General features: G+C 34.3%; 44 protein-coding genes and 1 riboswitch. Of the genes, 32 read left to right on the top strand and 12 right to left on the bottom strand.

Translation table 11 applies throughout. The annotated features are described in order from the left end of the window. Positions 1-280 precede the first annotated feature (280 nt). On the bottom strand, positions 281-1774 hold the full coding sequence (locus LQ686_RS08730) for a CoA transferase (protein WP_233695058.1): 1494 nt from the start codon (positions 1772-1774) through the stop codon (positions 281-283). 126 nt (positions 1775-1900) lie between these two features. Between LQ686_RS08730 and LQ686_RS08725 the strand changes: the two genes are divergently transcribed. Further along, on the top strand, positions 1901-2491 hold the full coding sequence (locus tag LQ686_RS08725) for a TetR/AcrR family transcriptional regulator (protein ID WP_103361792.1): 591 nt from the start codon (positions 1901-1903) through the stop codon (positions 2489-2491). 25 nt (positions 2492-2516) lie between these two features. On the opposite strand, the gene LQ686_RS08720 is transcribed toward LQ686_RS08725, so the two are convergent. The 3 genes from LQ686_RS08720 to LQ686_RS08710 form a co-directional block, all read right to left on the bottom strand. Further along, positions 2517-3836 (bottom strand): Nramp family divalent metal transporter, encoded by a 1320-nt coding sequence (locus LQ686_RS08720; protein WP_107590788.1) that lies wholly within the window; start codon positions 3834-3836, stop codon positions 2517-2519. A gap of 130 nt (positions 3837-3966) precedes the next feature. After that, positions 3967-5235, bottom strand: coding sequence for a pyruvate MFS transporter (locus LQ686_RS08715; RefSeq protein ID WP_107590789.1), 1269 nt, complete (start codon positions 5233-5235; stop codon positions 3967-3969). Between the two features lie 200 nt (positions 5236-5435). Further along, positions 5436-6251, bottom strand: a complete 816-nt coding sequence (locus LQ686_RS08710; protein ID WP_037590472.1) for a MetQ/NlpA family ABC transporter substrate-binding protein — start codon at positions 6249-6251, stop codon at positions 5436-5438. An 81-nt stretch (positions 6252-6332) separates the two neighbouring features. Further along, positions 6333-6438: riboswitch (SAM riboswitch) on the bottom strand. A gap of 367 nt (positions 6439-6805) precedes the next feature. Between LQ686_RS08710 and isaB the strand changes: the two genes are divergently transcribed. Further along, positions 6806-7312, top strand: a complete 507-nt coding sequence (gene isaB / locus LQ686_RS08705; RefSeq protein WP_239733278.1) for an immunodominant staphylococcal antigen IsaB family protein — start codon at positions 6806-6808, stop codon at positions 7310-7312. A 70-nt stretch (positions 7313-7382) separates the two neighbouring features. On the opposite strand, the gene LQ686_RS08700 is transcribed toward isaB, so the two are convergent. Further along, positions 7383-8093 (bottom strand): MerR family transcriptional regulator, encoded by a 711-nt coding sequence (locus LQ686_RS08700; protein ID WP_107590791.1) that lies wholly within the window; start codon positions 8091-8093, stop codon positions 7383-7385. A 288-nt stretch (positions 8094-8381) separates the two neighbouring features. On the opposite strand from LQ686_RS08700, the gene LQ686_RS08695 reads away from it, so the two are divergent. The 8 genes from LQ686_RS08695 to LQ686_RS08660 all read left to right on the top strand — a co-directional run bounded on the left by LQ686_RS08695 (position 8382) and on the right by LQ686_RS08660 (position 16826). Then, on the top strand, positions 8382-10010 hold the full coding sequence (locus tag LQ686_RS08695; protein WP_119475230.1) for an APC family permease: 1629 nt from the start codon (positions 8382-8384) through the stop codon (positions 10008-10010). A 347-nt stretch (positions 10011-10357) separates the two neighbouring features. Beyond that, the gene (locus tag LQ686_RS08690; RefSeq protein WP_239454534.1) at positions 10358-12343 is read left to right on the top strand and encodes a BglG family transcription antiterminator; all 1986 of its coding nucleotides are present in this window, start codon (positions 10358-10360) and stop codon (positions 12341-12343) included. 19 nt (positions 12344-12362) lie between these two features. Next, positions 12363-12830, top strand: coding sequence for a PTS sugar transporter subunit IIA (locus tag LQ686_RS08685; RefSeq protein ID WP_037590476.1), 468 nt, complete (start codon positions 12363-12365; stop codon positions 12828-12830). Positions 12831-12887: 57 nt separating this feature from the next. Next, positions 12888-13166 (top strand): PTS sugar transporter subunit IIB, encoded by a 279-nt coding sequence (locus LQ686_RS08680; protein WP_037590477.1) that lies wholly within the window; start codon positions 12888-12890, stop codon positions 13164-13166. A gap of 84 nt (positions 13167-13250) precedes the next feature. After that, positions 13251-14510 carry a PTS galactitol transporter subunit IIC gene (locus LQ686_RS08675; protein WP_025906970.1) on the top strand — a complete coding sequence of 420 codons (1260 nt, stop codon included), beginning with the start codon at positions 13251-13253 and terminating at the stop codon, positions 14508-14510. A gap of 20 nt (positions 14511-14530) precedes the next feature. Then, positions 14531-15562, top strand: a complete 1032-nt coding sequence (locus LQ686_RS08670; protein ID WP_103361799.1) for a zinc-binding dehydrogenase — start codon at positions 14531-14533, stop codon at positions 15560-15562. Between the two features lie 41 nt (positions 15563-15603). Further along, entirely contained in the window at positions 15604-15762 is a 159-nt protein-coding gene (locus tag LQ686_RS08665; protein WP_088592136.1) for a hypothetical protein, read from the top strand. Between the two features lie 26 nt (positions 15763-15788). Continuing rightward, positions 15789-16826, top strand: a complete 1038-nt coding sequence (locus tag LQ686_RS08660; RefSeq protein ID WP_103361800.1) for a galactitol-1-phosphate 5-dehydrogenase — start codon at positions 15789-15791, stop codon at positions 16824-16826. 229 nt (positions 16827-17055) lie between these two features. Here the strand turns inward: LQ686_RS08660 and LQ686_RS08655 are convergent, their stop codons facing one another. Both LQ686_RS08655 and LQ686_RS08650 read right to left on the bottom strand, forming a co-directional pair. Next, on the bottom strand, positions 17056-17934 hold the full coding sequence (locus LQ686_RS08655) for a nuclease-related domain-containing protein (protein ID WP_239733277.1): 879 nt from the start codon (positions 17932-17934) through the stop codon (positions 17056-17058). 104 nt (positions 17935-18038) lie between these two features. Next, entirely contained in the window at positions 18039-18545 is a 507-nt protein-coding gene (locus LQ686_RS08650; protein ID WP_119651021.1) for a P-loop NTPase family protein, read from the bottom strand. A 117-nt stretch (positions 18546-18662) separates the two neighbouring features. On the opposite strand from LQ686_RS08650, the gene LQ686_RS08645 reads away from it, so the two are divergent. Further along, on the top strand, positions 18663-19247 hold the full coding sequence (locus LQ686_RS08645; protein WP_119651022.1) for a LysE family translocator: 585 nt from the start codon (positions 18663-18665) through the stop codon (positions 19245-19247). Between the two features lie 53 nt (positions 19248-19300). On the opposite strand, the gene LQ686_RS08640 is transcribed toward LQ686_RS08645, so the two are convergent. Continuing rightward, entirely contained in the window at positions 19301-20077 is a 777-nt protein-coding gene (locus LQ686_RS08640) for a MurR/RpiR family transcriptional regulator (protein ID WP_233670771.1), read from the bottom strand. A 112-nt stretch (positions 20078-20189) separates the two neighbouring features. On the opposite strand from LQ686_RS08640, the gene pfkB reads away from it, so the two are divergent. Genes pfkB through lacD form a run of 3 tightly spaced genes read left to right on the top strand, consistent with a single transcriptional unit; the run spans position 20190 to position 23937 of the window. Further along, a complete protein-coding gene (pfkB, locus tag LQ686_RS08635) occupies positions 20190-21125 on the top strand; it encodes a 1-phosphofructokinase (protein ID WP_119651024.1) in 936 nt (311 codons plus the stop codon). A gap of 5 nt (positions 21126-21130) precedes the next feature. Continuing rightward, positions 21131-23005: a fructose-specific PTS transporter subunit EIIC gene (locus tag LQ686_RS08630; RefSeq protein WP_239733276.1), complete on the top strand. Its 1875-nt coding sequence runs from the start codon at positions 21131-21133 to the stop codon at positions 23003-23005. After that, positions 23002-23937, top strand: a complete 936-nt coding sequence (lacD, locus tag LQ686_RS08625) for a tagatose-bisphosphate aldolase (RefSeq protein WP_119651026.1) — start codon at positions 23002-23004, stop codon at positions 23935-23937. Before LQ686_RS08630 ends, lacD begins: the two co-directional genes overlap by 4 nt. A gap of 67 nt (positions 23938-24004) precedes the next feature. On the opposite strand, the gene LQ686_RS08620 is transcribed toward lacD, so the two are convergent. Then, on the bottom strand, positions 24005-25648 hold the full coding sequence (locus tag LQ686_RS08620) for an alpha-keto acid decarboxylase family protein (RefSeq protein WP_239733275.1): 1644 nt from the start codon (positions 25646-25648) through the stop codon (positions 24005-24007). Between the two features lie 214 nt (positions 25649-25862). Here LQ686_RS08620 and LQ686_RS08615 point away from each other — a divergent pair, with 214 nt between their 5' ends. Next, the gene (locus tag LQ686_RS08615; RefSeq protein WP_025906982.1) at positions 25863-26309 is read left to right on the top strand and encodes a MarR family winged helix-turn-helix transcriptional regulator; all 447 of its coding nucleotides are present in this window, start codon (positions 25863-25865) and stop codon (positions 26307-26309) included. A 56-nt stretch (positions 26310-26365) separates the two neighbouring features. Here the strand turns inward: LQ686_RS08615 and LQ686_RS08610 are convergent, their stop codons facing one another. Continuing rightward, positions 26366-26587 (bottom strand): hypothetical protein, encoded by a 222-nt coding sequence (locus LQ686_RS08610; RefSeq protein ID WP_107590481.1) that lies wholly within the window; start codon positions 26585-26587, stop codon positions 26366-26368. 7 nt (positions 26588-26594) lie between these two features. Next, positions 26595-27770: a DUF418 domain-containing protein gene (locus LQ686_RS08605; RefSeq protein WP_239733274.1), complete on the bottom strand. Its 1176-nt coding sequence runs from the start codon at positions 27768-27770 to the stop codon at positions 26595-26597. A 134-nt stretch (positions 27771-27904) separates the two neighbouring features. Here LQ686_RS08605 and LQ686_RS08600 point away from each other — a divergent pair, with 134 nt between their 5' ends. From LQ686_RS08600 to LQ686_RS08515, 17 genes are all read left to right on the top strand, one after another. Beyond that, the gene (locus tag LQ686_RS08600; RefSeq protein WP_233678252.1) at positions 27905-28564 is read left to right on the top strand and encodes a response regulator transcription factor; all 660 of its coding nucleotides are present in this window, start codon (positions 27905-27907) and stop codon (positions 28562-28564) included. A gap of 4 nt (positions 28565-28568) precedes the next feature. Then, entirely contained in the window at positions 28569-30032 is a 1464-nt protein-coding gene (locus tag LQ686_RS08595) for a sensor histidine kinase (RefSeq protein WP_182579428.1), read from the top strand. Positions 30033-30045: 13 nt separating this feature from the next. Further along, entirely contained in the window at positions 30046-30252 is a 207-nt protein-coding gene (locus LQ686_RS08590) for a hypothetical protein (RefSeq protein WP_239733273.1), read from the top strand. Positions 30253-30575: 323 nt separating this feature from the next. Continuing rightward, positions 30576-30890, top strand: a complete 315-nt coding sequence (locus tag LQ686_RS08585) for a YdcP family protein (protein ID WP_000420682.1) — start codon at positions 30576-30578, stop codon at positions 30888-30890. Positions 30891-30908: 18 nt separating this feature from the next. Next, positions 30909-31292 carry a YdcP family protein gene (locus tag LQ686_RS08580; protein WP_001234286.1) on the top strand — a complete coding sequence of 128 codons (384 nt, stop codon included), beginning with the start codon at positions 30909-30911 and terminating at the stop codon, positions 31290-31292. 28 nt (positions 31293-31320) lie between these two features. Continuing rightward, a complete protein-coding gene (locus LQ686_RS08575; protein ID WP_000813488.1) occupies positions 31321-32706 on the top strand; it encodes an FtsK/SpoIIIE domain-containing protein in 1386 nt (461 codons plus the stop codon). Between the two features lie 177 nt (positions 32707-32883). Continuing rightward, positions 32884-34089, top strand: coding sequence for a MobT family relaxase (mobT, locus tag LQ686_RS08565; protein ID WP_000398284.1), 1206 nt, complete (start codon positions 32884-32886; stop codon positions 34087-34089). Between the two features lie 42 nt (positions 34090-34131). Further along, complete coding sequence (locus LQ686_RS08560) at positions 34132-34353, top strand: hypothetical protein (RefSeq protein WP_001009056.1); 222 nt, start codon at positions 34132-34134, stop codon at positions 34351-34353. A gap of 116 nt (positions 34354-34469) precedes the next feature. Further along, positions 34470-34967, top strand: a complete 498-nt coding sequence (locus tag LQ686_RS08555; protein ID WP_000342539.1) for an antirestriction protein ArdA — start codon at positions 34470-34472, stop codon at positions 34965-34967. Positions 34968-35055: 88 nt separating this feature from the next. Beyond that, positions 35056-35448, top strand: coding sequence for a conjugal transfer protein (locus tag LQ686_RS08550; RefSeq protein ID WP_000723888.1), 393 nt, complete (start codon positions 35056-35058; stop codon positions 35446-35448). Continuing rightward, positions 35432-37879: a conjugal transfer ATPase TcpF gene (tcpF, locus tag LQ686_RS08545; RefSeq protein WP_000331160.1), complete on the top strand. Its 2448-nt coding sequence runs from the start codon at positions 35432-35434 to the stop codon at positions 37877-37879. The genes LQ686_RS08550 and tcpF overlap by 17 nt, the downstream gene beginning before the upstream one ends. A gap of 2 nt (positions 37880-37881) precedes the next feature. Beyond that, a complete protein-coding gene (locus tag LQ686_RS08540; RefSeq protein WP_000804748.1) occupies positions 37882-40059 on the top strand; it encodes a CD3337/EF1877 family mobilome membrane protein in 2178 nt (725 codons plus the stop codon). Then, the gene (locus LQ686_RS08535) at positions 40056-41057 is read left to right on the top strand and encodes a bifunctional lytic transglycosylase/C40 family peptidase (protein WP_050224153.1); all 1002 of its coding nucleotides are present in this window, start codon (positions 40056-40058) and stop codon (positions 41055-41057) included. Before LQ686_RS08540 ends, LQ686_RS08535 begins: the two co-directional genes overlap by 4 nt. Continuing rightward, the gene (locus tag LQ686_RS08530) at positions 41054-41986 is read left to right on the top strand and encodes a conjugal transfer protein (protein WP_001224318.1); all 933 of its coding nucleotides are present in this window, start codon (positions 41054-41056) and stop codon (positions 41984-41986) included. Before LQ686_RS08535 ends, LQ686_RS08530 begins: the two co-directional genes overlap by 4 nt. 274 nt (positions 41987-42260) lie before the next feature. Next, positions 42261-42347: a tetracycline resistance determinant leader peptide gene (locus tag LQ686_RS08525; protein ID WP_012386611.1), complete on the top strand. Its 87-nt coding sequence runs from the start codon at positions 42261-42263 to the stop codon at positions 42345-42347. A 15-nt stretch (positions 42348-42362) separates the two neighbouring features. After that, entirely contained in the window at positions 42363-44282 is a 1920-nt protein-coding gene (gene tet(M) / locus LQ686_RS08520; RefSeq protein ID WP_010729924.1) for a tetracycline resistance ribosomal protection protein Tet(M), read from the top strand. A 118-nt stretch (positions 44283-44400) separates the two neighbouring features. Beyond that, on the top strand, positions 44401-44568 hold the full coding sequence (locus tag LQ686_RS08515) for a cysteine-rich KTR domain-containing protein (RefSeq protein ID WP_000336323.1): 168 nt from the start codon (positions 44401-44403) through the stop codon (positions 44566-44568). 59 nt (positions 44569-44627) lie between these two features. Here LQ686_RS08515 and LQ686_RS08510 read toward each other — a convergent pair whose 3' ends face one another. Next, positions 44628-44981: a helix-turn-helix transcriptional regulator gene (locus LQ686_RS08510; protein ID WP_001227347.1), complete on the bottom strand. Its 354-nt coding sequence runs from the start codon at positions 44979-44981 to the stop codon at positions 44628-44630. Between the last annotated feature and the right edge of the window lie 643 nt (positions 44982-45624).

The following is a 45624-nucleotide window of genomic DNA, read 5'->3' as shown; positions in this document are numbered from 1 at the left end:
ATATAGTAAGCGATAGCGCGCTAGATTATATAAAAAATAAACTGTGAAGTAGAGTCGTACGTTCTCTACTTACACAGTTTATTTTACACTCTCTTTTTGTGTGATTATGTTGAGCTAACTTCCATTATTCTGAATTCTGGTAATTAGAACTCTCTAACTATCATTATTCCGAATTGTGGTAGTTAGAACGCTGTAACTTCCATTATTTCGAATTCTGGTAATTAGGTGGGCGCTCACTTAGAGACACTTCTCCGAATTCTGTCCCTAACAGCACCACTTTCTACTTCCATGCTGGTTTATCTGATCCTCTGACCATCAATACTGTATCGTAGTGTCCTGGTGTTTCACTCATTTCTACTTGATCTGTTACACCTACATATGTTCCAAGTGGTGTTTCTGCTTCAAATTGTTCTGGTGCTACGGCACGGTGTTCTTCATTACTATTTGCTACTTCTTGTGCATATGCTTTATCAAATATACCTAAAGACATTAAATACGCAGACACTTTACTTAATGATACAGATACACTATAACTACCGCCTTCTACTGTTCGTCTTTCTAATGCTTTAATTGTACCGAGTTCTAACAACCATGAAATAACATAATCATTTACAACAACAATCGGTGGCAATGCAGGTTGTTCATCTGTTCCTTCTAAACTCATGACACCTGTGACACTTCCTGCCGTCTGATCAAATCCATTTCTATCTGACCATGGTCCAGCATGTCCATGTAAATTAACAGACGCATGTATGATACCTGGTTTCTTCTCTGCTAATGCTTCAGCTGTCACATTATATTTTTCCATAAATCCATGTCTTTTATTGATGAAGAATATATCTGCATCACTTAATAATTCATCAAATTTATCTCTATGTGACTGTTGATTTGTAATATCTAAATAAGTTGAACGCATTCCTACATTAGAAGTTAAATACATTGTTTCTACTTCTAACTCAGTTGGTCGCCAAACATTGAGTACGTCTGCTCCGTGTAATGCTAAACCTCTACCGAGTCCTGCTCCTGCTATAACATGTCCCATTCCTAATGCTCTTATACCACTTAATGGTTGTTCTGGGTTCTCAGTGAATGGTATCGGTTCAGATTCTCCTATTTTCTTAATTTCAATGAGTTCTGTTTCTGCAATATATTTAAACTGTTCTTCTTCAACAAACTCTTCAACAGAGCGCACGAGCGGCATAACGATACCTTTTTTAGAACCCGCTTCTTCTAATTCTTTACCATTCCACTGTTTTATCGCTTTAGTAACCGCTTCTTTCGTTCCACGACAATCTAATAAATCCAATACATGTTCTTTAGCATTTGGATAAGGGTTTAATGGCATTACCCATCTATTATCTTTCGTTTCATAAAAATTAAATCTAAATGGTGTATGTGGATCTTCTTGACCTTTTGCAGGAAATCCATTTAATGTTTCCCATTTTCGTTCGTAAAAAGGTGATAATCTTTTTAATGCTTTTCTAATATCGACATGAATGTCTTGTCCTTTACCGCCTCGAACTTGCCATAAATGCGCTAAAGCAACTGATTTAGCCGCCAAACCTAACCCTGCTAATCCAGCAATTCGTAATGTACTTGGTAACACTGGATCTTTACCATAGAATGTAACGTTACCACCACTATCTGCAGTCGTATAACCAACTGAATTAAGAATTTCTTCTAAAGCTGCATTTAAATCAAAGTGGTCGTCAGTTACTCTATTCTGTTTATTATTTAACAACGTTTCTTTCAACATTTCGGCATCTTGTTTCAATTTGTTCTCCTCCAATATTTTTCATATTATTATTATAAAAATGTTCGACTTTAAAAAACAATGTGTGTAAAATGAGAGAAGCAACACATTTTCTAATTATGTTGCATTCATAAGAAGGTGAACAGTTTGGACAAGAAACAAAAACAATCCAGAAACAAAATTCAGAATGCATTATTAACATGTTTAAATACAACGAGCATTCAATCCATAACAGTTAAAAAGTTATGTGAAGAAGCTGAAATCAATCGTTCAACATTTTATAGACATTATCCATCAATTGAAGTATTAATGTCTCATACGATATCAAGTTACTTTCAACTACTATTCGGTGAGCCTTATAAATTTTATTTAAAACATCATAGCATTAGCGAATCACAATTCTATATCGCTAATAATATCTTTAGCCATATATCCCATAACGCGTATTTCTATCAAACGATGTTCAAACACTATCCTAATTTCTATATTTTACTTAAAAATCATATTCATCAAAGATATATTATCTTTTTTGAAGATACTGGCGTTCAAAATGACATGATATTAGATAAAGACATTGTCGCTGAATACGTTGCGTCAGCATATGCAGGCATGATACAAGGTTGGGTCATTAGAGCATTAGACACACCACCTGATGAAATGGCACAAAGATTAATCACACTTAATTCGACAGGTCCTATCAAATTATTAATAGACGCAGAAAAAAAGCCAAGGCAATAAAATCATTGCCTTGGCTTTAAATGAACTACATAAATTCTGATATTGTTTCTACAATTAAATAGATATTTAGCACACTTAGAACAACTGCGAGTATCCAAGATATAATATTAACCCATCTTTTATTGACGAATTGTTTACCCATGATGTTTGGATTACTTGTTGCCATAATTAATGGAATAATACTATATGGTAAAGCTAAACTTAAAAATACTTGTGTGAAAATTAATAAATCTTCTATTTTTGTATCGCTTGATCCGTATAACCATAAACAAAGAAATACTGGTATAACTGCGATAACTCTTGTAATGATTCTACGTACCCATGGTTTAAGTTTAATTTTCAAGAAACCTTCCATAACAATTTGTCCTGATAATGTACCAGTTATTGTAGAATTTTGTCCTGAAGCTAATAATGCTATAGCAAACAGTGTACTCATAACAGCGCCACCTATTGCACCGCCTACATGAGAGTGGCTTAAAGCATCATATAAATCAAAGAATCTTCCTAAAGCTTCATGACTACCAAAGAATAATGCTGCGCCTAATACTAATAATAAACAGTTAATAATAAACGCAATTGTTAATTGAATATTAGAATCGATTGTTGCATATTTAATCGCACTTTTTTTACCTTTATCTGTTCTTTCATAATTTCTAGACTGAACGATTGATGAATGTAAATATAAGTTATGTGGCATAATCGTTGCACCAATAATACCTAACGCAATATATAAAGCGCCTTTATTCGTAACAATTTCAGAACTTGGTAAAAATCCTGCCATTAACGAACTAGCATCCGGTGAAGAAAGATACACTTCAAACATAAAGATAATAAGAACTGTAAATATAAGCACACCGACAATTGCTTCTATTTTTCTAAATCCGAGTTTAATAATTAAAAGTAAAAGTAAAACATCTAATACTGTGATCGTTACCCCTAAAGTCAATGGAATGTTAAATAGTAAATTTAAAGCAATCGCACTACCAATTACTTCAGCAATATCAGTTGCCATAATAGCTAATTCAGCTAAAATCCAAGCAAATACACCTAAAGATTTATTAGTCATATGCTCCGTAACTTGTGCTAAATCCATCCCACTTGCTATACCTAATCTTGCACACATGCTTTGTAACAGCATAGCAGATAAACTAGATATTAAAATCACAAATAATAATATATAACCGTACTGAGCCCCACCAGACATAGAAGTAATCCAGTTACCCGGATCCATATATCCGACTGCTACAAGCAAGCCAGGACCTAAATACATTAGGAACTTTCTAAAAGCATTTGCTTCAGCATCAAAAGAGACCGTACTATTAATTTCTTCTAAACTTTTGCCCATGTCTAACACCTCTATATCAAGAGGATATACCTATTTATTTAATTAGTAAACATTTTAATTAGGGCAACCTAAACTTTTTGTTATAAAAAAAGAATCCAAAGCACATAACATGCCTTAGACCCTTAAAATATTATACATTTTCTTCTTTTACTAAAGGATTGTCAGGTTTAATAAAGAACCACATGATGATTGCGAATGCTACTGGAACCATCATTAATTGTAGTGTCATTGTCCAACCAATTTTATCTGCTAATAAACCAGCTAAAATTGGACTTAATAATGCACCAATATTGCCCCATAAGTTCATCCAACCTGAAACTGTACCAGAGAAGTTACGTCCTAAATCTGTAGCAGTTGCCCAGCTCATACCCATTGATAAACCTACACCACCAAGACATAAAGATAACCAGAAAATATTCATATATAAATTATCTGTAGCTAACGCAAAGTATAGTGATATACAGAATACTACAAATCCAGAAATTGCGATTACACCACGTGCAACAAATTTAGATTTACCTGTAGATAAAATCTTATCTGAAATTGTACCACCTAGCATAATCAATATAAACATTGCTAACCAAGGAGCACCAGCGATAAAGCCCATTTGTTTAAATTCTACATGATATTCTTCGTGAATATAAGTTGGTAACCAAATTAAGAATAATGTGATGACAAATTGTACAACGAAATATTGTGCTGCAATTGCATAGAAACTGAAACGTTTGAAGAATACATTCCAAGGTGCAGTTGTTTTACCTGTATCTACAACGTCACGTGTTTCCATAATAAATCTTTTTTCTGCTTCATTAACCATTTTATGTTGTTCTGGTAAATCTTTAGCGATAATCACCCATAAGATCGCAATTACAATACCGATTAAACCGAAAATATAGAATACTGCTTGCCAACCAAACGCGTTCATAATTGCGATTGTAACGATTGGTGCGATTACTGGACCGAAGTATGAACCTGCTAATAATGCAGAAGATGCACGACCTTTTTCATTCTTATTAAACCAGTAACTATTAAATACAGCATTTGATGGGTACATAGGCGCTTCACCTACACCAAATAAGAAACGTACTAAGTATAGTAAACCATGATTTTTCACAATACCTGTAAGAATTGTGAAAGCACTCCACCATAATAATGCGATTGTTAACATTTTCTTAGGACCAAACTTTTCAGCTAATATCCCTGAAGGTACTTGCATTAATGCATAACCAAGTGAGAAGAATGAAGCTAAAAGCCCGAATTGAGCTTTGTTCATATTTAAATCTTCCATCATAGGTCCGGCGATAATAGAGATGTTTGAACGATCCATATATGCGATAATCCCTATAATAAAGAATGCAATTGCAAAAAACCATCTTATATTAGTTCTTTTTTCTTTCATAAATATCCAACTTTCTTAATTAATTTCCCTTCTAATTCATGTGGTCATATGATGACTCTATTTATTAATAAGTTGAATATAGCACAAACAGGAAACGCTTACAACATAAATTTTAAAGATTTATAATATTATTTAATTGTGAATAAATACACAAATATATAATATTAAAACCCAGACATATGCCTGGGTTCATTGTATTATTACTTTTCATATGGGATAACATTATCGCCATATTCATCTTTAATATATTTCTTCATTTCTTTAGACTGTAGTACTTTCAGAAGTTCTTGGAATTTCTTATCATTTTTATGTCCTTCTTTTACAGCTAATATATTCGCAAATGGTGATGACTTATCTTCAATAGCTATCGAATCTTTCACTGGATTCAGTCCATTATCAATTGCATAGTTTGAATTCATAATGACTAAATCGCCTTCACCACTGTTATATGTCTTAGGTAAAAATTCTGCACCTTGTTTATTATTAAAGTTCAAATTCTTTTTATTTTCTATAATATCATCAAATTTGGCATCTTCAATTTTCACTTTTGGATCTATTTTGATCAATCCTTCATTAACAAAGAATGATAAAAATCTTCCTTCTTCAGCTGGGTTGTTAGACACGTATATTGTTGCGCCATCTGGTAAGTGTTTCAAATCTTTATGTTTTTTACTATAAACACCCATTGGCGTTGTGAAAACTTTTCCTACCTCTTCAATTTTATATCCATGTGTTGCTTTTTCAGCTTTTAAATAAGGCACATGTTGAAATAGATTTGCATCAACATCACCTTTATCTAATAATTTGTTAGGTACTTTATAATCATTCACTGTTTTAACTTCTAAGTCATAACCTTTTTCTTTCATTTTTTCTTTCGCATGTTCAACGACATCACCATGCGGAGCCGGAGAAGCAGCAACCGTAATCTTTGTATTTTCACTTCCACTAGACTTTCCACACGCAGCTAATAATAAAATAATACCGATAAAACTAACAAACTTTACGAATTTACTCATATGTATACACGCCTCTTTCCGATATAAAATTAAAAATAAAAAAACTTCCTCTAAAAAATTAGAGAAAGTTAGATAAACCTCCTCTCATCTTCAAAAGTTTAGACAAACTTTATGTGAATTAGCACCTTTCCAAATAGAAGGTTGCTGGGCTTCATAGGGCACATCCCTCAGCCACTCTTGATAAGAGTCTTTTATTATTTTTATTAATCCTATCATCGTACTCAAGATTAGTCAATTTAAAATTTTACACTGATGAATGAGTGGTATTGGATTGGATGGTGGTGATAATGGCAATAAGATATGTGAGTTGGTGGGATAATTTGGAATTTAGGAATATCTTGGATGAACTTGTGATTTTACTACTTCTTTAACTCACATGTTTCTCAATCTCGTGTGTTTACTCCACCTTTAACTAACATCTTGCCTCATTCTAAATAACAAACCCACCTTCTTCACGATTTGATTATCTTCTTTTATACCGGGTAGTGTAATATTACAAACTTTTTTGTCACTTAGCCAAAGGATTGTTATATCTATTAAAGGGAGTGGAGACATTGAAGAAAGTTTATCAGTTAATTGGTACGACTGCGTTATCGACGAGTTTATTACTTGGTGTGTCAGATGTCGAAAATTCTGATCAAGCTATTGCAGCAAATTCAGAGTCAGAAACAACACCTTGGTATAACTATGATGGCTACACATATAATAACCCGTCCTTTGTATTAGATTATGATTTTGTAGAAGCACTTTATGCAGATAATGTAACGATTAATGGTTACCAAACGGAATATGATGCTAAAACAGGCACTGGTGGTCATTCATCTAAAGTCTATGACACGACAATATTAAAAGACGACAATGGTAAAGTTGGTACAATCATGTTTGATGTTAAATCTGGTGTTGTTACAAAGTCTGAATTTAAAAAAGCACACGAAGCAACGATGCTAGTTGATGAAGGAGACCAATATTTAAAATATGGTACTTTAAATCAACATTACCTCGCCTCTTTTGATAAAGATGGTTATTTAGTTCATATGGAAATTGGTGTTATACCTCAATAATTGATAAATTCATATTAAAATAAGCGAGATAGAATTCTGATTCCACAGCGTTCTATCTCGCTCTTTTTCATTATTCATGTGTCTCGATACAAAAACTTTCTACATTACAATGAGGACATAATAGCTTTCTTGTTTGATACGTATGATTAGATTTGAACCATTCTGAGAAGATCGGTTTAAATTCATTTTGGCAATTTGGACATAAGTAACTTACAACAGCATAGTATTTTTTAACAGCAAATACTGCATACAATAGTACGAATGGATAAACGATGATAACTGGTTTCCATTTTTTCTGTGTTATCGCCATGGCAATGCTTGTATATTGACCAATGCCGACAATCATAGATACTAACATAAATTTGCTTCGGAATTTTTTCATTAGTTGATGCTTTTTAGATTTATTTTGTAAATTTAAGATATTAGATACTGGATATTCACTTTCTTCACTTATATTCTTTCTAATAAATTGAATTTGTCTCAGTTGGTCACTTTCGTTTCGAATATTTTCCTCTAGTTCAATGATTTTTTCACTTAACAGTACATTGAGTGTGTTGATAGACTCATTTGATTTCAACAATTCTTTAATTTCTTTCAAAGAAAAATTCATATCTTTCAAAATCAATACAATCTTTAATTGATTTAAATCCGCTTCTGTATATAATCTTCTATTATTCTCAGATGTTTCACTTGGGCTGACAATGCCTTTCTTATCGTAATACTGTACTGTCCGAACTGTTACATGACATCTCTTAGCTACTTCGCCTGTAGTCATTTTCATACTAACCACTCCTTGTATTATTGGTTTTTATACTTATATTCTATTTTATGACGTAGCGTCACAAGCAACTTAAAAATACTAATTAATTTACTTTATAGCCGGTCAGACTGCCGGAACTCTAAAAACCTTTCATTCCTATAAAACTGGTGTGTACAGCGATTTGAAAACGCTCGATATTTACAACGGAATTTGACTATTAATTTTATAAGCGTATAATATTGTCCCGTGCTTTAAATTTAACAATAAAAACAAACAAAAATTGATTAAAAAATTAGAATGGGAGATTGGATGAGTAATCATAACGAAAACAAAAAAATTAACTTGACCCAACTCGTACTATTAGGACTTGGTTCTTTAATCGGTTCTGGATGGTTATTTGGGGCATGGGAAGCATCATCAATTGCAGGTCCTGCCGCAATTATATCTTGGGTAATAGGCTTTATTGTTATAGGATCGATAGCTTATAACTATATTGAAATTGGAACAATGTTCCCACAATCTGGTGGTATGAGTAACTACGCGCAGTATACACATGGTTCACTGCTTGGTTTCATAGCATCATGGGCTAACTGGGTATCATTAGTAACGATTATCCCTATCGAGGCTGTATCAGCTGTTCAATACATCAGCTCTTGGCCATGGGATTGGGCTAAACCTACTAGCCAACTTATGCATGATGGTTCAATTAGTAATATTGGATTATTTGCAGTATTTATTATCATTATTATTTTCTCATTATTAAATTATTGGTCAGTTAAACTATTAACATCATTTACAAGTTTAATATCATTCTTTAAATTAGGAGTGCCACTTGTAACGATTATTATGTTAATTATTTCTGGATTTGATACAGGAAACTATGGTTCATCAATAGGAGAATTTATGCCGTATGGTAGTGCACCAATATTTGCTGCTACTACAGCGTCTGGTATTATATTCTCATTTAATGCATTCCAAACAATTATTAATATGGGATCTGAAATTCAAAATCCTGAAAAGAATATATATAAAGGTATATTAATTTCACTTTCTTTAAGTGCTGCATTATATATTATTTTACAAAGTACATTTATTACATCTATGCCAGCAGACATGCTTTCTGAAAGTGGTGGTTGGAGCGGTATTAATTTCGACTCACCATTTGCTAACTTAGCCATCATATTAGGATTAAACTGGTTAGCTATTCTATTATATTTAGAAGCCGTTGTATCACCATTTGGTACAGGTGTTTCATTCGTAGCGATTACTGGTCGTGTATTACGTGCAATGGAGAAAAATGGTCATATTCCTAAATTCTTAGGTTCTATGAACGAAAAATACAACATTCCACGTGTCGCAATTGTATTTAACGCTATTGTCAGTATGATCATGGTTTCATTATTTAGAGATTGGGCAGTATTAGCAAGTGTTATCTCTACAGCAACACTTGTTGCATATTTAACTGGTCCAACAACTGTTATTTCATTAAGAAAAATGGCACCGAATATGCATAGACCATTCCGTGCGAAAATGCTTGGCTTTATGGCGCCATTTTCATTCGTTGTTGCATCACTCGCAATATATTGGGCTATGTGGCCAACAACAGCACAAGTTATATTTATTATCATTTTAGGTTTACCAATTTACTTCTTCTATGAATATAAGACAAATTGGACAAATACTAAAAAACAAATTGGTGGTAGTATTTGGATCATCGCATACCTTATGATTCTTGCTTTCTTATCATTTATCGGAAGTAAAGAATTTAACGGACTTAATTGGATTCACTACCCATATGATTTCATCGTCATTGCAGTTGTTGCACTAGTATTCTATAAATTAGGTACAACAAGCTACTTTGAAGGTATTTATTTCAAACGCGCGAAGAAAATTAATAAAAAAATGAAAGAAAACTTACCAGATGAATCACAAGAATAATGATTAATTAAAAGCAATCGCTAATCGAGCGATTGCTTTTTTTATGTACTTATCCCCTTTTTACCCCTTTTCTTACTTAAGTTAAATCTACTATGTATTCAATTTTAATAATATTCATGCATTTCGAATTATTCGTTGTGTCTTACAAACGTTGTCATATCAGTATAATCACAAAGGTGTACACAAAAGTTAATAACATTTGTGATTAAAGCTTGTACAACTCTTTGATGACTTGTGTTAAATTATGACTAACAACAAAGGAGGTATTCAAAATACAAAAAGAAAACTTTAATATCATTTCAGAAATGATAAAAAATCCAAAAGTAAAAGGCAAAGACTTAGAATCAATGTTTAACATTTCACGAAGACAACTTGGGTACAGGATTCAAAAGTTAAATGACTGGTTTAAAGAACATGATTATCCGGAAATCGAACGAACTAGCCAAGGTTATTTTATCGTTGATGACACCATTAAAGATTTTCTTAATGTTCCAATTGAATCCACCTATCAAGAGAATGAGCAGGTATATACCGCATACCAACGTGCACACCTCATTTTATTGATGTTGTTTAGTGAAGAAGAAGGTCTTTCATTAAATCACTTCTCAATTGATTTAGAAGTCAGTAAAAATACGATTCTAAATGATATTAAGAAATTGAAAGAACTTTTACAACCATACGAAGTTAATCTGAAATATAGTCGTACAAATGGTTATTACTTAGCTGGTAGTGAATTTGAAATTCGAAGGCTTCTTATGAGGCTCATCGATAAAGTCTTTACAATGCATATTGCTCAGTCTGATATCGTCAAAAGTTTAAGTATTATTGATGAAAAAATTGAATTAATCAATAAACAAATCACTAAAATCGAACAATATTTAGACAGGAAATTCATTGATCAAAGTACACAAACATTACCTTATAAACTTTATTTAATTTTACGAAGAATTAAGCATGACAAAATTGTTTCATCATTTTCTATAGGATATGACGATTTATCGGATACGAAAGAATATCAAGCAACAGAAATTTTGACATCGAACTATCCAAATATTCCGAGACAAGAAAAGTTATTTATTACTTTACAGTTGTTGTCAACGAGTGTTCAGTGGTCAGATGTCAGTGATGTTCAACATATCCCAGAACTCAAAAAGGCACTTATAGACATGATTGTTCAATTTGAAAAAATTACTTTTATTAAATTTAAAGATCGAGATTCTTTGATTAACCAATTAATGCTTCATATGGAACCTGCTTTTTATAGAATTCGATATCAATTATCTGATGTAGAAGGTTTGGAAAATTCCTTAAAAGAAGATTATAAAGAACTCTTTCATCTCGTTAAATTATCTTCAAAACCTTTAGAGAAGTTCTTCGGGCAATCATTACCCGAAAATGAGATTGCTTATTTAACCATACTGATTGGTGGCAGTTTAAGAAGGCAAGATGAAGAAATTGAACAAAAAGTAAAAGCAGTCGTTGTTTGTACACAAGGTACATCCATTTCTCAGCTCATGTTACAAGAGTTGCGAAGTGTATTCCCTGAATTTATATTCCTTGATGCATTGTCATTACGTGATTTCAATCAGTATGAATTAGACTTTGATATCGTCTTTTCACCGATGCATATCATGACACCTAAAAAATTGTATATCACGAAAACGATATTAACTGCTCAAGAAAAACATGAACTACGACAACATGTATTCGGTCAATTAAATAATACGATGGAAACAGAAATACAAGTCGAAAAAATGATTTCGGCTATTAGAGAACATGCAACAATTCATAATGAATCTGAGCTTTTCAAAATCGTAAAAGCACAATTTGAAGATACGTATGCATATTCATCAGTTAAAGCATCGACATTATCTATTAATAGTACTTTGAACTTACAAGATTTATTACCAACCAATCTTATCAATTTTGTAGAGCGTGTAGCTGATATTGAAGAAGCCATTCAATTAACGGCTAATCCGTTAGTAAGAATGAAATATGTCGACCCGCTTTATATAGATAAGATGCATGCAGCATTTGATGATACGTATATGGTTATTAACCAAAATATCGCAATCCCTCATGCTGATGGTGATCAAGTCGTTCATAGAACTGCAATGAGTATGTTGATTCTTAAAGAGCCACTCAAGTTGAGTACTGGATTAAAAGTTCATATCTTCGTAGCAATCGCTGCTACAGATAAGTTCAAACATTTAAGACCACTACTACAACTGAGAGATATGTCTCAAGACGATGAAGCTATACAACAAATTGTTCAAACAGATTCAAAAATTGATGTATATAAAATCATTCAACACTTTTCAAAAATAGATTAAGTCAAAGGGGTTGCATAATATGCAAGATTTAAAGATCGATGCTTCTAACGTCATTCTAGATTTAGAAGCTAAGACGAATGTTGAAGCGTTGAGTAAGTTGTCAGATGTTATGTATCAAAATAATTATGTTAAAGACACTTACAAAGACGCAGTGATAGAAAGAGAAAAGTCATTTGCAACTGGTTTACCAACTGTATATTGCTCAGTGGCAATCCCACATACCGACATACAACACGTTCAGACGAGATCAATAGGTATTGCAGTACTAAAAGAAACCGTTCCATTTGTCATTATGGGAGAAATTGAAGAAACAACAGATGTGAAATTAATATTCATGTTAGCAATGGATAAAGAAGATGCTCAACTATCATTATTACAAAAACTAATGGGAATCTTCCAAAACGATCAATTACTTGAATTGATTGCCAATGCACAAGATAAACAAACAATTGTAGATGCAATAGATAAAGAATTAAGCGAAGTATAAAAAAATTAACAGGAAGAGTTCGATGTACACATCGACTCAAATTAGGAGGAAATTATTATGAAACAAGTATTAGTAGCATGTGGAGCAGGAATCGCAACGTCAACTGTGGTTAACAACGCAATTGAGGAAATGGCTAAAGAACACAACATTAAAGTAGATTTAAAACAAATAAAAATCTCTGAAGTTGGTGCATACGCTGATACAGCTGATTTATTAGTAACAACAGCAATGACACAAAAAGAATACAAATTCCCAGTTATTAACGCACGTAACTTCTTAACAGGAATTGGTGTTGAAGATACTAAGAAAGAAATTTTAGACGCTTTACAAAGTTAAACAAATTCAAAATTAAAAACTAGCATGAGGTTGGAATAAATCATATTTCATCCTCATTCTTCTAAAAAGAGGATGGTGTAGGGAATGAATGGTTTTGTAAATTTTATTCAAGCATTTCTTGATTTAGGTGCAACGGTAATTTTACCGATTGTCATATTCTTATTAGGGTTATTTTTCAGACAGAAAGTTGGCGCAGCATTTAGATCTGGTTTAACGATTGGTGTTGCCTTCGTAGGTATTTTCTTAGTAATTGATTTACTTGTTAACAATTTAGGACCAGCAGCACAAGCAATGGTTAAAAATTTAGGCGTAAGTTTAAATGTAATCGATGTAGGTTGGCCTGCTACATCATCAATTGCATGGGCATCTGTTATCGCTGCATTTATTATTCCTTTAGGTATTGTGATTAATGTCATCATGTTATTAACTAAAACAACTAAAACAATGAACGTTGATATTTGGAATTTCTGGCACTATACATTCTGTGGTGCAATGGTTTATGCCGTTTCAGGAAGCATTTGGCAATCATTAGTTGCAGCTGCATTATTCCAAATCGTCTGCTTAAAAGTAGCAGACTGGACTGCGCCAATGATGAGTAAATTCTATGATTTACCAGGTGTATCTATTGCAACTGGTAGTACGATTTCTTATGTACCTGGTATCTTCCTTGTTAAAGGTCTTCAAAAAGTGCCTGGTATTAACAAATTAAATGCTGACCCAGATACAATTCAAAAACGTTTCGGCGCTTTCGGTGAATCTATATTTGTTGGTTTAGTACTTGGTTTAGCAATCGGTTTATTAGCTGGCTACAACGCTGGTGACGTTATTAACTTAGGTATGTCAATGGCTGCTGTTATGGTCTTAATGCCTCGTATGGTTAAGATTCTTATGGAAGGTTTAATGCCTGTATCAGAATCAGCTCGTACATGGTTAAACAAACGCTTTGGAGATCGTGAAATTTATATCGGTTTAGATGCTGCGGTTGCATTAGGTCACCCAGCTGTTATCTCAACTGCTTTAATCTTAGTACCTGTAACTGTATTATTAGCTGTTATTTTACCAGGTAACCAAGTATTACCTTTTGGTGACTTAGCAACAATTCCATTTATCGTCGCATTTATCGTAGGTGCAGCACGAGGTAACATCATACATTCAGTTATCGTAGGTACAATTATGATTGCAATTTCACTATACATCGCAACAGATGTAGCACCTATCTTCACAAGCATGGCTGACGGTACTAATGTGAAAATGCCATCAGGATCTTCACAAATCTCAAGTCTTGACCAAGGTGGTAACATCTTAAACTATATTATCTTCAAGTTCTTTGCATTGTTCAACTAACATTAAGGGGATGACTTTAAATGAAAGCATTAGTAAAAACAGCACCTGGTTTTGGTAATTTAGAAATTTTAGATAAAGAATTTCCAGAACCAAATGAAAATGAGATAAAAATAAAAGTTCATTATGCCGGTATTTGTGGTACAGATGTCCACACTTATGAAGGTCATTACAATGTAAACTTCCCTGTAACACTTGGCCATGAATTTTCTGGAGAAATCGTTGAGCTTGGTGATAAAGTTGAAGGATTCGAAATTGGTGATCGTGTAACATCTGAAACAACATATTATATTTGTGGTGAATGTGAATACTGTCAATCTGGAGACTACAATTTATGTAATCATCGTAAAGGTTTAGGTACACAACAAAACGGTGGCTTCACACAATATCTTGTAGCAAGAGCAGCAAGTGTTCACAAGTTACCTGACAATGTTTCATATAAAGCCGCTTCAATGACTGAACCACTTGCTTGTGCACATCACGCAGTATCTAAAATTGAAATTAATCAAGGTGATACGGTTGTTGTTATGGGACCAGGTCCAATTGGCCTGCTCGTTGCACAAGTCGTTAAAAGTAAAGGTGGCAAAGTCGTTATAACTGGTTTAGATAACGATAAAGCGCGTTTAGCAAAAGCAGAAGAATTAAATTTAGATCATGTTGTGAATATTCAACATACAGACTTAAAAGAATATGTTAATAACATTACAGACGGATACGGTGCAGATGTTGTATTAGAATGTTCAGGCGCTGTACCTGCTGCTAAACAAGGTCTTGATCTATTACGCAAAAAAGGTCTATATGTTCAAGTTGGTATTTTTAAAGATCCCGAAATACCTTTTGATTTAGAAAAAATCGTTCAAAAAGAAATTAGAGTTGTTGGTAGTAGAAGTCAGAAACCTGCCGATTGGGAACCATCATTACAACTCATGAGTACTGGACAAGTAAATGCAGAAGCACTCGTTACTGCTGAGCTTGATATTACTGAATGGGAGGAAGGTTACAATCACATTAAAGGCGGCGAAGGTATTAAAGTATTACTTCGCCCTATCGAATAAACAAATAATCTTTTAAAAGATAAAAAAGGAGAATGTTGATTATGGTTGAACACATGTTAGATTTTATGCTTGGGCCAATGAGAGGTATTACGCAATTCTATATGGATAATTTACTCGTATGTAATAGTGCTGTCTTCTTAAGTTATTTCGGTTCTAAACTTTTCAAGAAGAAGAAAGTTACTTCTGAACAAACCTCATAATATAAATAGAGGGGAGGATATTACTTTTGAAAGCCTTAAATTTATATGGTATTGAAGATTTAAGATTTGAAGAAACAGCTGTACCAAAGATAGATGCACCGAATGATGTCATTATTAAAGTTAAAGCAACGGGTATCTGTGGATCAGATACCTCCCGCTACAAAAAGCTTGGACCTTACAAACAAGGTATGACGTTCGGACATGAATTTTCAGGAATTGTTGAGGAAGTTGGTAGTGACGTATCAGGGTTAAATGTCGGAGATGCTGTAACAGGATGCCCTGCTGTCGTATGCCACCAATGCCATTACTGTGAAAAAGGCGAATACTCACGTTGTGAAAATTTATATGTGATTGGATCATATGAACCTGGTTGTTTTGCAGAATATGTTAAACTCCCAGCAAGCAATGTACTTAAAGTACCAGACAATGTAGATTTAGATACTGCAGCAATGGTCGAACCTTCTGCAGTCGTTGCACATGGATTTTACAGAACACGTATGAAACCGGGTGCTACTGTAGCGGTCATGGGATGTGGAAGCATCGGGTTACTGGCCATTCAATGGTCGAAAATATTTGGAGCAGCTAAAATAATCGCAATAGATATTGATGACCATAAATTAGAAATCGCTAAGGAACTCGGCGCGGATTATACGCTTAATTCTAAAGAAACAGACTTAGATGAAGCTATAGCTGCAATACCTGAAAAAATTGATGTTGCTGTTGAATCAGCAGGATCACCGTTTACGATAGGACAAGTACTTACCTTACCAACTAAAGGTGGCGAAGTCTTACTATTAGGTATTCCATATTCAGATATCGAGATTCATCGTCAACATTTCGAAAAGATATTAAGAAATGAGCTTAATGTTATAGGTTCATGGAACGGTTTATCCGCCCCATTCCCAGGAGAAGAATGGGCAGCTACATTACATTATATGTCTACAGGAGAAATTGATGTAAAACCCATTATCTCCGATGTACTTCCTTTATCAAAAGGACCAGAAACATTTGATAACTTAGTAAACAGAAAGAAACAGTACGATAAAGTAATCTTCCACCCATAAATAAACATAACCATATATCAATAATACCTTAAGAAGGAACAGGGGCGCCATGTGCGCCCCTGTTTTTTGGTTGGGGATTGGGGGTTGAGGGATTGGAGCTGGTTCAGGGTGTTCTGGTTGGGCAAAATTGCAATGTTTGTTGGTTCTATGTTGCTAGTTGGGGCTGTCTTGCAATGTTCATCCCTCCAATATTGCTAGTCAGCCTCCTCTTGCAATGTTCACTGCTGTTTTATTGATTTTTATAGTATTTTTTTGGATTCTTATTTGTACTTCTAAAATATTTTTCACACACCCTTCTTATAGTATATTTATTCTCCACCTCACACCATTTTTGAGCTTCTGATAAAGTAAAAGGCTCCCTTTTACACAAATTAAGTTCTAATAAATTAAACAAATACACATTTTGTCTTATGTCTTTGAAATCACATAATCTACATTTCAGGTTTTTCTTTCGTTCTTCTACCTCAACTGTATTCAATCTTTTACATTTCGGGCATTTCAATCCTGGTCTTAAACTAGACATTGGGACTTTTTTAATATTGTTATAAAGATGTGAAAAGTCACTATGCTCTTGTTGAAACATATGTAAGATATTAGCATTTTCTATAGTATGATTATTTTTGAACATATATTTAAGTTTGTGTAATTCTGTTGGTAATAGGATATTGAATTGTTGAGGCATTGTACCTTTTAAAGTAAATTTGGGGTTTAAAAAAATAAGATAGGAATGTAAGGGTTTGTTGATATTCAAATGGGATATTAAATAATTTAATTCGTGATTGGCTCGTCGCAGTTGTTGAAAAGGTGTATAAAACATGTTTCCAAATTCGTTCATAAGCTGACCATCTTTAATCGTATAATCTCCGGAATAATGTTTAACCTCAAAGTGACATATAGCATCATCCGTTACAATTAAGAAATCAATTTGAACGCGATTTTTGTAGTTTATATGAAAATCATATAAATAATGAAGATCTGGATATTCATCAAGAATATCTTTAATGAAAAGTTCACCCTCCAGACCTTTAATATAGTTCCTCGTATCTTCATCAAGTTTATCTTGAATGATACGATTTTTGAGAGCCAGTAAGTATGTTTGACTGTTCATCGATGCACCTCCATAATTCTTTACAATTATTATAGAGAATGCGCAGGAAAAGATAAACTAAAATGTTAAAGTTCCTTATACTTAATTAATAAACCTATACAACATTAACTTTCCTGCAGTTTATCACAAAATAATTTAGTGTCATATTTAGACTTTAATATTACCCATTCATTTTGATTACTATATTTATCTTTTAAATCAAGTAATTTTTTATCATGATTGTCTTTAAAATTCCAAACAAATTTGATAAAACTCCAACTCATTCTTTTAGGGTTTCCCCCTTCAGATTTTCTATAAAAACTTTGAATAAACCTTTTAAAAACTCTAAATATACAAATTGTTCTACTATAAGTTAACCAGATAACAATGTCAGCTTTCTTCATTCTTAATTCCAAAGTACTGTTATAATTACCATCAATAATCCATTCATCTAATTGAGTAATATTTTTTAATATTTCTTCAAAAGTCTCACTATCTATTGTTTTGTTACTATTTTGCCATTTTATTTCATCTAAATGATATAAAGGAATTCCTAAGTTATTATGTAATTTATTTGATAATGTTGATTTACCTGAGCCCGGACATCCAATAACCATAATACGTTGTTTCATACTTCCACCTTCTTTTTATTAGATTTATACATTCTCATCCCCCACCATCAACCATTTACAATCCTTTCTTCTATCGATACAATACTCTCAATAGTTTAATTTGAAGGGGCGCTTTTTATGACTTTATTATCTATGACGATTTATGCGATTGTTTCTAGTTTCACGCCTGGACCAAATAACATTATGTCTTTATATTATTCTAAACAAACTGGTCTACGAGGTACAGTAAGATTCTGTATTGGCGTTGCGCTTGGCTTCTTTATATTACTACTCGTATCTAATTTCTTTAGTTCTGCTTTGTATCACCTATTCCCTAAAATACAATTATATATGAAGATTTTCGGGGCAATTTATTTACTTTATTTAGCATACAAAATTGGAACGAGTAAAGGTACGGATGCTCAATCGTTTAGTAATAGATACAATAATATTAAATTTGGTATGTTGTTACAGTTCGTAAATCCTAAAGGTGTGATTTATGCGTTAAGTGTTGTGGCAGCATTTATAACGCCAAACTTTGAACACTTCTCTATCCAAATCATCTTAATTACATATTTAGCACTCATAGGATTTCTATCCTCGTTCAGTTGGAGTGTCTTTGGTTCAATCTTTAAAAAGTTTATTAATCAACATGAATTAGCATTTAACCTCATAATGGCACTACTTCTCGTTTATACTGCCTTCTCCATCCTCTTCACATAAAAAATCCCCCCTAATCCATGATTAATGGTTTAGGGGGTTTTGTATTAACTATTTTAATCATTTCTTATTACATATGCATCCAAAAGTATTCTAGATAAAACTTGTAATGGTAAGCGTGACCTAACTTCATATTCAGGTAAATAATTTTTATCAGATTTAAATCCTAATAAAATTATATCGCATAGTTCGTATAGTCTACCTTCTTTATTTGTTGTTAAACAAATTGTTTTGACGTTTAAGTTTTTACAATATTCAGCAGCTTCCACAAGTTCTTCTGTTTCACCATTCAAAGAAATAAATATTACTAAATCATCTTTTGTAAATGTTTTTGATTTTATTCGAATTATGTTCGGATCATTATGCTCCTCAGTATATTTATTTAGTAGTTGCAATTTTATTGTCATTTCATTTGATATATGTTCTGAAAATCCTCTTGCAAATATAGTAACTTTTTTACTGTATTTAATCGCTGATATAGCATCCTCTATTATAGAAGATTGAATATATCTAATCGTCTTATCAACTTCTTCTTGATTTTTAATAATCGCAGTTTGAATTTGACTATCAATGTATTCTACTTGTTCCAACGACTTTGGATTGGTATTAGAAATCTCTGTTGCAATTTGAAACTTAAAATCCGTAAAACCACTGTAGTCTAGTTTTTTCATACATCTTACTATCGTTGAAGTAGATACATTAACATCTTCACTCAATTTAATAATAGAAAGATTTACCATATCAAGATAATTTTTTTCTATATAGTTTATTAAGTATTTATCACTATCACTTAACTTACTATAAAAATATTGTACACGTTGTTGAAAATTCATGTTAACCCTCCTTATGTAAATATTTTCACTTTATTTTTACTATATCATAGAAATTGTAAACATTTTCATTCTTACACATGCCATAATCATTATTAAGAAAGGATGTTTGCTTATGATATACACTTGTACATTAAACACAGCTATTGATATGTTCGTTCATATGAATGATTTTAAACCTGATTATGTAAATAGAAGTATTTATGACGAGTTTCAACCTAATGGAAAAGGAGTTAACATATCTGTAATTTTAAGTAAATTAGGTACTCCTAATATCGCAACAGGATTTGTAGGAGGATTTAGTGGGAAATTTGTCAAAGATGAATTAGAAAAAATGAAAATTCAAACAGATTTTATTGAAGTAGAAGGTAATACTAGAATTAATGTATTTCTTAAATCAAACCAAGGTGAATATAAAATTGTTAATTCGGGACCTACCATTAAGAAAAATGAGATAAATACACTATTATCCAAAATAAAAAATTTGAATAGTAATGATATTCTTTTTGTATCTGGAAGTCTTCCCAAAAGTATTGATGGTGAAATATTATTAACAATTGCAAAATTATCAAAATCAATAGGATTTAAATTAATTATTGATACCAGCCATCCTATTCTAAAAGAAATTATTAAATATAAACCGTTTTTAATCAAACCTAATGAAGAAGAGTTACAAAACCTTTTCCCTAACCATGATCTAAAATCTGATAAAGACATCGCATATGTATCCAATCTACTTATTAAAGAGGGGTGTCAAAATGTTTTAGTATCTGTTGGAGAAAATGGAGCATATTTTTTCAATAAATATTGTAGTTATCATTGTACTGCTCCTAAAGGTGAAGTTTTAAATACAGCTGGAGCTGGAGATACAATTTTAGCAACATTTTATCATACTTTTCAAGAAACTTTAGATGAAGCTACCGCTCTCAAAAAAGCTGTTGTTGCCGGTTCTTCTACGGCATTTAAATCAGGACTCACAGATTTTAGCGATACCAAAGAATTATTGAAAGAGATTCAAATTTCAACATTAAACGTTACTAAACAGGGGTGATATTAATGAAATATCAATTTTTAGGAGTTACAGGATGTCCAACGGGAATAGCACATACTTTCATGGCAGCTGAAGCACTAGAAAATGCTGCTAAAAATAAAAATGTAACAATTAAAGTAGAAACGCATGGACAAAGAGGAACTGAAAATGAATTTAGTAAAAAAGAAATTGACGAAGCAGAAGTCATTATTATTGCAGCTGATAAAAATGTAAATATCGACAGATTCAAAGGGAAGAAAGTTATTAATGTTTCAGTATCTAAAGGTATTAAGCAAGCAAATCAGTTACTCGATCAAGCTATTTCAGGTGATGTGTCAATTTATCAATCTACGAATAATCAATTAGATAATTCTGAGCATCAAGAAAATACTTCTTCTAATATGTGGCATAAAATATATGTTCATTTAATGAATGGTGTTTCGCATATGCTTCCTTTCGTAGTAGCAGGAGGTGTTATGACTGCTATATCATTCATGTTTGGCATATACTCTGCTGATCCAAAATCTGATCAATATAATGTAATCGCTGAACAAATGAATACAATAGGCGGCTTAGCTATGGGACTAATGGTTCCTATACTTAGTGCATATATAGCACAATCAATAGCCAATAGGCCAGGTCTAGTTATAGGTTTTATCGTTGGTATGATAGCTGATACAAATGGTACAGGCTTTCTAGGAGGTATTGCAGGAGGTTTCTTAGCTGGTGGCATCGTATTATTATTACAAAAATCTCTAAAAAATTTACCTAAATCACTAGATGGTTTGAAAGCAATATTTTTACTACCTGTTTTGGGTATTTTTATTGCAGGCTTTATCATGTGGTATTTATCAATACCTATGGAATTTATTAATAAAGGTATGATGAACTTTTTAGCAGGTTTCCAAGACTCAAATCCAATAATTTTAGGTTTAATTGTCGGTATAATGTGTGCATTTGATATGGGTGGACCAGTTAATAAAGCAGCGTATGTAACAGGTACTGCTCTATTAGCACAAGGTAATCATCTTTTCATGGCTGGAGTATCAGCTGCGTGTATAGTCCCTTCATTAGCAACTGGATTCTCAGTATTATTATCTAGAAAATATTACAGTCAATCTGAGACGAGTGCTGGATTAGTCAACTTTTTACTTGGTTCAACACATATCACTGAAGGTGCGATTCCATTTGCTGCTAAACGACCATTTATTATTATCCCAATACTTATGGTGGGCTCGTCTATAGCTGCAATACTCACATATATGTTGAAAGTTGAAGTTCCAGCTCCACATGGTGGATTTATAGTATTACCTGTAGTTACTCATCCAATTTTCTGGGTAGTATCAATAATCATTGGTGCTCTTGTTGCTGGAATATTAATGTCAATCGAACAAAAAAGATATGTTACTAAAAGTAATGAGTCTGATGAACAGTCTAAAATCAAATCTACTAACAACTTAGTAGACAGTAAACGAGTTTTCTTAAATAAATCTTTCAATAACAAAGAAAGTGCTTTAGAGTTTATTGCCCAACAATCAGTTGAAACAAATGTTTCAGATAATTTCAATTCAGTCTTTGCAGGTTTGAAAGCTCGCGAAGCAGAAAGTAGTACTGGTATGGAGAATGGTATAGCTATACCTCATGTATCAGATAAATCAATAAGTACGTCAAGTCTAATTGTAATTAAAATGGATAATGAAATTGAATGGCCATCTTTAGATGAGAAGCCTACTAATTTCTTAATAAGTATATTAGTACCAGAAAATAATGGTGAGGAACATTTAAATATTTTAGCTAACCTATCTAGAAAATTAATGGACAAAGAATTTACAAATCAACTAATATCTTCAAATTCAATAGAAGAAATCGTAAATCTATTAAGTGGAGTGAATAAGAAATGAAATCCTTAAAAAAACTAACTAACAATAATGGTATTATTACTGCATTAGCTATAGACCAAAGAGGTGCTTTAAAAAGAATGATGGGCGAAAACATTTCATATACTGAAATATCTAATTTTAAAGAATTGGTCTCGAATGAATTAACACCTTATGCATCGTCTATATTATTAGATCCTGAATTTGGTATAGAAGCAGCTAATATAAGAGATGCAAATTGTGGTTTAATTATGGCATATGAAAAAACAGGTTATGATAAAAAAACACCAGGAAGAATCCCTGACTTAATTCCAAATTGTTCAGTAAAAAACTTAAAATCTAAAGGTGCAGATGCTATCAAACTACTAATCTATGTAGACATTAATGAGTCAGATGAAATAAATAGTCAAAAAGAAGCTTTTGTAGAGAGAGTTGGTAGTGAATGTGTATCAGAATCATTACCTTTTTTCCTAGAAATCTTAACATATGATGACTCTATTGGTGATGAAAAAGGAATTGAGTTTGCTAAGATAAAGCCACATAAAGTGATTAATGCCATGCGTCTTTACAGTGAATCAAGATTTAATGTAGATGTACTAAAAGTAGAAGTTCCGGTTAATATGAACTTTGTAGAGGGATATGCTAAGAATGAATATATTTATACAAAAGAAGAAGCTGCTGAATTCTTCCTGGAACAATCTAATGCTACCAACCTACCTTTTATATTCTTAAGTGCTGGAGTGTCGTCACAATTATTTTTAGATACATTAAACTTCGCATATAAGTCAGGATCTAAGTTTAATGGTGTATTATGTGGTAGAGCTACATGGAGTGATGCCGCAAAAGCATATGTAGATGATGGTATTAATTCTTCCAGAAAACAACTGAAATCAACTTGTAAGAATAACATTCTAGAATTAAATAAATTGGTGGAAGAAATTGCTACACCCATATAACCCTTCTCCATCCTCTTCACATAAAAAATCCCCCTAATCCATGATTAATGGTTTAGGGGGTTTTGTATTAACTATTTTGTTTAGAGAATGCTTGTCCGATTGCGTCTAGTTTTTCTGGTGCGTCTGATACGCCCATTTTAACTTCTATGAAATGCATTTGATTTGGTTCGTTGTTAATTTTTAAGAATACATTTTCTAAATCGGCAGATGTTTCTACGTCATGAACGGCTACTGTATCTTTACCGCCAAATACGGCTGGTAACATTTTGTAGTCCCACATTTGAATATCATTATATACTTGGTGTTCACCGTGGATTTTTCTTTCAACTGTGTATCCATCATTATTAATAACAAAAATAACAGGTTTAAGGTCGTTTCTAATCATTGTTGATATATCTTGTGCTGTTAATTGTAATGAACCATCACCGATTAATAATATATTTCTTCTATATAAATTAGACATTTGTGTACCGGTTGTTGCTGGCAATGTATAACCGATTGATCCCCATAATGGTTGTCCAATAAATGTATTTTCTTTGTATAAGTTAAGGTCATACGCACCGAAGAATGAAGTACCTTGTTCTGCTAAGATGATATCATCTAATCCGATAAAGTCTTGCATCATTTTAAAGTAAGTTTCTTGTGTAAGTGGCGCATTATCAACTGTGTAATCACCTTTTTCAGGACGATTATTTTCTGGGAAATATGCTGCATTTTTAAATTCAATATCAAGTAATCCGTTCATTAAACTTGGTAATGTATATTCTGATGAAGTTGTATCATTTAATTTGAAATCTAAGTGATTGATCATTACGACATCATCAATATCAAATCCATATGAATAACCTGCAGTTGCTGAATCTGTTAATTTAGCACCAATATTTAAAATAGCATCACTGTTATCTACATAATTTCTAATTTCTTCTTCTGCAATACTACCATCATAAATGCCCATATAATAACGACTTTCTTCATTAAATGCACCTTTACCTAAAGAAAGTTGTGCAACTGGAATTTGAGTTTGTTCTACAAAGCGTTCTAATTCATCATGTAATTTAAAACTATTAATTTCATGTCCTGTAATGATAACTGGTTGCTGAGCTGTTTTTAATTTTTGTTGTACCATTTCAATGTAATGAGAAACATCTTGATTGATCACGTCAGCTGGTTTGAAGTCTTCTTCAACTTCAATTTCTGCTTGAGCTACATCGATTGGTAAATGTATATGAACAGGTCTTTTTTCAGCTAATGCTGCATTAATTAATCTTGGAATTTCAGTCTGAGCATTTTCTACTGTAATATAACCTTGAGCTGTTGTGATTTCTTTAAACATTTTTCTATAACTATCAAACTTACCTTCACCTAATGAATGGTGAACATATTTACCCGCTTCTTCAACAACTGTTGTTGGTGCACCTGTAATAGCTATCACTGGCACGCGTTCTGCATATGATCCGGCAATTCCATTAACTGCACTTAGTTCACCAACGCCAAATGTAGTGACCATTGCACTAATACCATTCATTCTTGCATAACCATCTGCAGCGTAACTTGCATTTAATTCATTCGTATTGCCTACCCATTCCATATCGTCTCTACTTACAATATCGTCTAAAAATGCTAAATTAAAATCTCCAGGAACACCAAATACTTTTTCTACCCCGACTGTACTTAATGAATCCATTAAATATTCCCCAACACGTTTTTGCATATCCGATTCTCCTTTTCTATTTTTACGAATCAATTTAAGTCAATACAGTTGACCTATTAATGTAAAAAATAAACCTTTGATTAAATATCAAATGTTTAATAATCCCTATAACAATTCTTAGTATATACCTACTTCAAAATTAAGTCAACATCATTGACCTAAAAATGAATTTTTAACAACTATCCTTTATAATAGTTGAAAAGGAGTCGACACGATGGATAATAAAAACAATTATGATCATATGCTTTTTTATTTCGCATACAAAACATTTATCAATACAGCTGACGATATTATTAAAAATCATGGCATGAACAGACAACATCATAGATTTTTATTTTTTATAGATCAAATGCCAGGTATAACAATTAAAGATTTATTAGATACACTTGAAATATCAAAACAAGCTTCTCACGCTTCATTAAAAAAATTAAAAGAGAAAAAATTAATTAGATATGTAGACTCTGATAACGATAGACGTGTGAAACATTTATACCCTACTGAAGAAGGTAGTGCATTAGTTCATAAATTGAACCAAGCACAAAATGAATTATTACAGCAAACGTTTGAAGAAGCTGGTACAGAGTGGCACGATTTCATGGAACACCTTGCAAGTATGAAAAGCGGATTTAAAAATGTTAAATCTATTAAACCAAAAGAATAGCAAACAAAAATGGGAGCTGGACAATACGTCCAGCTCCCTCTCTTTATATACTTAAACTAATCTCTTTGTTCATATGTACGCAATGAACTATAAACGACAATGCAGATGAAATATAAAATAACAATGATAATGAAACTATATGGCACACGTTCTAAATAGAACCAACTTAAATGCATATCAGTAAATTGATTAAGCTGCTGAATGACATATCTTGCGACTAATAGTCCTGAAAATACGACAAATAATATGCGTGCGACTTTCTTAACTGTTTCAATCATTATTATTTCATCTCCTCTTCCCTACTTTAATTTTCCAATGTGTAAACATACGAAGTATATATTCTAGCGGACCATATCGCAAATGCTTTTGATACCATGTTGCAAAAATCATTTGTAATACATAAATTAACATAAAACTAAACGATGTCACTATGAGTATATCTTTACCAAAGAATCCTAATCCATAGCCATATAGAATGAGTGTTCCGATTATACTTTGTAAAATATACATCGATAACGACATTTTACCGAGACTTTCAAACCCTCTAAATATTACGTTTTGTTGATACGTTTGATATAAGTATTTAAATAAACAAATAAAACCAATGGCCAGCGATATACCAAATATTATAGCTATGTTATCTGTCACATTTTCATTCGATAACCATAAATAAGAAGACTTCCCTAATATCGATACCGGTATTAAATATATAAACCATTTTGAAATGTGTTGATCTTTAATACGTTTTTCAAACCATTTATATTTTGATAAACATATACCTAAAGTAAAATATGGAACTTCTATAAACAGAATCATTACAAATAACCACCCTATATTATCGCCAAGCATTGCTTTTAATTGCATGAATTTCGGATCTTGAATATTAGCATCCGCTTCACGAATATCCCAATAACTACCTTCACTAAATAACGTTTTAACTTCATGCACATACGAAACTTTATCACTCGTTTCTATAATAGGACCTGAAGTATCAAATAAAGAAACAACTGACATTGCTAATATGAACCCAAATCCAATAATCGTCACCCATTTAAAAAATTTACGATTCAATGAAATGAATGGAATCACGATTAACATCGATAGTGCATAACCAAATAAGATATCTCCTTCCCATATAAAATAAGCATGTAAACTACCTAATATTAATAAGAATATAGCTCTTCTTAACAGCTTAATTCTTGGACGTTTAACTTGTTTACTTTTCATAGATTGATAGAGCTTATCTAAAGAAAAACCAAATAAAATCGCAAATATGGGCATAAAGCTGCCTTCAAATATAATCTTGATAATATGATAAATTGTTTGATTCAAACCACTTAAATGATACTGATCTATGTATAATTGCCCTGTTAAACCAAATTGAAAAATTAATAAATTGGCCATAAATATGCCAAATAAACTAAATCCCCTTAGTGCATCAGCAACTTCTATTCTGTTCATTCTATTCACCTCACATATTATATTAACAAGTTAAAATAAAATCTGACTTATATAAACCTTAAATCTGACTTAATTTTACATATACGTCTAGATACATATAAAATGAAAATATACAATAATATAGAGGTGTAAAAATGACTGCCAAAATATTAATAGTAGAAGATGATTTAGATATACAAACATTGATAAAAATATCCTTATCTAATAAACAATTAGGTGACATATATTTAGCAAGTGACAAACCAGAAGCTGAAGCAAAATTAAAAGCCCATCTCTTTGATGTCGTGTTGCTTGATTTAAACTTAAAATCAGAAAACGGCTATGAACTCGTGAAATATATTAAACATGAAGATACTAAACTGATTATCGTTACAGCGAAAGATTCTGATTTAGATGTTTATAAAGGGTTTGAAAATGGTGCCGTAGATTATGTGAAGAAACCATTTGATCCTATTGAACTTGCTTATCGCGTCTCTGTACATATTAAAAATATCAATACGCATCACAATAAGAACTTGAAAGTCAATCTAGATACAACTGATGTCATTACAAATAATAAAAAAGCTAATCTGACATCAAGAGAATATGACCTTCTCGCTTATTTTATTAAAAATAAAAACCAAGTTTTGACGAAGAGTCAAATATACGAACGCGTATGGGGTTATTCAGTCAGTGTGGATGACAATACATTAATGGTTCACATTCGAACATTACGCAAAAAAATAGAAGTTGACCCAAACAACCCTCAACTTATACAGACAGTTCGAGGAAAAGGTTACATATATAGAGGTTAATGAAATGAATAAAAGATTCACATGGAAATTCACGAAATACATTTTTATTTTTCTTACGATTACTTTTATTATAGGTGTTATTGGCATATGGCTTTTCTTTACAAATGTTATAAAAATTGCTTATTCAGATCTAGATGAAGTTGATGATTTTTATATGGATTTTTCAATATCAAATAAAAAAAATGGCTATAAACTGAGTGATGATTTAAAACAAAAATTAAAAGACAATCATGTTCATTTGTATATTATCGATAAAGATGCCAATGTCCTTTATCCTAAAAAACAAATGAATTTGAAAAATAAACTTGTTGAAAACTTATACAATACACAAGCCATTCCATTTCGTAGTGATGACTATAGTGTCATATTAATTTATCCAAAATCGCACAACCATCACATATATTCAATAGAAGAAATTGATACTAAAAAATTGATAAGTAGCTTGTATATCAATAATTATAATAAGTATTATCATGTCGAAAAGGATAATCAATTAACATTTATAGATAATCCTGCTTATCATAAAGTTCAATATACAGATGAATTTAATGACATAGAAAATAAGACATTTAAATTTTTAGCATTAACATACTTATTGTTACTTTTACTCAACATGATTTTAGTAATTATTTTCGCATTTATCATTTCTAAAAGACTTTCTAAGCCATTATTCTTCTATACCGATTGGATAGAAAATCTTTCTAAAGGTAAATTGTTTAAACCAAGCTCTAAACACTACAACAAAAGAAGCAAAAAATTATTTAAAGAACTTAATAATTCTGTAGAAAGCTTAAACTTACAACTGACAGAAGATAAAATCTATCAAAATCAAATTAATTACTACCGCGAGAAATGGCTTAATCAACTATCTCATGATTTAAAATCACCTTTAACATCTATTTATGGTTACGCCAAGCTCTTATCATCAGAAGAAATTGATACTAAGAAATATGCGATTTTAATTTCAGATAAAGCTGCATATATGACTGAGCTGATTGATAGTTTAAACAATAACTTCAGATACGAAACAGATCAAATGACCATTCATAAAGAATCATTCGATATTACAGAAACGTTAAAGCAGCTGAGAAGAACGATACAATACGACAAACTTGAAATTATCAATCAATTAACAGAACAAAAATTTTATGGCAATAAACTATATTTTGAACGTATGATGATGAACCTTATAGATAATAGTATCGATCATAACAAATGTAACCCAAACATCGAAATCAACATTAAGAATATAAATGAAGGTTTAGAAATTAACTACAAAGATGACGGTGTTGGCATAAGTAAGACGACAGAGAAACACATGCTTCATTCAAATTACACAACAAAAGACAACAAAGAAGGACACGGTATCGGTTCAACGATCATTATGGATTGCATCACATTTCATAACGGAACCTTTAAAATTATACCCTCTACAAAAGGTGTAAACTTCAAAATCCATTTAAATTAGGGAGCTGAGAAGAATGAAGGAGAAATTGTTTTATAGTGTGACGTCAGTTATATTTATCATTATATTCATGATTATTACTCAACTAATTCTGTTCAATAAAATAGATATAGCAACAATAATTGGTGCAGTAATAGGCATATCAGTAGTAATGCAATTGGAGTTGTCAAACGATAAAGATGATAAAGATAAATACAATATGTTTACTAGAAAAATAGCATAAAAATCTAGTTATCCGCATAAAAACTGGACTTATCACACTTTATCAAGGTCAAAACCACTCAATTTACTACTAATTTACTACTTATGAATGAGCTTTGATACGACGATTTATCCTTGAAAAGTGAAGATATAAAGATACTTCCAATAAAATTTGAATATTTAATAGGTAGACACTTCAAAAAATGAGGTGTCTATTTTTTTACCCGATTTTGAAAGGAAGTGAACTTATGAAAACAAAAAATCAAGAATCAAAAGGTCGTTCCCCACTCTTTAAGACCATCAAACATTCATTCAGCCAATAAAAAAGAAAGGATAGGTAAAAATATGGAACTTAAATTTGTGATTCCCAACATGGAAAAAACATTCGGCAATTTAGAATTTGCTGGCGAGGATAAAGTCGTTCAGCGAAGAATCAACGGACGGCTAACTGTCTTATCAAGAAGCTATAATCTCTATTCTGATGTTCAAAGAGCAGATGATATTGTGGTGGTGCTTCCTGCTGAAGCTGGCGAAAAACATTTCGGCTTTGAGGAACGTGTGAAGTTAGTCAATCCACGTATTACCGCAGAGGGCTACAAAATCGGCACTCGTGGTTTTACAAATTACCTTTTACATGCTGACGACATGATAAAAGAATAAAGAAAGAGAGGAAAAATGATGAGATTAGCAAATGGCATTGTATTAGATAAAGACACGACTTTTGGAGAATTGAAATTCTCTGCTCTACGTCGTGAAGTGAGAATCCAAAATGAAGACGGGTCGGTTTCAGATGAAATCAAGGAACGTACCTATGACTTAAAATCCAAAGGACAAGGACGCATGATTCAAGTAAGTATTCCTGCCAGCGTGCCTTTGAAAGAGTTTGATTATAACGCACGGGTGGAACTTATCAATCCCATTGCGGACACCGTTGCTACTGCCACCTATCAAGGAGCAGATGTTGACTGGTATATCAAGGCAGACGATATTGTGCTGACAAAGGATTCTAGTTCATTCAAAGCTCAACCACAAGCAAAGAAAGAACCGACACAAGACAAATAGTCGCTAGGTAGAAAGGAGACTTTTTCGCATGAAACAGCGTGGTAAAAGGATTCGCCCATCTGGTAAAGATTTAGTCTTTCATTTTACGATAGCGTCACTCCTGCCTGTTTTCCTGCTGGTTGTCGGACTGTTTCATGTGAAGACAATCCAGCAGATCAACTGGCAGGATTTTAACCTATCACAAGCAGATAAGATTGACATTCCCTATTTAATTATCAGTTTCAGTGTCGCAATTCTTATCTGCTTGCTGGTAGCGTTTGTATTCAAACGGGTTCGCTATGATACGGTTAAACAACTTTACCACCGTCAAAAACTGGCAAAGATGATACTTGAAAACAAGTGGTATGAATCTGAACAGGTCAAAACAGAGGGTTTCTTTAAAGATAGTGCTGGTCGTACAAAGGAAAAGATAACCTACTTCCCTAAAATGTATTATCGACTTAAAAATGGCTTGATACAGATACGGGTGGAAATCACGCTGGGAAAATATCAAGACCAACTCTTACACTTGGAAAAGAAATTAGAGAGTGGCTTGTACTGTGAGCTGACGGATAAAGAGTTAAAGGATTCCTATGTGGAATATACTTTGCTCTATGACACCATAGCCAGTCGTATTTCTATTGATGAAGTAGAAGCTAAAGATGGTAAACTTCGCTTAATGAAAAACGTATGGTGGGAATATGATAAGCTCCCTCATATGTTGATTGCTGGTGGTACAGGTGGCGGTAAAACTTACTTTATACTGACACTGATTGAAGCCTTGCTTCATACAGATTCAAAACTGTATATTCTTGACCCGAAAAATGCTGATCTTGCGGACTTAGGTTCTGTGATGGCAAATGTCTACTATAGAAAAGAAGACTTGCTTTCTTGCATTGAAACATTCTATGAAGAAATGATGAAACGTAGTGAGGAAATGAAGCAGATGAAGAACTATAAGACTGGCAAAAATTATGCTTACTTAGGTCTCCCGGCACACTTCTTAATCTTTGATGAATACGTCGCTTTCATGGAAATGCTGGGAACAAAAGAAAACACCGCAGTTATGAATAAGCTGAAACAGATTGTCATGTTAGGTCGTCAAGCTGGCTTCTTTCTAATACTGGCTTGTCAACGTCCAGACGCAAAATATTTAGGCGACGGAATCCGTGATCAGTTTAATTTCAGAGTGGCTTTAGGTCGTATGTCTGAAATGGGCTATGGCATGATGTTTGGCAGTGACGTACAAAAGGATTTCTTCTTAAAGCGAATCAAAGGTCGTGGCTATGTTGATGTAGGAACAAGTGTCATATCAGAGTTTTATACTCCCCTTGTACCAAAAGGATATGATTTCTTGGAGGAAATTAAAAAGTTATCCAACAGCAGACAGTCCACGCAGGCGACGTGCGAAGCGGAAGTCGCAGGTGTGGACTGATCTTGCTGGCTGGTGTGGCAATAGCCACGCCAGCACTTAACCCCCCGTATCTAACAGGGGGGTACAAATCGACAGGAAACAGTCAAAAAAACATTAGAAAATCCTTTGGTTACAAGGGATTTACAAAATTTCAGCGTATGTCAAATGGGCTTTAAAAGTTGACATACGCCTTTTTGATTGGAGGGATTTTTACTGAATGAACAAACTTGGTTACAGCATTTAAAAGAAAAACGCTTGGCTTATGGACTATCTCAAAACCGTTTAGCTGTTGCGACTGGTATTACAAGGCAGTATCTAAGCGATATTGAAACAGGAAAAGTCAAGCCATCAGAGGATTTACAGCAGTCCCTTTGGGAAGCTCTGGAACGCTTCAATCCCGACGCTCCCCTTGAAATGCTGTTTGATTATGTAAGAATTCGCTTTCCGACAACAGACGTACAGCAGGTGGTCGAAAACATCTTACAACTGAAACTGTCCTATTTTCTTCATGAGGACTATGGTTTCTATTCTTATTCAGAGCATTATGCTTTAGGCGACATATTCGTCCTTTGCTCCCATGAACTGGACAAAGGAGTTCTGGTGGAATTGAAAGGTCGTGGGTGCAGACAATTTGAAAGCTATCTTCTGGCACAACAAAGAAGCTGGTATGAGTTCTTTATGGACGTTTTGGTGGCTGGCGGTGTGATGAAACGCCTTGACCTTGCCATTAACGATAAGACAGGGATTTTAAATATCCCTGTACTCACTGAAAAGTGCCAACAGGAAGAATGTATCTCCGTCTTCCGCAGTTTTAAAAGCTATCGCAGTGGCGAACTGGTACGCAAAGAGGAAAAGGAATGTATGGGAAACACCCTCTATATCGGTTCATTACAAAGTGAAGTTTATTTCTGTATCTATGAAAAGGACTACGAGCAGTACAAGAAAAATGATATTCCCATTGAAGACGCAGAAGTAAAAAACCGTTTTGAGATTCGATTGAAAAATGAGCGTGCCTATTATGCAGTCCGTGATTTACTCGTCTATGACAATCCAGAGCATACCGCCTTTAAAATTATCAATCGGTATATCCGTTTTGTAGATAAAGACGATTCCAAACCTCGTTCTGATTGGAAACTGAATGAAGAATGGGCTTGGTTTATTGGGAACAATCGTGAACGATTAAAACTAACCACAAAACCAGAGCCTTACTCCTTCCAAAGGACGCTGAACTGGCTATCTCATCAAGTTGCCCCGACCTTAAAGGTTGCGATTAAACTTGATGAAATCAACCAGACGCAGGTTGTAAAAGACATTCTCGACCATGCGAAACTGACAGACCGACACAAGCAGATTTTGAAGCAACAGTCAGTAAAAGAACAGGACGTGATAACAACAAAAAAATAACTCAAATACAAATTCATTGAATATAGAGAGGAGAACATTTTTATGAATTTTGGACAAAACCTTTATAACTGGTTTCTATCAAACGCTCAATCACTGGTGCTTTTAGCAATCGTTGTGATTGGCTTGTATCTTGGCTTCAAGCGTGAGTTTAGCAAACTGATTGGCTTTTTAATTATTGCGATTATTGCGGTTGGCTTAGTCTTCAACGCTGCTGGAGTAAAAGACATTTTACTAGAGCTATTCAATCGCATTATTGGTGCTTAAATAAAACCGTTCTTTTGTGGAATATAAGTGGTTTTCTTATGTTCCGCAAAGGAATGGTACACCAAACGAAGTGCGGTAGGGATTTTTGAATCTCTACAAAGAAAGGACGTGAATATATGGACGATATGCAAGTCTATATTGCGAATTTAGGCAAATACAATGAGGGCGAATTGGTCGGTGCGTGGTTTACCTTTCCCATTGACTTTGAGGAAGTCAAAGAGAAAATCGGCTTGAATGATGAATATGAGGAATACGCCATTCATGACTACGAGTTACCCTTTACGGTTGACGAATACACTTCCATTGGCGAACTCAATCGACTATGGGAAATGGTATCGGAATTACCCGAAGAATTACAATCGGAGCTATCTGCTCTGCTCACTCATTTTTCAAGCATTGAAGAACTAAGCGAACATCAAGAGGATATTATCATTCATTCCGATTGTGATGATATGTATGACGTGGCACGCTACTACATTGAAGAAACGGGTGCTTTAGGCGAAGTACCAGCTAGTCTTCAAAACTATATTGATTATCAAGCCTATGGTCGGGATTTAGACCTTTCAGGAACGTTTATCTCAACCAATCATGGGATTTTTGAAATCGTCTATTAAATCTGTCGGTACATTACTACTGGCAGATTTTCTATTTTACGGGGTGGCTCAATCAGCTACCCCTATTTTTTATGAAAGGATTGATTACATGAAGAAAATACGAAGCTATACCAGTATCTGGTCTGTGGAAAAGGTACTGTATTCTATCAATGATTTTAGACTTCCGTTTCCCATAACCTTTACGCAAATGACATGGTTTGTCGTGTCACTCTTTGCAGTGATGATACTTGGCAACTTGCCCCCTCTTTCCATGATAGAGGGAGCATTTCTCAAATACTTTGGGATTCCTGTGGCTTTCACATGGTTTATGTCTACAAAAACTTTTGATGGTAAAAAGCCTTATGGATTTTTGAAGTCTGTCATTGCTTATGCACTGCGACCAAAGCTGACCTATGCAGGAAAAAAAGTAACGCTTGGCAGAAACCAGCCACAAGAAGCCATTACAGCAGTTAGGAGTGAATTTTATGGCATATCCAATTAAATACATTGAAAACAATCTCGTCTGGAATAAAGACGGGGAATGTTATGCTTACTATGAGCTTGTTCCTTACAATTACTCATTTCTAAGTCCAGAACAGAAAATACAAGTGCATGATTCTTTCAGACAGCTTATCGCACAAAATCGTGATGGCAAAATTCATGCTTTACAAATCAGTACAGAATCCAGCATACGTTCTGCACAAGAGCGTTCCAAAAATGAAGTCACTGGCAAGCTCAAAGCGGTTGCCTATGACAAAATCGACCAACAGACAGACGCTTTAATATCCATGATTGGCGAAAATCAAGTGAACTACCGTTTCTTTATCGGCTTTAAGTTGCTTCTCAACGATCAGGAGTTTTCTATGAAAAGTCTTACCGTTGAAGCAAAAAATGCTTTGTCTGATTTTGTCTATGATGTGAACCATAAGCTGATGGGCGATTTTGTTAGTATGAGTAATGATGAAATCCTGCGTTTTCAGAAGATGGAAAAGCTCTTAGAAAATAAAATCTCTCGTCGTTTCAAAATCCGCAGGTTAGATAAGGACGACTTCGGCTATCTGATTGAACACCTTTACGGACAGACAGGCACTGCCTATGAAGAGTATGAGTACCATCTATCAAAGAAAAAGCTGGATAATGAAACGCTGATTAAATACTATGACTTGATTAAGCCTACTCGCTGTTTGGTGGAAGAAAAACAGCGATATTTGAAAATCCAGCAGGAAGATGAAACCGTCTATGTAGCTTACTTTACCATTAACAGCATTGTCGGAGAACTGGACTTCCCGTCCTCTGAAATCTTCTACTACCAGCAACAGCAATTTACATTCCCGATTGATACGTCAATGAATGTGGAAATTGTAGCGAATCGTAAAGCCCTATCTACTGTCCGCAATAAAAAGAAAGAACTGAAAGACTTGGATAACCACGCTTGGCAAAGTGATAATGAAACCAGCTCCAATGTGGCGGAAGCTCTGGAAAGTGTGAATGAGCTGGAAACCAATTTAGACCAAAGCAAGGAATCTATGTACAAGCTGTCTTATGTGGTAAGGGTATCAGCAAATGATCTTGACGAACTCAAACGTCGTTGTAATGAAGTGAAAGATTTTTATGACGATTTAAGCGTAAAACTGGTACGACCATTTGGGGATATGCTCGGCTTACATGAAGAATTTTTACCTGCCAGCAAGCGTTATATGAATGATTATATTCAATACGTGACCTCTGATTTCCTCGCTGGTTTAGGTTTTGGTGCTACTCAAATGCTGGGGGAAAATGAGGGGATTTATGTTGGCTACAGCTTAGATACTGGACGCAATGTCTATCTGAAACCTGCTCTTGCCAGTCAAGGGGTTAAGGGTTCAGTAACCAATGCGTTAGCGTCGGCTTTTGTTGGTTCGCTGGGTGGTGGTAAATCCTTTGCGAATAACCTTATCGTCTATTATGCGGTGCTTTATGGGGCACAAGCAGTGATTGTAGACCCAAAAGCAGAACGTGGCAGATGGAAAGAAACCTTGCCAGAGATTTCCCATGAAATCAATATCGTCACTCTGACTTCTGATGAGAAAAACAAAGGCTTACTTGACCCTTATGTGATTATGAAAAATCCCAAAGATTCTGAATCACTGGCTATTGATATTCTGACATTCCTTACGGGGATTTCCTCTCGTGATGGGGAACGCTTCCCAATCCTTAGAAAAGCCATTCGTGCAGTAACCAATAGTGAAGTACGAGGGTTGATGAAAGTGATTGAGGAATTACGGGTTGAGAATACGCCACTAAGTACCAGTATAGCCGACCATATCGAAAGTTTTACAGACTATGACTTTGCACATTTATTATTCAGTAATGGTTATGTGGAGCAGTCTATCAGCTTAGAAAAACAACTGAACATTATACAGGTTGCGGACTTGGTACTTCCCGACAAGGAAACTTCCTTTGAGGAATATACCACTATGGAGCTTTTATCCGTTGCTATGCTGATTGTCATTAGTACCTTTGCTTTAGACTTTATCCATACAGACCGAAGCATTTTCAAGATTGTAGATTTAGACGAAGCATGGAGCTTTTTACAGGTAGCACAAGGAAAAACACTATCTATGAAGCTGGTTCGGGCTGGTCGTGCTATGAACGCTGGGGTATATTTCGTGACCCAAAATACAGACGACCTCTTAGATGAAAAACTGAAAAATAACCTCGGCTTAAAATTTGCATTTCGTTCCACTGACCTTAACGAGATTAAAAAGACCTTAGCCTTTTTTGGTGTAGACCCAGAGGACGAAAACAATCAGAAGCGATTGCGTGATTTGGAAAACGGGCAATGCCTTATCAGTGATTTATATGGTCGTGTCGGTGTGATACAGTTCCACCCTGTATTTGAAGAACTGCTCCATGCCTTTGATACCAGACCACCTGTGCGAAAAGAGGTGTAAATGTGAAACCATCAATAGTAAACAGAATAAAATCAAACTGGACGCTGAAACGTCTAGGTAAAGTGGCAATGACAGTGGCTTTCACACTTGTGATTGCCATTTTTCTTTTAGCCATGCTGGGAACGGTGGTTCAAGCTGCGGGCTTGGTAGATGATACGGTCAATGTGGCAAATGAATACAGCCGATACCCACTTGAAAACTATCAACTGGATTTTTATGTGGATAATAGCTGGGGCTGGCTTCCGTGGAACTGGTCGGACGGGATTGGAAAACAGGTCATGTATGGACTATATGCCATTACCAATTTTATTTGGACAATCAGTTTGTATGTTTCCAATGCGACAGGTTACTTAGTACAGGAAGCCTATTCCTTAGACTTCATTTCCGCTACAGCAGATTCCATTGGTAAGAATATGCAGACCTTAGCTGGTGTGAGTGCAAACGGATTTTCAACAGAGGGTTTCTATGTTGGATTCCTCTTACTCTTGATTTTGGTTCTTGGGGTTTATGTTGCCTATACGGGACTGATAAAGAGAGAAACCACAAAGGCAATTCATGCCATTATGAATTTTGTGCTGGTGTTTATCCTATCGGCTTCCTTTATTGCCTACGCTCCCGACTACATTAAAAAAATCAATGACTTTTCATCAGACATCAGTAATGCCAGTTTATCACTTGGCACGAAGATTGTCATGCCCCATTCCGATAGTCAAGGCAAGGACAGCGTGGACTTAATCAGAGATAGCCTGTTTTCCATACAGGTTCAGCAACCGTGGCTACTGCTTCAATACAACAGTTCAGACATTGAAAGTATCGGTATTGACCGTGTGGAAAGCCTGCTCTCCACCAGCCCAGATTCCAACAATGGCGAAGACAGAGAAAAAATTGTTGCGGAAGAAATTGAAGACAGAAGCAATACCAATCTAACCATTACAAAGACCATTAACCGTTTAGGTACAGTCTTCTTCCTATTTGTCTTCAATATTGGGATTTCCATATTTGTATTCCTATTAACAGGAATCATGATTTTCTCGCAGGTACTTTTTATCATCTATGCTATGTTTCTGCCTGTGAGCTTTATTTTAAGCATGATTCCATCATTTGATGGTATGTCAAAACGAGCCATAACAAAGCTCTTTAATACCATTTTGACACGAGCTGGAATCACATTGATTATTACGACAGCATTTAGTATTTCAACCATGCTCTATACCTTATCGGCTGGTTATCCGTTCTTTTTGATTGCTTTTCTACAGATTGTGACCTTTGCAGGAATCTACTTCAAGCTGGGCGATTTAATGAGTATGTTTTCTCTACAGAGTAACGATTCTCAAAGTGTGGGAAGTCGTGTGATGAGAAAACCTCGTATGCTTATGCACGCTCACATGCACCGTCTACAGCGGAAACTTGGACGTTCCATGACTACTCTAGGGGCTGGGTCTGCCATTGTTACAGGTAAAAAAGGACAGTCGGGTTCGGGGAGTTCTGCAAGGACACAAGCAGATCACTCCCGACCAGACGGAAAGGAAAAATCAACACTTGGAAAACGTATCGGTCAAACCATCGGTACAGTAGCTGATACCAAAGACAGAATGGTAGACACTGCTAGTGGTTTGAAAGAACAGGTTAAAGATTTGCCGACCAATGCAAGATATGCAGTATATCAAGGAAAATCCAAAGTAAAAGAGAATGTCCGTGATTTAACCAGTAGTATTTCTCAAACCAAAGCGGACAGAGCCAGTGGACGCAAGGAACAGCAGGAACAAAGGCGAAAAACCATTGCGAAGCGTCGCTCTGAAATGGAACAGGTCAAACAGAAAAAACAGCCTGCTTCTTCTGTTCATGAAAGACCGACTACAAGACAAGAACAATATCATGATGAACAGACCTCAAAACAGTCTAATATTCAGACTTCATATAAGGAATCTCAACAAGCCAAACAAGAGCGTCCAGCAGTTAAGTCCGATTTTTCAAGTCCAAAAGTGGAACGCCAAGGCAATACCGTTCAAGAAAAAACCGTTCAAAAGCCAGCAACTTCAACCACTACAGCAGATAGAACTTCACAACGTCCAATCACAAAAGAACGTCCGTCTACTGTTCAAAGAGTACCACTACAAAATACAAGAAGTAGACCACCAATCAAAACCGCCACCATTAAGAAAGTCGGTAAGAAACCATGAAGTTGAAAACTTTAGTGATTGGTGGTTCTGAATTATTCTTGATGGTCTTCTCACTGCTTCTGTTTGTTGCCATTTTATTTTCAGATGAACAGGACAGCGGAATTTCCAATATTCATTATGGAGGTGTGAATGTTTCCGCAGAAGTGCTGGCTCATAAGCCTATGGTAGAAAAATATGCCAAAGAATATGGCGTTGAAGAATATGTCAACATACTTCTTGCGATTATACAGGTGGAATCGGGCGGTACTGCGGAAGATGTTATGCAGTCCTCGGAATCCCTCGGTCTTCCACCTAATTCATTGAGTACAGAAGAATCCATTAAGCAAGGTGTGAAGTATTTCAGTGAATTATTAGCCAGTAGCGAAAGGCTCAGTGTAGATTTAGAATCGGTTATCCAGTCCTACAATTATGGTGGTGGTTTCTTAGGGTATGTGGCTAATCGTGGAAATAAATATACCTTTGAACTGGCTCAAAGTTTCTCAAAAGAGTATTCAGGTGGCGAAAAAGTGTCTTACCCCAATCCCATAGCCATACCTATCAATGGGGGCTGGCGATACAACTATGGCAATATGTTTTATGTGCAACTGGTAACGCAGTATCTTGTCACAACAGAGTTTGATGATGATACGGTACAAGCCATCATGGACGAAGCACTGAAATATGAGGGCTGGCGATACGTTTACGGTGGAGCTTCCCCGACTACTTCTTTTGATTGTAGCGGACTGACACAATGGACGTATGGAAAAGCTGGAATTAACTTACCACGAACCGCACAACAGCAATATGATGTGACCCAGCATATCCCACTATCGGAAGCACAAGCTGGCGATTTGGTTTTCTTTCATTCTACCTATAACGCTGGCTCTTATATTACTCATGTTGGGATATACCTTGGCAATAACCGTATGTTTCATGCAGGCGACCCAATCGGTTATGCCGACTTAACAAGCCCCTACTGGCAACAGCATTTAGTGGGAGCAGGACGAATCAAACAATGAGAAAGGAAGATTTAATGATGAAATTTAGAAAAAATCAGAATAAAGAAAAACAGATACCAAAGGAAAAGAAACCTCGTGTCTATAAGGTCAATCCTCATAAAAAGGTTGTGATTGCCTTGTGGGTACTTTTAGGGCTTAGTTTCAGCTTTGCGATATTCAAGCACTTTACAGCTATAGATACTCATACTATTCACGAAACAACTATCATAGAAAAGGAATACGTTGATACTCATCATGTAGAAAATTTTGTAGAGAACTTTGCGAAAGTCTACTATTCATGGGAGCAATCCGATAAGTCCATTGATAATCGAATGGAAAGTCTAAAAGGCTATCTGACAGATGAACTTCAAGCTCTCAATGTTGATACAGTACGCAAAGATATTCCTGTATCGTCTTCTGTAAGAGGATTTCAGATATGGACGGTAGAGCCAACTGGCGACAATGAGTTTAATGTAACCTACAGTGTAGACCAGCTCATTACAGAGGGAGAAAATACAAAGACCGTCCACTCTGCTTATATAGTGAGTGTCTATGTAGATGGTTCTGGAAATATGGTACTGGTTAAGAATCCGACCATTACCAACATACCTAAGAAATCAAGTTATAAACCAAAAGCCATTGAAAGTGAGGGGACGGTTGATTCCATTACAACCAATGAAATCAATGAGTTTTTAACGACGTTCTTCAAGCTCTATCCTACAGCGACAGCCAGTGAACTTTCCTACTATGTGAATGACGGGATATTAAAACCAATCGGAAAAGAGTACATCTTTCAAGAACTGGTAAATCCTATTCACAATCGTAAGGATAATCAAGTCACGGTATCGCTGACAGTGGAGTATATCGACCAGCAGACCAAAGCAACGCAGGTATCTCAATTTGATTTGGTACTTGAAAAGAACGGGAGTAATTGGAAGATTATAGAATAACAAATATTGGTACATTATTACAGCTATTTTGTAATCACGTACTCTCTTTGATAAAAAATTGGAGATTCCTTTACAAATATGCTCTTACGTGCTATTATTTAAGTATCTATTTAAAAGGAGTTAATAAATATGCGGCAAGGTATTCTTAAATAAACTGTCAATTTGATAGTGGGAACAAATAATTGGATGTCCTTTTTTAGGAGGGCTTAGTTTTTTGTACCCAGTTTAAGAATACCTTTATCATGTGATTCTAAAGTATCCGGAGAATATCTGTATGCTTTGTATGCCTATGGTTATGCATAAAAATCCCAGTGATAAGAGTATTTATCACTGGGATTTTTATGCCCTTTTGGGCTTTTGAATGGAGGAAAATCACATGAAAATTATTAATATTGGAGTTTTAGCTCATGTTGATGCGGGAAAAACTACCTTAACAGAAAGCTTATTATATAACAGTGGAGCGATTACAGAATTAGGAAGCGTGGACAAAGGTACAACGAGGACGGATAATACGCTTTTAGAACGTCAGAGAGGAATTACAATTCAGACAGGAATAACCTCTTTTCAGTGGGAAAATACGAAGGTGAACATCATAGACACGCCAGGACATATGGATTTCTTAGCAGAAGTATATCGTTCATTATCAGTTTTAGATGGGGCAATTCTACTGATTTCTGCAAAAGATGGCGTACAAGCACAAACTCGTATATTATTTCATGCACTTAGGAAAATGGGGATTCCCACAATCTTTTTTATCAATAAGATTGACCAAAATGGAATTGATTTATCAACGGTTTATCAGGATATTAAAGAGAAACTTTCTGCCGAAATTGTAATCAAACAGAAGGTAGAACTGTATCCTAATATGTGTGTGACGAACTTTACCGAATCTGAACAATGGGATACGGTAATAGAGGGAAACGATGACCTTTTAGAGAAATATATGTCCGGTAAATCATTAGAAGCATTGGAACTCGAACAAGAGGAAAGCATAAGATTTCAGAATTGTTCTCTGTTCCCTCTTTATCATGGAAGTGCAAAAAACAATATAGGGATTGATAACCTTATAGAAGTGATTACGAATAAATTTTATTCATCAACACATCGAGGTCAGTCTGAACTTTGCGGAAATGTTTTCAAAATTGAATATACAAAAAAAAGACAACGTCTTGCATATATACGTCTTTATAGTGGCGTACTGCATTTGCGAGATTCGGTTAGAATATCGGAAAAGGAAAAAATAAAAATTACAGAAATGTATACTTCAATAAATGGTGAATTATGTAAAATCGATAAGGCTTATTCCGGGGAAATTGTTATTTTGCAAAATGAGTTTTTGAAGTTAAATAGTGTTCTTGGAGATACAAAACTATTGCCACAGAGAAAAAAGATTGAAAATCCGCACCCTCTACTACAAACAACTGTTGAACCGAGTAAACCTGAACAGAGAGAAATGTTGCTTGATGCCCTTTTGGAAATCTCAGATAGTGATCCGCTTCTACGATATTACGTGGATTCTACGACACATGAAATTATACTTTCTTTCTTAGGGAAAGTACAAATGGAAGTGATTAGTGCACTGTTGCAAGAAAAGTATCATGTGGAGATAGAACTAAAAGAGCCTACAGTCATTTATATGGAGAGACCGTTAAAAAATGCAGAATATACCATTCACATCGAAGTGCCGCCAAATCCTTTCTGGGCTTCCATTGGTTTATCTGTATCACCGCTTCCGTTGGGAAGTGGAATGCAGTATGAGAGCTCGGTTTCTCTTGGATACTTAAATCAATCATTTCAAAATGCAGTTATGGAAGGGATACGCTATGGCTGTGAACAAGGATTGTATGGTTGGAATGTGACGGACTGTAAAATCTGTTTTAAGTATGGCTTATACTATAGCCCTGTTAGTACCCCAGCAGATTTTCGGATGCTTGCTCCTATTGTATTGGAACAAGTCTTAAAAAAAGCTGGAACAGAATTGTTAGAGCCATATCTTAGTTTTAAAATTTATGCGCCACAGGAATATCTTTCACGAGCATACAACGATGCTCCTAAATATTGTGCGAACATCGTAGACACTCAATTGAAAAATAATGAGGTCATTCTTAGTGGAGAAATCCCTGCTCGGTGTATTCAAGAATATCGTAGTGATTTAACTTTCTTTACAAATGGACGTAGTGTTTGTTTAACAGAGTTAAAAGGGTACCATGTTACTACCGGTGAACCTGTTTGCCAGCCCCGTCGTCCAAATAGTCGGATAGATAAAGTACGATATATGTTCAATAAAATAACTTAGTGTATTTTATGTTGTTATATAAATATGGTTTCTTGTTAAATAAGATGAAATATTTTTTAATAAAGATTTGAATTAAAGTGTAAAGGAGGAGATAGTTATTATAAACTACAAGTGGATATTGTGTCCTGTATGTGGAAATAAAACACGATTAAAGATAAGGGAAGATACTGAATTAAAAAAATTCCCCCTCTATTGTCCGAAATGCAGACAAGAAAATTTAATTGAAATAAAGCAGTTCAAAGTAACTGTGATTACAGAGCCAGACGCAAAGACGCAGAGCCGATAAAATGAGATTAATACAATCTCATTTTATCGGCTCTTTCCGTTATGTATGGATTCTTTTAATTAGTCTTCGATGTTTCTTGCTTCGTTGATACCGCTGGCTAAAGATTCCATTAAGGATAGTTCTTTGTCTGTAAAGCTATCCATGTATTTCTCTATCTGTAATCGTCGGGTGCTTTTTACCAAGTTATTAGCAGGTAAGAAAAATTCATCAACGGAAACATGAAGTAACGATACAAGGTCATAAAGAACTTGTATGCTGGGGTGTTGCCCTTTATTTTCAATATTAGTTAAGTACCGTGGGTCAATTTCAATCAATGCTCCCACTTGTTCACGAGTTAAACCTCGTTTCAATCGAGCTTCTTTAATGGCTAAACCAAAGGCTCTAAAATCATATTTATCTTCTTTTTTACGCATAGTAGACCACCTCTATACATTTTATTGTTCCTACTGAATTAAAAACAGGTATAGAAAAACGTGTTATATGGTTTATAGGTTTATATTTAATAAAAAGCACTACTAAACGCCAATAAAAAAAACCGTTATATGGTAGTGCTATTTACGCTGTTAAAATATTGTATATTACTTCCAAATGGCGGTTTGTTGGAGGTCAACGTCGCCATGAAGTACATCATATACAATAAATTTCCTTACATTGGGTTCTTGTCAAAAAAAGTCGTCTATCTGCAATAGATAAGTACGTCCACCAATGTGGTTTTATAAATCATATAGATAGAATAACAGAAGCATGTAAACAGAGAAATAAATCTGTTTATATGCTTTTTTGGCTATTCAGAACTTTTTTACAAAGTTTATTTATCAGTAATGCAACAAATCCCCCTTTCACATTGGGACTAAGAGTGAAAGGAGATAAACGAGCAAGGCTCACTTCCTTTCCTAGACAGAAAGGGGGTGAGAAACATGAAACCATCTTCTTTTCAGACCACAATAGAAAATCAGTTTGACTATATTGGACCGTCTACACTTAATTGGACAACTTCTTTAAAGAGAAGTATTGTTAAAATTAAGAAAGTAGGTGGTCTTTTTATGAGAAGAGAGC

The sequence above is a fragment of the Mammaliicoccus sp. J-M41 genome, from assembly GCF_022385935.1.
GTDB lineage: Bacteria > Bacillota > Bacilli > Staphylococcales > Staphylococcaceae > Mammaliicoccus > Mammaliicoccus sciuri_A.
This window is presented reverse-complemented; position numbering and strand designations above follow the sequence as displayed.

Excerpts from the sequence above, each read along its gene's own strand:
- LQ686_RS08720 (WP_107590788.1), bottom strand. The coding sequence starts at position 3,836 with ATGGGCAAAAGTTTAGAAGAAATTAATAGTACGGTCTCTTTTGATGCT.
- LQ686_RS08715 (WP_107590789.1), bottom strand. The coding sequence starts at position 5,235 with ATGAAAGAAAAAAGAACTAATATAAGATGGTTTTTTGCAATTGCATTC.
- LQ686_RS08710 (WP_037590472.1), bottom strand. The coding sequence starts at position 6,251 with ATGAGTAAATTCGTAAAGTTTGTTAGTTTTATCGGTATTATTTTATTA.
- LQ686_RS08700 (WP_107590791.1), bottom strand. The coding sequence starts at position 8,093 with ATGAAAATGACTACAGGCGAAGTAGCTAAGAGATGTCATGTAACAGTT.
- LQ686_RS08695 (WP_119475230.1), top strand. The coding sequence starts at position 8,382 with ATGAGTAATCATAACGAAAACAAAAAAATTAACTTGACCCAACTCGTA.
- LQ686_RS08690 (WP_239454534.1), top strand. The coding sequence starts at position 10,358 with ATGTTTAACATTTCACGAAGACAACTTGGGTACAGGATTCAAAAGTTA.
- LQ686_RS08685 (WP_037590476.1), top strand. The coding sequence starts at position 12,363 with ATGCAAGATTTAAAGATCGATGCTTCTAACGTCATTCTAGATTTAGAA.
- LQ686_RS08680 (WP_037590477.1), top strand. The coding sequence starts at position 12,888 with ATGAAACAAGTATTAGTAGCATGTGGAGCAGGAATCGCAACGTCAACT.
- LQ686_RS08675 (WP_025906970.1), top strand. The coding sequence starts at position 13,251 with ATGAATGGTTTTGTAAATTTTATTCAAGCATTTCTTGATTTAGGTGCA.
- LQ686_RS08670 (WP_103361799.1), top strand. The coding sequence starts at position 14,531 with ATGAAAGCATTAGTAAAAACAGCACCTGGTTTTGGTAATTTAGAAATT.
- LQ686_RS08665 (WP_088592136.1), top strand. The coding sequence starts at position 15,604 with ATGGTTGAACACATGTTAGATTTTATGCTTGGGCCAATGAGAGGTATT.
- LQ686_RS08655 (WP_239733277.1), bottom strand. The coding sequence starts at position 17,934 with ATGAACAGTCAAACATACTTACTGGCTCTCAAAAATCGTATCATTCAA.
- LQ686_RS08650 (WP_119651021.1), bottom strand. The coding sequence starts at position 18,545 with ATGAAACAACGTATTATGGTTATTGGATGTCCGGGCTCAGGTAAATCA.
- LQ686_RS08645 (WP_119651022.1), top strand. The coding sequence starts at position 18,663 with ATGACTTTATTATCTATGACGATTTATGCGATTGTTTCTAGTTTCACG.
- LQ686_RS08640 (WP_233670771.1), bottom strand. The coding sequence starts at position 20,077 with ATGAATTTTCAACAACGTGTACAATATTTTTATAGTAAGTTAAGTGAT.
- pfkB (WP_119651024.1), top strand. The coding sequence starts at position 20,190 with ATGATATACACTTGTACATTAAACACAGCTATTGATATGTTCGTTCAT.
- LQ686_RS08630 (WP_239733276.1), top strand. The coding sequence starts at position 21,131 with ATGAAATATCAATTTTTAGGAGTTACAGGATGTCCAACGGGAATAGCA.
- lacD (WP_119651026.1), top strand. The coding sequence starts at position 23,002 with ATGAAATCCTTAAAAAAACTAACTAACAATAATGGTATTATTACTGCA.
- LQ686_RS08620 (WP_239733275.1), bottom strand. The coding sequence starts at position 25,648 with ATGCAAAAACGTGTTGGGGAATATTTAATGGATTCATTAAGTACAGTC.
- LQ686_RS08615 (WP_025906982.1), top strand. The coding sequence starts at position 25,863 with ATGGATAATAAAAACAATTATGATCATATGCTTTTTTATTTCGCATAC.
- LQ686_RS08610 (WP_107590481.1), bottom strand. The coding sequence starts at position 26,587 with ATGATTGAAACAGTTAAGAAAGTCGCACGCATATTATTTGTCGTATTT.
- LQ686_RS08605 (WP_239733274.1), bottom strand. The coding sequence starts at position 27,770 with ATGAACAGAATAGAAGTTGCTGATGCACTAAGGGGATTTAGTTTATTT.
- LQ686_RS08600 (WP_233678252.1), top strand. The coding sequence starts at position 27,905 with ATGACTGCCAAAATATTAATAGTAGAAGATGATTTAGATATACAAACA.
- LQ686_RS08595 (WP_182579428.1), top strand. The coding sequence starts at position 28,569 with ATGAATAAAAGATTCACATGGAAATTCACGAAATACATTTTTATTTTT.
- LQ686_RS08590 (WP_239733273.1), top strand. The coding sequence starts at position 30,046 with ATGAAGGAGAAATTGTTTTATAGTGTGACGTCAGTTATATTTATCATT.
- LQ686_RS08585 (WP_000420682.1), top strand. The coding sequence starts at position 30,576 with ATGGAACTTAAATTTGTGATTCCCAACATGGAAAAAACATTCGGCAAT.
- LQ686_RS08580 (WP_001234286.1), top strand. The coding sequence starts at position 30,909 with ATGAGATTAGCAAATGGCATTGTATTAGATAAAGACACGACTTTTGGA.
- LQ686_RS08575 (WP_000813488.1), top strand. The coding sequence starts at position 31,321 with ATGAAACAGCGTGGTAAAAGGATTCGCCCATCTGGTAAAGATTTAGTC.
- LQ686_RS08560 (WP_001009056.1), top strand. The coding sequence starts at position 34,132 with ATGAATTTTGGACAAAACCTTTATAACTGGTTTCTATCAAACGCTCAA.
- LQ686_RS08555 (WP_000342539.1), top strand. The coding sequence starts at position 34,470 with ATGGACGATATGCAAGTCTATATTGCGAATTTAGGCAAATACAATGAG.
- LQ686_RS08550 (WP_000723888.1), top strand. The coding sequence starts at position 35,056 with ATGAAGAAAATACGAAGCTATACCAGTATCTGGTCTGTGGAAAAGGTA.
- tcpF (WP_000331160.1), top strand. The coding sequence starts at position 35,432 with ATGGCATATCCAATTAAATACATTGAAAACAATCTCGTCTGGAATAAA.
- LQ686_RS08535 (WP_050224153.1), top strand. The coding sequence starts at position 40,056 with ATGAAGTTGAAAACTTTAGTGATTGGTGGTTCTGAATTATTCTTGATG.
- LQ686_RS08530 (WP_001224318.1), top strand. The coding sequence starts at position 41,054 with ATGAGAAAGGAAGATTTAATGATGAAATTTAGAAAAAATCAGAATAAA.
- LQ686_RS08525 (WP_012386611.1), top strand. The coding sequence starts at position 42,261 with ATGCTTTGTATGCCTATGGTTATGCATAAAAATCCCAGTGATAAGAGT.
- LQ686_RS08510 (WP_001227347.1), bottom strand. The coding sequence starts at position 44,981 with ATGCGTAAAAAAGAAGATAAATATGATTTTAGAGCCTTTGGTTTAGCC.